Annotated in this window: 35 protein-coding genes and 2 pseudogenes (1 of these 37 only partly in view); 4 read left to right on the forward strand and 33 right to left on the reverse strand. The window is 32.2% G+C overall.

Going from position 1 to position 57,671, the window contains the following annotated elements:
• Nucleotides 1-102: 102 nt before the first annotated feature.
• Both R6X41_RS04555 and R6X41_RS04560 read right to left on the reverse strand, forming a co-directional pair.
• Nucleotides 103-717, reverse strand: a complete 615-nt coding sequence (locus tag R6X41_RS04555; protein WP_318497874.1) for a nucleotidyltransferase family protein — start codon at nt 715-717, stop codon at nt 103-105.
• Between the two features lie 15 nt (nt 718-732).
• A complete protein-coding gene (locus tag R6X41_RS04560) occupies nt 733-1,758 on the reverse strand; it encodes an XdhC family protein (RefSeq protein ID WP_318497876.1) in 1,026 nt (341 codons plus the stop codon).
• 1,421 nt (nt 1,759-3,179) lie between these two features.
• On the opposite strand from R6X41_RS04560, the gene R6X41_RS04565 reads away from it, so the two are divergent.
• Nucleotides 3,180-3,890, forward strand: a complete 711-nt coding sequence (locus R6X41_RS04565; RefSeq protein ID WP_318497878.1) for a FadR/GntR family transcriptional regulator — start codon at nt 3,180-3,182, stop codon at nt 3,888-3,890.
• A 280-nt stretch (nt 3,891-4,170) separates the two neighbouring features.
• Here R6X41_RS04565 and R6X41_RS04570 read toward each other — a convergent pair whose 3' ends face one another.
• From R6X41_RS04570 to R6X41_RS04580, 3 genes are read right to left on the reverse strand one after another with little or no spacing between them, the layout of a single operon-like run.
• Nucleotides 4,171-5,196, reverse strand: coding sequence for a UDP-glucose--hexose-1-phosphate uridylyltransferase (locus tag R6X41_RS04570; protein WP_318497880.1), 1,026 nt, complete (start codon nt 5,194-5,196; stop codon nt 4,171-4,173).
• A gap of 2 nt (nt 5,197-5,198) precedes the next feature.
• Complete coding sequence (gene galK, locus R6X41_RS04575) at nt 5,199-6,359, reverse strand: galactokinase (protein ID WP_318497882.1); 1,161 nt, start codon at nt 6,357-6,359, stop codon at nt 5,199-5,201.
• A gap of 19 nt (nt 6,360-6,378) precedes the next feature.
• Complete coding sequence (locus R6X41_RS04580) at nt 6,379-7,401, reverse strand: GntR family transcriptional regulator (RefSeq protein ID WP_318497884.1); 1,023 nt, start codon at nt 7,399-7,401, stop codon at nt 6,379-6,381.
• A gap of 115 nt (nt 7,402-7,516) precedes the next feature.
• On the opposite strand from R6X41_RS04580, the gene R6X41_RS04585 reads away from it, so the two are divergent.
• Both R6X41_RS04585 and galE read left to right on the forward strand, forming a co-directional pair.
• A complete protein-coding gene (locus R6X41_RS04585; protein ID WP_318497885.1) occupies nt 7,517-9,163 on the forward strand; it encodes a sodium/sugar symporter in 1,647 nt (548 codons plus the stop codon).
• A gap of 36 nt (nt 9,164-9,199) precedes the next feature.
• Nucleotides 9,200-10,225 carry a UDP-glucose 4-epimerase GalE gene (gene galE / locus R6X41_RS04590; RefSeq protein ID WP_318497887.1) on the forward strand — a complete coding sequence of 342 codons (1,026 nt, stop codon included), beginning with the start codon at nt 9,200-9,202 and terminating at the stop codon, nt 10,223-10,225.
• Nucleotides 10,226-10,924: 699 nt separating this feature from the next.
• Here the strand turns inward: galE and R6X41_RS04595 are convergent.
• From R6X41_RS04595 to R6X41_RS04705, 23 genes are all read right to left on the reverse strand, one after another.
• Entirely contained in the window at nt 10,925-12,580 is a 1,656-nt protein-coding gene (locus tag R6X41_RS04595; protein WP_318497889.1) for a sodium/sugar symporter, read from the reverse strand.
• A gap of 214 nt (nt 12,581-12,794) precedes the next feature.
• Entirely contained in the window at nt 12,795-14,363 is a 1,569-nt protein-coding gene (locus R6X41_RS04600) for a sulfatase family protein (protein WP_318497891.1), read from the reverse strand.
• An 84-nt stretch (nt 14,364-14,447) separates the two neighbouring features.
• The gene (locus R6X41_RS04605; RefSeq protein WP_318497893.1) at nt 14,448-16,133 is read right to left on the reverse strand and encodes a hypothetical protein; all 1,686 of its coding nucleotides are present in this window, start codon (nt 16,131-16,133) and stop codon (nt 14,448-14,450) included.
• Between the two features lie 14 nt (nt 16,134-16,147).
• A complete protein-coding gene (locus R6X41_RS04610) occupies nt 16,148-17,908 on the reverse strand; it encodes a RagB/SusD family nutrient uptake outer membrane protein (protein WP_318497895.1) in 1,761 nt (586 codons plus the stop codon).
• Nucleotides 17,909-17,919: 11 nt separating this feature from the next.
• Nucleotides 17,920-21,006, reverse strand: coding sequence for a SusC/RagA family TonB-linked outer membrane protein (locus R6X41_RS04615; protein WP_318497896.1), 3,087 nt, complete (start codon nt 21,004-21,006; stop codon nt 17,920-17,922).
• Between the two features lie 157 nt (nt 21,007-21,163).
• The gene (locus R6X41_RS04620; RefSeq protein ID WP_318497898.1) at nt 21,164-23,053 is read right to left on the reverse strand and encodes a right-handed parallel beta-helix repeat-containing protein; all 1,890 of its coding nucleotides are present in this window, start codon (nt 23,051-23,053) and stop codon (nt 21,164-21,166) included.
• A 262-nt stretch (nt 23,054-23,315) separates the two neighbouring features.
• Entirely contained in the window at nt 23,316-25,652 is a 2,337-nt protein-coding gene (locus R6X41_RS04625; protein ID WP_318497900.1) for a glycoside hydrolase family 2 protein, read from the reverse strand.
• 27 nt (nt 25,653-25,679) lie between these two features.
• A complete protein-coding gene (locus tag R6X41_RS04630) occupies nt 25,680-27,185 on the reverse strand; it encodes a sulfatase family protein (RefSeq protein ID WP_318497902.1) in 1,506 nt (501 codons plus the stop codon).
• A 154-nt stretch (nt 27,186-27,339) separates the two neighbouring features.
• Entirely contained in the window at nt 27,340-28,971 is a 1,632-nt protein-coding gene (locus R6X41_RS04635; RefSeq protein WP_318497904.1) for a T9SS type A sorting domain-containing protein, read from the reverse strand.
• A gap of 12 nt (nt 28,972-28,983) precedes the next feature.
• Complete coding sequence (locus R6X41_RS04640) at nt 28,984-30,357, reverse strand: sulfatase (RefSeq protein ID WP_318497906.1); 1,374 nt, start codon at nt 30,355-30,357, stop codon at nt 28,984-28,986.
• A 200-nt stretch (nt 30,358-30,557) separates the two neighbouring features.
• Entirely contained in the window at nt 30,558-31,424 is an 867-nt protein-coding gene (locus tag R6X41_RS04645; protein WP_318497908.1) for a sialate O-acetylesterase, read from the reverse strand.
• Between the two features lie 6 nt (nt 31,425-31,430).
• Nucleotides 31,431-32,831, reverse strand: coding sequence for a sulfatase (locus R6X41_RS04650; RefSeq protein ID WP_318497910.1), 1,401 nt, complete (start codon nt 32,829-32,831; stop codon nt 31,431-31,433).
• Between the two features lie 113 nt (nt 32,832-32,944).
• Nucleotides 32,945-33,241 (reverse strand): sugar-binding domain-containing protein, encoded by a 297-nt coding sequence (locus R6X41_RS19825; RefSeq protein WP_489670885.1) that lies wholly within the window; start codon nt 33,239-33,241, stop codon nt 32,945-32,947.
• 118 nt (nt 33,242-33,359) lie between these two features.
• Nucleotides 33,360-33,749, reverse strand: a complete 390-nt coding sequence (locus R6X41_RS04660) for a sugar-binding domain-containing protein (protein WP_318497912.1) — start codon at nt 33,747-33,749, stop codon at nt 33,360-33,362.
• A 229-nt stretch (nt 33,750-33,978) separates the two neighbouring features.
• Entirely contained in the window at nt 33,979-36,813 is a 2,835-nt protein-coding gene (locus R6X41_RS04665) for a hypothetical protein (protein WP_318497914.1), read from the reverse strand.
• A 20-nt stretch (nt 36,814-36,833) separates the two neighbouring features.
• Entirely contained in the window at nt 36,834-39,479 is a 2,646-nt protein-coding gene (locus R6X41_RS04670; RefSeq protein ID WP_318497916.1) for a PQQ-binding-like beta-propeller repeat protein, read from the reverse strand.
• A gap of 62 nt (nt 39,480-39,541) precedes the next feature.
• A complete protein-coding gene (locus R6X41_RS04675) occupies nt 39,542-41,083 on the reverse strand; it encodes a sulfatase family protein (protein ID WP_318497918.1) in 1,542 nt (513 codons plus the stop codon).
• 38 nt (nt 41,084-41,121) lie between these two features.
• Nucleotides 41,122-42,567, reverse strand: a complete 1,446-nt coding sequence (locus tag R6X41_RS04680) for a sulfatase family protein (RefSeq protein WP_318497920.1) — start codon at nt 42,565-42,567, stop codon at nt 41,122-41,124.
• A gap of 90 nt (nt 42,568-42,657) precedes the next feature.
• The gene (locus R6X41_RS04685) at nt 42,658-44,193 is read right to left on the reverse strand and encodes a sialate O-acetylesterase (protein ID WP_318497922.1); all 1,536 of its coding nucleotides are present in this window, start codon (nt 44,191-44,193) and stop codon (nt 42,658-42,660) included.
• 8 nt (nt 44,194-44,201) lie between these two features.
• Nucleotides 44,202-46,028 carry an alpha-1,3-galactosidase-related protein gene (locus R6X41_RS04690; RefSeq protein ID WP_318497924.1) on the reverse strand — a complete coding sequence of 609 codons (1,827 nt, stop codon included), beginning with the start codon at nt 46,026-46,028 and terminating at the stop codon, nt 44,202-44,204.
• Between the two features lie 17 nt (nt 46,029-46,045).
• A complete protein-coding gene (locus R6X41_RS04695) occupies nt 46,046-47,518 on the reverse strand; it encodes a sulfatase family protein (protein WP_318497926.1) in 1,473 nt (490 codons plus the stop codon).
• Between the two features lie 234 nt (nt 47,519-47,752).
• On the reverse strand, nt 47,753-48,487 hold the full coding sequence (locus R6X41_RS04700; protein WP_318497927.1) for a T9SS type A sorting domain-containing protein: 735 nt from the start codon (nt 48,485-48,487) through the stop codon (nt 47,753-47,755).
• Nucleotides 48,488-48,728: 241 nt separating this feature from the next.
• Nucleotides 48,729-52,877: a hybrid sensor histidine kinase/response regulator transcription factor gene (locus tag R6X41_RS04705; protein WP_318497928.1), complete on the reverse strand. Its 4,149-nt coding sequence runs from the start codon at nt 52,875-52,877 to the stop codon at nt 48,729-48,731.
• Nucleotides 52,878-53,437: 560 nt separating this feature from the next.
• Here R6X41_RS04705 and R6X41_RS04710 point away from each other — a divergent pair.
• Nucleotides 53,438-53,742, forward strand: a pseudogene (locus R6X41_RS04710) (IS982 family transposase); the annotation flags it as partial.
• A gap of 13 nt (nt 53,743-53,755) precedes the next feature.
• Here the strand turns inward: R6X41_RS04710 and R6X41_RS04715 are convergent.
• The 5 genes and pseudogenes from R6X41_RS04715 to R6X41_RS04735 all read right to left on the reverse strand — a co-directional run.
• The gene (locus tag R6X41_RS04715; protein WP_318497930.1) at nt 53,756-55,582 is read right to left on the reverse strand and encodes a DUF5060 domain-containing protein; all 1,827 of its coding nucleotides are present in this window, start codon (nt 55,580-55,582) and stop codon (nt 53,756-53,758) included.
• 66 nt (nt 55,583-55,648) lie between these two features.
• Nucleotides 55,649-55,861: pseudogene (locus R6X41_RS04720) on the reverse strand (3-keto-alpha-glucoside-1,2-lyase-like domain-containing protein); the annotation flags it as partial.
• 16 nt (nt 55,862-55,877) lie between these two features.
• The gene (locus R6X41_RS04725; RefSeq protein ID WP_318497931.1) at nt 55,878-56,036 is read right to left on the reverse strand and encodes a hypothetical protein; all 159 of its coding nucleotides are present in this window, start codon (nt 56,034-56,036) and stop codon (nt 55,878-55,880) included.
• Between the two features lie 9 nt (nt 56,037-56,045).
• Complete coding sequence (locus tag R6X41_RS04730) at nt 56,046-56,597, reverse strand: ThuA domain-containing protein (RefSeq protein WP_318497933.1); 552 nt, start codon at nt 56,595-56,597, stop codon at nt 56,046-56,048.
• Between the two features lie 68 nt (nt 56,598-56,665).
• A protein-coding gene (locus tag R6X41_RS04735; RefSeq protein ID WP_318497935.1) for a DUF2264 domain-containing protein crosses the window boundary here: on the reverse strand, nt 56,666-57,671 show its 3' portion. 224 nt of this gene lie beyond the right edge of the window; the window shows 1,006 of its 1,230 coding nt (coding positions 225-1,230); its start codon lies off the right edge, out of view — the gene reads right to left on this strand; it ends in the stop codon at nt 56,666-56,668.

Consider the following 57,671-nt stretch of genomic DNA (forward strand, 5'->3'; position numbering starts at 1 on the left):
ATGCACAAAAAATCATAACCAAACATATACGTTGTATAATTTGATGATTTATTAACAAAAAAATAGAAAAAAGAGGTTTGATATGGATAAAATAGTAGCTGTTTAATCGTTAAAAGTTTGATTGTAGAGATCCTTATATTCAGATTTTGTATCCAAATCTGCTTTATTTAACTGATAATCAATTTGTTTAATTTCATCTTTATCACGTATAAGAATTTGTTTCGCGCCTTTATCAGTATCCAGAAGAGATAGTTCTGAAAAATAGGATTTTCCAAAAATAACAGGCACTCCGAAGGTGTTGTTTTTATAAGCTGTTGCAATAATAGTATTCTGATTTGATTGAAAGATAGTAATCATCTCACTTAAATAAGACACGTCAATAAATGGCTGATCGGCTAAAACAATAAATACAGCATCTGTTTTCTTTGAAGTTTTTAGGATATGCTGGACACCACGCGCAATAGAACTTCCTAATCCCGATTTCCAATCCTTATTATTTAAAACAGTTACTGGATAATGATTTACTACAGAAAAAATATCATGATAATTTGCTCCTAAAACAAGAATCACTTTCTCCTGTTTCAATTGTAAAACAGTTTTAATAGTATGTTCTATTAAAGTATTCTCGCCCCATTTAAGCAATTGTTTAGGCTCCCCCATTCTAGAAGAAGCTCCTGCCGCCATAATTAAAATTGCAATGTTTTTTGGTTGAGACATGATCTATAAAATAATTTACTCGTGGATACTTCCCATTTTCTCTGAAAGTGAAACTGGTTTTTGTTTTCGGACAACGCTTAATATTTCTGCAATAATCGAAACAGCTATTTCTTGGGGTGTTTCTGCACCTATATTTAAACCTGTCGGACCGTAAACGACATCCAATACTGTTTCATTTTCAGTATCTAAATTAGATTCAATAAATTGATTTAGCAGTTTATCTCTACGTTTGGCAGGACCCAATAAACCCATATATATAGGTTTCGAGTTTTTTAATGTCAATAAATATTTAAGATCGTTTGCATAGCTGTGAGACATTAATACTACAGCAGTTTGATTATCTATAGTACAATTAAATGTCTCCGAAAAAAAAGTTTGAAAATCTGTAGCTCCGGGAAAACATGAAATAGATGTAAATGATAATGGTTCTGCAACAATCGTAACTTCCCAACCTGTAAGCGATGCATAATTACAAAGTTGAACGGCATCATGTTCCGTTCCAAAAATAATAAGTTTAAAACAGGGTTTCATCTGTTGCTTAAAAACACCCAACTCTTTGTTCTGAATTTGATCAAAATTTAAAGGTCTTGAGGACACCGGAAATTTATCATTATTAATTTTCAACCAAGAGCCAATATTACTTGTACAATCAATATCCGTGTTATAACACGAAAGAATATCGAAATGCGTTCTACTTTTATAACATTCATTAAGTTTAATTATAATGTCGTTTTCTAAACAAAAAGGTTCTATTAAAATATAAAGTAAACCTTCGCAGCCCAAACGATACCTACCATCGTAAGTCATCATTTTAGGCATTTGCGTTTTAAAAACAGTTTCTGCCTGTTTTTGAATTTCCTTTTCTACACATCCCCCACTTACAGCTCCAACAGATTTTCCGTTTTCCACAAACAACATGCGAACACCTGGTCTCCGATAAGACGATCCTTCTAAATGGACAACAGTAGCTAAAACAGTTTTCAGGTTTTTATCCCTACTCGCTATAAAGACATCTACTATTTTCTTAAACTCATGAGTCATAAAACAAATTTGAAAGTAATACGTTATTTTTTAAGGTAACAACATGTTTGAATTCACAAATAAAGATTACAAAAACCGTTTATTATGATTAATTTTTAACGTATTCTAAATTAGAATTACCATATAAATCCTGTCCTAAATATTATTATATGTTCATTTTTTTCATTGACAAAAAAACGAACCAAAAAAATCTAGGCTTACGAACTTTTATCTAAATTTTTCGTTCACTATCTAAATTTAAAGAACTCGCTACTAAAAATCAACTATATAGAAACATGCGTTTAGCTCAAACAGCTTTAAATTTTACGATACTTTCTCTTCAAATTTTACGATAAATTTTCGATAGGCCAACCCAAAATACAAAATTCAACTTATGTAGAAAAGTACCTCCCCCAGCACAAGTAATTCCATAAAGTCAGCAGCGGCAAATCTTTTTGTAAAAAGAGATTAATCGTTTAGGACGATATTGATATATAATCTATTCAAAATTTATTTTCTGTGGGCTACGTTTAATTGTTGTCCTAAATTGGTTATCAGTATACACGTTTATGAATAGTTATTTAGAAAAAATGAACGTCCTTAATTGAAGAAAACACAAATTAATCAATCATACTATGACAAGTTACCACTATTATCCTATCACATGTCATACTTTTTAAAATCCAACTGGAGATAAAATCCACCCTTTTATGTTTCAGAAATTTTATCGTCTTAGTGATTTTAGGATAACACTAAATTATCAGGTAAATTTTATTCATAAGAATATGGATAATGCTATAAGTCAAGTAATTAATTTTTAAATTATAAATCACCCAAAAATCTCCCGAACCTCCTCATAAACCCGATCAAAATTAAGCTCTATATCATCATCAGAATACACCTATTTTTGTTTAGGCACCCCTCTTTTAATATTCAGTAACATACACTGAACCTTATGATCGGTTCCATTTGCAAACACTACAAAAACCAGCAAGGTATTGATTTATGAATACGCAACATTAATTTCCCCTAATGTCTGCTCCCATGTACGCGTAGTTTTATCTCAGGCATATTGGTCGTTACCATAAAGAGTAAAGCTTACCAAATGGGCTCCAACTATTTTTAAATTACCAAAATCACATGTTAATAAGCTTTAGTAGAGCTATCTATCACTTTAAAATGATTTCTATTGATTTGTTGATTATCTATATATTTAAACTTATAACCCCTAAAAGATTAAATATTCGAAAACATTGATTTATAAAAAAAGGAAATTAATTGCTAAAATTAATCTATATTAAAAAACTTTTCTATTCATATTTCTATATTTGATTAGAAAAGTTTTAATTTTTAAATAATTTAAATTAAGCTAGAAAAATTATGTTTTTGTATTTAACAAGAATAGTTCACCTTTGTTTTTTTAGTAAACTATTCTCGTACATATGGAGTTAAATGTAATTGCAAAAAACAGTAATAAAGAGGTTCTAAATAGTATTATATCTAAAATAAAAGATATTATTAATGATAAAAATTTAGAGCCTGGAGAAAAACTACCTTCTGAACGGGTATTGTCGGAAAGATTTGGAGTAAGTAGAAGTATTATCAGGCTAGCTATCCAAAAATTAGAATTATATGGATTATTAAAATCTAGACCTCAAAGTGGAACATTTGTGGCTGATATTGGGGCAATTGGCAGAAATGGAATGATAGAAAGTATTTTACGATTAAAAAATGCTGAATTTAAATCTTTGGTTGAAACTAGGATTTTGTTAGAATTAAAAACTGCAGGATTAGCTGCTTCAAGAAGATCAGATGAGGATTTAAACCAAATTAAAAAAGCACTCGATTCCTATTGCGATAAAGTATTGAAGGGTGAAGAAGCTGTTGAAGAAGATTTATTATTTCATTTAGCAATAGCAGAGGCCAGTGATAATAGCACACTAAATAGCTTAATGCTAATAATCATCCCTGAAATCATTACTAATTTTGAAAAACTTCACGTTTGTGATGGAAATCCATCAGCTTTAACAATACAAGAGCATACAGATATTTACGAGGCCATTAAAAATAAAGACGCATCACTTGCAAAACAAAAAATGAAAGACCATTTTAAAATGTTATATAATTATTGCTATGATGAAAAAGAAGAATGATAAAAATTCATATGTTCTTGGAATTAATAATTTAAAAGTCATAGTGTATCATTCCATTTTAAAATAAATAATATAAATGTGTAGGCTTCCCTAAAAACAGTACGCTTATACCTCTTTTAATACTAAGAGATATTCTTCTTTAACCACTTTAAAAAATAAGTACTGCAAATACTTATAAAATGATTTTAAATCAGAAACCATCTAAAACAACCTTTTTTAGAAGTCATTATAGATGGTTTTTATAATTTAATCCAACGTATTAGTCAACGTATACTTGAACTTATTCTTCAATTAATTTTGACAACATTTTCGCCGCAACTTCAGCAGTAATATCTCGTTGTGGCGACCCGAACATTTCGTAACCCACCATGAATTTTTTAACCGTAGCGCTTCTTAATAAAGGTGGATAAAAACTCATATGCCAATGCCAATGGCTATTATCTTCGCCATTAGTTGGTGCTTGATGAATACCACTAGAATACGGAAATGAGGTATTAAAAAGCTTGTCGTAAGCCTTAGTTATTACCGAAATAGCTTCGGCAAAAAGTAACGATTCGTTAGCTTCTAAATCAAGAATACTTTTTTGGTGTCTTTTAGGCACAATCATTGTCTCGAATGGCCAAACTGCCCAAAACGGTATCAACACTACAAAGGCATCATTCTCGAAAATTATACGTTCTTTTTCTTTAAATTCTTGTGTAAGATAATCACCTAAAAGACTACTCTTGTTTTTGTTGTAATAGTTTAATTGGTGTGTGTTTTTCTTTTCAACTTCATTAGGCAAAGTAGATTGACTCCAGATTTGACCATGTGGATGCGGATTACTACAGCCCATTACAGCGCCTTTATTTTCAAAAATTTGCACGTAGTTTATGGTATCCTTTTCTCCAAGCTCTTTATATTCATGTTGCCATGCCGAAACCACTTTCTCTATTGATTCTGGAGACATATCTGCCAAACTTTTTGAATGATCGGGACTAAAACAAATCACTTTACAAATACCTGTTTCACTCTGGGCTTGCAACAACCCATCGTTAATATTAAATGCTTTTGAATCGTTTTGAAGTGCTGCAAAATCGTTTGTAAACACAAAAACATCTTTATAATCAGGATTTATTTCACCATTAATCCTTGTATTTCCAGCACATAAATAACACGAAGGATCGTGTGATGGTCGTATCTCTTTAGAGATTTCTTCATTTTGTCCTTGCCATGGTCTTTTAGCTCTATGTGGTGATACTAAAACCCATTCTCCTGTAAGGATATTAAAACGTTTATGCGAATAATCTTGTAAGTCCGTTTTCATTTTTAATGGTTTAATTCGTTAATTATATGAGTACCATCAGAAAGTTTTACTTCGTAAATAGAGCACTCTGTATTAAATTTAGTTTTATAAGCTTCAGTAATGTAATCTTTAAAAGCAGGTACCTCAGATTTTGCAATCAAATTAATCGTGCAGCCGCCAAAACCACCGCCCATCATTCTAGAGCCTAAAATATTGGGGTTCGACTTTGTTTCTGCAACTAAAAAATCTAATTCTTCACAGCTTACTTTATATTGATTTTGCAAACCGTCATGAGAAGCATAGATAAGTTTTCCTAATGTTTTTAAATCGTCTGCTTGCATAGCTTTAGATGCTTGTATTGCGCGTTCATTTTCTTGAATTACAAAAAGTGCTTTCTGGTAGTTTTCTGCTGTGATTTTTTCTTTTATTGATTCTAAATCAAATTCGGTAGCATCTCTTAACGCTTTAATGTTTAGTAGTTCCGAAACAGATTCACAAACCGAACGTCTATCATTATAAGCACTGTCTGATAGACTATGTTTTACATTGGTGTTTATTAGAAAGAGTTCGTAATCCTTAAAATCAATTTTAAAAGGCGTTGCTTTTACAGTTCTACAATCAAGAAGTAAAGCATGATCTTCAATCCCAAACATACTCGCATACTGGTCCATAATTCCACATTTTACACCAACATAATTATGTTCTGCTTTTTGAGAAATTAAAATCATATCGTGTTTTGTAAGACCTAAACTAAATAATTCGTTTAAACCGTAAACGACACTATTTTCTAATGCCGCAGACGAAGACATTCCTGCACCGCCTGGTATATCGCCTCCAAAAGCGATATTAAAATTTCCTATCGTTTTATTTCTATTCTGGATCTCTGAAACCACTCCTAAAATATAGTTTTGCCAACATCCCTTATTTAAAGGTTTTAGATTATCTAATGAGAATGTTATACTTTCAGTTTTATCTACTGCAAAAGCGCTTGAACTATTTGTATCGCTTTTCTGAATAGCCGCTACAATACCTTTATTAACAGCAGCAGGAAACACAAAACCATCATTATAATCTGTGTGTTCTCCTATAATATTAATTCTTCCTGGCGAAAAAATCAAGATTGGTTCTACTTTAAAGTTATTTAAAAAACTTGTTTTAACGGTATTAATTAATGTCGTATTCATGTCTTTGTTACTTAAATTATTATAATGAATTCCTAAGAATTAAGGTGTTTATGTTTTCTATTTGTAAGTGCTCATTATTTAAAATCATTTGAGCCAAACGTTCTCCCATATGATTAAAATCTGTTGAAATGGTTGTAATACCTCCTTCTACAATTTCCTTTAAAAGTGTATCGTTATAAGAAATAATTCCTACATCCTTTGAAAGCGTGTAATCCTTACTTTTCATCCCTTTTATAATGCGTAATAAATTTTTGTCGTCTGGAATAACATAGACTTCACCTTTAGAGATTACTCTATCTTTTAAAGACTTGATTACTTCATATTTCAATCCATTTGCTTTGCAAAATTTCACAAACCCTTTTCGCATTCCTAAAGGTTGATTGTCTTCCGAAAAGTGTAAAATTATGGTGTCGTAGTTCTGAATAAGATGTAAAGCTTCGGTAAGATTGGTGAAGATATCTTTTTCAAAATTTTGATAAATTGCGGCGTATTGTGACAATTCAGGATGTGTCTGATCTAAAATGTACACCTTTTCCTTTGGTAATTTTTCAATAACCAATTCAGTGTTTTTTAAATTGGCAGGCATAATAACGTAGTAGTTATACAATCCAATATTTTCATAAATTAACTTACTAAAAATGTCTTCATTGAAATGATGAAAATAAATATCTACTCGAATATTACTGTTTAGATTACTTATAAACGAGTTATATAAATCTTCTTTAAACGAGTTTAATTCGTCAAACAGCAAGAATACTTTCTGGCTCACATCTATACTATCATTTAAAACATAATATCCTTTTCCGACAATAGATTGAATAATACCCCTTGCTTTTAATTCATTGAAAGCTGTTAGCACAGTATCTCTAGAGAGTTTATGTACATCTCTAATATTATTAATTGAAGGCAATTGGTCTCCCTTTTTTAAATCGCCGGAGATTATAGCATCTTCAATAGATTCTATAATTTGCTTGTACTTAGGTACACCTGTATTCTTTTTTATGTTAATAACACCCATAATACAAAGGTAAATAAAATTCATAAACAAACTAGTAGGTACTAGTATGTTTTTTAAATTATTTTCATATATTTGAATTATTATTTTACAAATACATAATATTAACAAACTAAAACTAACAAATTAACAAACCACAATTATGACTAATGGATTTGAATTTTGGGATTACTTCGTATTTATAGCTTATGCTATACTTATTTTAGGAGTTGGACTATGGGTTTCTAGAGATAAGGATGGCCATGAAAAGAATGCTGAAGATTACTTTTTAGCGAGTAAATCGTTACCATGGTGGGCTATAGGAACCTCTTTAATTGCAGCCAATATTTCTGCAGAACAGTTTATTGGAATGTCTGGATCTGGTTTTGCCTTAGGATTAGCAATCGCTTCTTACGAATGGATGGCCGCAATAACCTTAATTATTGTTGGTAAATATTTTCTGCCAATTTTTATTGAAAAAGGATTATATACCATCCCTGAGTTTGTAGAAAAGCGTTTTTCTACAAATCTAAAGACTATTCTTGCGGTGTTCTGGATTGCACTCTATGTATTCGTAAATCTAGCTTCAGTATTATATTTAGGAGGTTTAGCCATTGAAACTATAATGGGTGTAGATATGATGACGGCTATTATATGTTTAGCACTTTTTGCTGCAGCCTACTCCATTTACGGTGGTCTATCGGCTGTAGCTTGGACCGATGTTATACAAGTAGTCTTCCTTGTTTTAGGAGGTTTAGTAACAACATATTTGGCTTTAAATACAGTTTCTGGAGGAGAAGGCATGATAGCAGGATTCTCTAAGGTAATGGATGCTGCTCCTGATAAATTCCACATGATATTAGATGAATTTAATACTAACGGCACTTCGAATGTCAATTACTTAAACTTACCAGGTGTTTGGGTATTACTTGGTGGATTATGGGTCGCAAATTTTTATTATTGGGGCTTTAACCAATATATTATTCAAAGAACATTAGCCGCAAAATCTTTAGAAGAATCTCAAAAAGGTATTCTTTTAGCGGCTGGATTAAAAATTATAATTCCATTAATAGTAGTTATACCCGGCATTGCTGCATACGTTATGGTAAATGATCCTGAAATTATGGCTGGTTTAGGTGAAGCTGGACAATTAAGTTTACCGTCTACAGGGCAAGCCGATAAAGCTTACCCTTGGCTATTACAGTTTTTACCAACAGGACTTAAAGGAGTTGCTTTTGCAGCATTAGCAGCAGCTATAGTGTCTTCTTTAGCATCGATGTTAAATTCAACATCTACCATCTTTACGATGGATATTTATAAGCAATACATCAATAAAAATGCGAGTAGTAAAACCACAGTAAATGTGGGGCGTATTTCTGCTGCTGTAGCCTTAATTATAGCGGTTATTATGGCACCATTATTAGGCGGTATCGACCAAGCTTTTCAATTTATTCAAGAATGGACAGGTATAGTAAGCCCGGGAATATTAGCGGTGTTTATGTTAGGTTTATTCTGGAAGAAGACCACGAATAATGCAGCAATATGGGGCGCACTTTTATCTATTCCTATTGCATTAGCTCTTAAGTTTATTCCTATTACTGGTTTAGAACCATGGATGCACCAAATGGGATTAACAGCTGTACTTAGTATGCTTGTTATTGTGGTGTTAAGCCACCTTCAAAATAAAGGAGCAGATGATGCGAAAGGAATTAATTTAACTAATAAATTATTTAAAACTTCCCCCCTATTTAATATAGGTTCATTCATTGTCTGCATTTTAGTCGCTACTTTATATTGCATTTTTTGGTAAATACAATTTCAATTCTAATACAAAATTAAACGAGATATGAAACATAAAATTATAGTAACAGGAGGATTAGGATTTATTGGTTCTCATGTTGTAGTAGAACTACAAAACGAAGGATTTGAAGTGGTTATTATTGATGATCTTTCAAATTCTACAGAAGACGTTTTGAATGGTATAACATCCATTACGGGACAAAAACCAGTATTCGAAAAATTAAATTTACGTAATAAAACAGGTGTTATAGATTTCTTTAAACGTCATCATGATGTTATTGGAGTTATCCATTTTGCTGCGTCTAAAGCCGTAGGCGAAAGCGTTAAACTCCCTTTGTTATATTATGAAAACAATTTGAATTCGTTAATTTATATTTTACAAGAATTATATAAAAAAGATACAGCAAACTTTATTTTTAGTTCGTCTTGTACGGTTTATGGTCAAGCAGACACACTTCCTATAACAGAATCTGAAGCTATAAAAAACGCAGAATCTCCTTACGGAAACACCAAACAAATTGGAGAAGAAATTATACAAGATACCTGTAAAGTTTCAAAAAACTTAAAAGCAATTGCGCTTCGTTATTTTAACCCTATTGGAGCACATGAATCGGCAAAAATTGGTGAACTACCAATTGGAACACCTCAAAACCTAGTGCCGTTTATTACACAAACAGGGATTGGATTAAGAGACCAATTATCTGTATTTGGAGATGATTATCCAACCGAAGACGGAACATGTATTCGTGATTATATTCATGTGGTCGATTTAGCTAAAGCTCACGTTGCAGCTCTTAAAAGACTTATTAATAATAAAAACGATGATAATTATGAAGTCTTTAATATTGGGACAGGTAAGGGGTCGTCTGTTTTAGAAGTGATTTCAGCTTTCGAGGATGTATCTAAGCAGAAATTAAATTATAAAATAGTTGAACGAAGACAAGGTGATGTTGTTGCTGCATATGCCGACACTACCAAAGCAAATGATGTTTTAGGGTGGAACGCAAAATTGAATTTAAAAGACGCCCTTTCTTCGGCTTGGAAGTGGGAACAAAAAATAAGAAACAACTAATTTAAAACAATACATTTCATTCAAATACCTGCTTACGTATAGTTGTATAATTCATAACCATATATAAGCAGGTATTTAGCTTTTACAAAGTAGCGCAACAAAAATCGCAATTAAATGATACAACGAAATACCATTACATTTATCTTTAGACTTAAAAACACAGAATAAAGCATATCCATTCTTAACCTAAAAGCAATTTTAAAGTGTAACAACCCTATTTCAGGGCAGGACAGTGTCTTATTTAGGCATTACATGCAATTATTCCTATTCCTTTGCAGACTCCACAAGGATTCTCGTAATATTGAAAATATTAATTATGGCCAAAAAGATTATCGGAATTGTATTTATAGCCATTGCCTCTTTCCTAATCATCAATTTTATATACCGACTTGCTATTAATCCGAATTCATTATACATTTTTAAAACTATAATTAGCGGAGCACTCGGGTTTAAGTGGTCATTAGGGATTGTTTTATTTCATTCTTTTTTCTTATTTATAATATTCTTATTATTCAAATTCGGAGTAAAATGGGCAAAACAACCGTAATAATTAATATAAAAAAGAGCTTTCAAAGCACTTATTAATGTATTTGCAAAGCATTTTTCACCACATCTTAATCTTCCATTTACAAGAAAAACAAGTGTAACAAAAAAGAGTTGGCTTTCACCAACTCTTTATATTCCATAATTTAAATCGTCTTAGCTTTTCCAAAACATGGCATATAATGCGACTAAAACTAACATAATTGCAAAGGCTCCAATATTAAATCCAGCACTAGTTTTAAATGATTCTTTGGTAATTGGTATTCCTTTTTCATCTTCTTTTCCTTTATTCTGAATTAAACTTGCTATAATAATAACAATCATTGTCAATACAGCCGTATAGCCCATTTGATCCATAAAAGGGATGTCTACAAACATTGAACTTGTAGACCATCCATTTGGTGCTACTTTAAAATATAATGCAATTGGTATAGATACTAATGCTCCAATAATGGCTGCTTTATTCGTTGTCTTTTTCCAAAACAATCCTAACATAAACACTGCTAAAATCCCTGGACTTACTATGCCCGTATATTCTTGTATAAATTGAAATGCTTGATCTATTCCTCCTAATAATGGAGCCATCACAGCTGCAATGATTAATGCCCCCGCTGCTGAAATTCTCCCCATATTAACGGTTTGCTTATCAGTTGCTTTCTTGTTAATGTATTGTTTGTAAATATCCATTGTAAAAATGGTGGATGTAGAATTTAACATAGATGCTAAAGACGATACAATTGCGGCTGCTAATGCTGCAAAAGCAACACCTTTCATTCCTGTTGGTAAAAATTGTAACAACCAAGGATATGCTTTATCGGCTTGTTCAAATGTTGGTAAATTATGTAATCCTTCAGCGCCTAATCGTGCCATAATTTCTGGATCATTTACCATTACATACGCTGCTATTCCAGGAATAACAACTATTATAGGGATTATTAATTTTAACCCTGCAGCTAATAAAATCCCTTTTTGTGATTCTTTTAATGATTTTGCCGCCAGGGTTCTTTGAATAATGTATTGGTTAAAACCCCAATAGTATAAATTCGCAACCCACATTCCTCCTAATAAAACACCTATTCCAGGCAACAAATCGTAATATTGGTTAGACTCATCAAATATCATTTCAAAACGTTCCGGTGTAGCATCATAAACAGTTTTCATTCCTGCTATAACCCCTTCTCCATCCGACACCGTATTTAAAGCAATATAAGTGGTTACTAAACCTCCTAAAACTAAAAAGACAACTTGAATAACATCGGTCCAAGCTACTGCTGAAAGTCCACCGTATAATGAATAAGCTGCTGCAAATAAAGCTAACCCCATAACGCCATACACCATTGGAATTCCCATAATTGTTTCCAACGCTAAAGACCCTAAATACAGGACTGAAGTCAAGTTTACAAAAACATATAACAAGATCCAGAAGACTGCTAATATCGTTTTCAAATTTGTTGAAAATCGTTTTTCAACAAATTCTGGAATAGTATACAATCCCTTTTCAATAAAAATTGGTAGAAAATATTTTCCAACAATAATTAAAGTGATGGCTGCCATCCATTCATAGGAAGCGATAGCCAACCCCAAGGCAAAGCCTGATCCTGACATTCCAATAAATTGTTCTGCAGATATATTTGCAGCTATTAAACTGGTACCTATGGCCCACCATGGTAAACTTTTACTTGCTAAGAAATAATCTTCAGCATTTTTTTCATGTCCTTTTTTATCTCTGGAAACCCATAAGCCTACTCCTAATATTAATACTGCGTAAGCTATAAAAATGAGGTAATCCCAAAATCCGAAATCTATTGTCATTGGTTATATTATTTAGTTTGGTTTGTATATTTATTGTTGGTGTTTATTCTAATTTTCGATAGTTGGTGTTTGAATCCTTGTTTAACCATAAGTTCCTAGATAACCAATCTCAACCTCATCAGTAAAAACACAAATACTATTTTTATATTAAGTTTCAACCGTTAGAACTTCATATCTATCTATTGCCCATAAGAATTTATAAAGGCTGAAACTATTACCTGAATTTTACATCTTTTACATTTAGGCTATAATCTTTACCTCTTAACGCTTCAAATTCCTGAATCATTTCAGCTAATTTTTCTGGATTTTCTTCGGCTAGATTATTTTGTTGACCTATATCTTCTTTTAAATTATAAAGTTGAAATTCAGGAAAACTCCCCACTTCAATACCTACTTTCTCTCTGTAGTTAACCCCTTTATAAGCAGGAATCATTAGCCAATCTCCACTACGTAAAGCTGTTCTTGAAGTCGCTTCTAAAATAAGATTATCTCTTCCTTTATCACTTTCACCTAAAAAAACTTTTAATAAATCTTCACTGTCCGTTGTATTTTCTGCAGTACCAACTAATTCTGCAATAGATGCTAGTAAATCTATTTGACACACTATGGCATTTGACTCTGCTGGTTGAATTGTACCTTTCCAATATGTAATAAAAGGCACTCGAGTACCGGCTTCAAATATGCTATATTTCCCACCTCGTAATGGTCCTGCTGGCTTATGGTTTCCTAATTTCTCTACAGCATCGTCAAAATAACCATCATTTAATACAGGTCCATTATCACTTGTAAAAATAACTAAGGTATTTTCTAACACACCTTCATCTTTTAATGTTTTCATAAATTCTCCAATACACCAATCTGCTTCTAAAATAACATCTCCTCTTGGTCCCATTCCTGATTTCCCAACAAACCTAGGACTTGGAGTACGAGGCACATGCGGCTGATTCATCGCGTAATACAAAAAGAAAGGTTTCTCTTTATGGTCTTTAACGTACGTTTGTGCTTTTTCTAAAAAGTGATCTGCAATATCTATATCACTCCATTTAGCAGCATCTCCACCTTTCATATAACCTATTCTAGGAATCCCATTTACAATGCTATTGTTGTGACCATGATGCCATTTCATCGTTGTCATTTCCGGGTTAGAAATTGCTGTTGGTTCCCCCTCATAATTCGTTTCATAATTCACTTCAATTGGATCATTTGGATCTACTCCAACAACATCTCCATTATCAATATATACTGTTGGAACACGATCTTGAGTCGCCGCCATAATATAAGAACTCTCAAAACCTACTTCATTTGGTCCTGGAGTAACTCTTTCATTCCAGTTTACCTCTCCTGTTCCTAAACCTAGGTGCCATTTACCTACAATTCCAGTTTGATAACCCTGTTTTTTTAGCATTTTCGGCAATGTTTGTTGTTCCGTACTAATTAACAGCGGTGCAGTTCCTGGTAATATCTTAGCATCTTTATTTCTCCAAGGATACATTCCTGTAAGTAACGCATACCGACTTGGTGTGCAAGTTGCCGAGGAAGCATAAGCATCGGTAAAACGTAATCCTTCATTTGCTAATGCATCAATATGAGGGGTTTTAATTTCAGTTGCTCCATAAGAGCTAATATCTCCATATCCTAGATCATCTAAATAAATGATTACAATATTTGGTTTGGTTTCAACTTGTTTGTTCTCAACTTGTTTTTGTTCATTAGCAGTTTCTTTACAAGCTAATAGACTTGAGAATACTGCACATACAAAAACTATAAAAATTCTATTTTTCATACTACTGTTTTTTGTTTTAAAAGTTTTAGCCTGAGTTGAAAATTAAAATCTCAAGCTAAAACGTATTAAGTTATGCTTTCAAATTTATGATGTTGGTCTTGGATTTAAAGGAATCCATAGTAAGGTATCAAAATACATTGTTTGCTCACCAGATACATCTAAATTATCTTCCGCATCTATTTTTAAATCAAATCTAATTCCTGAGGCAATTCCTGAAACAGTTACCACTTGTGATATTTCAACCCATTCACCACGTGGTAAATTTTCAATATTCCATAGTAATGAAATATCTGAGCTTTGAAGCGTAGATCTAAAACTTTTCATAGTATTTCCCGTTTCCAAATACACCATATACGACACTCTATAAGTCGCAGCTGGTATACCGTTTGGCTTAGAAAAATCAGAACCCTGCAACGTTACAGTTACAACACCATCTGTACTTGTATACCTCATAGATGCAACGCCTTCATAAAACTTGTCGGTTGTTCTATAAAATGGCAACCCTAAATCATCATTCTCTTTACCTACCCAATACCCATCACAATCTGCTTTTCTAGTGGTATTTCCAGAAGATGATGCATTTTCAAAACCGGCCCAATTATTAATCAGAACACTATTCCCTATAGGCATTGTAACAGGCACAGGTCCAAAATCACTTAACATTCTAGAATCGACTGAAATGATTTTTCCTCCTGAATATGAAAGTTCAATATTGTCTGTATTATAAACAGGTGCTTCTAAAGTTAATTCTATTATAGTTGCATCACTGCTATTTACAAATACAGAAGCCACTGCTATGTTTTCATCAAAGCCCGCATCCGTATTCGTCACGTGAACCGTAAAAAAATCTTCTTGCTGAAATATAGTTTCAACCTCACCTGTTACACTAAACGAAATAACTTCACTAGTATTAATAGAAACCTTACCTGTTAATTCAAAAGGTTGTGTTGAAGGAATTACATTTACTTTTAAAGGAATAAATTTTGAACTTGTATAAGACGGTACACCTTCCCCATTTCTTATCGATTCCATAGATGAAGTAAATTCTCCCAATTTATTATATTTAATAGCAACCGAATCTTTTGAACTTGTTTCTGGCTTTCCTCCATCCAAATACCATTTTCTACCTGTTGGTCTCCCTATGGTGGATTGATCGACATAAACTAATTCTTCACCAGCTTCTATGGTTACTGTTTCCCAAGAATCTATATCTTCAATTGAAGGCATTTCTTCAGCTGTTAATGAAAGTACTTCAACTAATTTAGGATTTGAAGGATCTGTATTGTCATATTTAAACACTTTACACGCTGGGTTTGTATTTGCAAACACATCAACCGTAAATATTTTATTTACAACCCAAGAATCATTCTCTTTAACGGACTCTGCTACCGAATCATTAAACACATTATGTAATTGAATTTCGTGTTTTCCTGGTGCTGTAAAAAGCACATTAATAGTAGATTCAGTAGAAGTAGTTCCTGCGCCTTCAATAATAAAATCGGTGTAAATAGAATCTGTATCTGTAAAATCGGTATTCAAATATTTACTAGATTCAGGAATAATCCATTCATGACTTATTGGGTTTTGAGATAAATCCATAAAAATTATAAAATTATCTATATTCACTATTTTTGAATCTTCATTCCACTCATCTGATGAATACCAAGAAAAACTTGAATAATCTCCATAAGGTGCCTCATAACTATCTGAACAACTAGTTGTAAATACAAAAGTTAACAGTAGTGTAGTTAATATTACTATTTTTCTCATTTTTCTAGTTTTGATTAGTTAAATAAATTTTGATTATTAAGAATTTCACTTAATGGAAGTGGTAAATATCCGTGTAAACTCGCATTGTAATTAATGGCAGCATCTTCATATTCTTTAAGTTGAACTTTTGGATTGGTAGAGTCGTCTGGACTAATTCCTTTTTGAATAAGACTTAATGGTCTGGTTGCAGCAGTACCATCCTCGGCGGTATAACTATAATCAATTAAATAGAAGTTCATATCAGCTAAATCTTGAAAACGCTGTTTTGCAACGCCCCATCTTCTAAGATCAATTGAACGTGTTGCATAACCTTCAACGGCCAATTCAAGGGGTTTATCAATAAACATTAATTGATTCATTAATGTTTGTTCATTATAATTTACTTCATCAAAATCATGTGCAGAACCATCACTAAAACCTAAAGAAACTAATCCCCAACGTTGACGAATTTTATTAATATAAAACAATGCTTCATCGATATTACCCGTTTTAATTAAACATTCTGCATACATTAAATACACATCTGCCAAACGATCTACAATAACATTTTTTCCTGATTTCCATGGTGTTAAAGCAATATCTGCTTCACTTGCTACAATATCATGATTTGTAAATTTTTTGAAGAATGAAAAAACTGTACCTGCAAACTTATCAATCTCATTTGCTGCAGGAGCAAGATAGTATTCCGATTGCTCATCATTAACTAAAGCAACCATTTGTGCTGCACGCAAGGGCACATTTCGTAATTTAATTCCTCCATTACCGTCATCTACATAATTTCTTGAATCTTGAGTATCTAAAGGCTCGTTAGAATACTCATACGTCATCCATGATGGTGGAATAAATATTGCTATCCCTTGAATTGAACCTGTTGGAGCCGAATATCTAGCCCATCTATTAAAAAAACTTTCTTCATCCCAAACATCATCTTCTAACTGATGTTGGTCTGAGAAATTTATTTCAAAAATAGATTCTGAATTGTAATCTCCTGCCGAAGTAAATAAGAGGTCTACATTATTTCCTTCTAATAATTCATAACCATAAGCTGAATTAGAAATAACATCATTTAAATACGTCATTGCTATGTCATATTCTTCTGTATATAAATAACTTTTCCCTAAAACAGTAGCTGCAACTCCTGCAGAAACTCTTGTTTTTGTATCAAATTTAGCTGGTAAATTTTCGTAAGCAAACACTAAATCCTTTCTAAAAAAAGCAGTGACTTCTTCAGAACTAGAAAGTGGTAATGAAAACTCTTCAGAATTTGTAGGCACAAAATCTCTTATAATTATTTCTCCATTATTGTATGTCGAGTGTAAATAAAAATGAGCCAATCCTCTAAAAAAACGTGCTTGTGCCATTTGTTCGGTCCAAGCATCCTGAACTTTTAAATCGTCACCCATACTTTCTAAACCTTCAATAACTTGGTTTGCTCTGTATATTACTTGGTATAAGGCATCCCATCTTGACGAAACATCACTTAAACTATTTGTAAATGTTTGCTGATACCATGGCAACCCTTTTCCGTATGGTGACGTTCTTGATTTTGGAAACCCCGTATCACTTCTCCAAGATTCAACTTCAAAACCTAAAATAAAATGATTTAACATGGCGCCATAAACAGACGTTAGGTTGTCGTTAGACTCTTCCAATGTTGACCAATAAACATCAGCCGAGACGTTATTAGGATTGATCTCCTCCAAATAATCTGAACATGAAAATAATGCACTTGCAATTACAATCATACTTATGAAATTCTTTATATTACTTTTCATCTGAATGTTTTTTAAAAATTAAACTTAAGTCCTAATGTGTACAAAGAACTCAGCGGATACCTTGATACATCTACACCTCTTCGTGAAATACTTTCTCCCCCAATTTCAGGATCATACCCGTCATAATTGGTTATTGTAATTGGGTTTTGAGCATTCACATAAATTCTTAATTTTGAGATTCCTGATTTTTCTAAGACTTCACTTGGTATGGTATACCCCAATGAGATAAGTTTTAATCTTAAAAAATCACCGTTTTCAAGCCAATAATCTGTAGAACCTAAATAATTAAACTTTCCACTTTTTGAGTCTCCAGTTTGTAATGGAATCCCAGAGGTAGGGTTATTTGGCGTCCACATATTTACTAAATCTTCGTGATTTCCATAATTATATGCTGCAGCTTTAGTACCATTCATTATTTCGGAGCCAACCGTAGCATACCAGTTCATAGTAAAATCGAAATTTTTATATTTCCATGATAAATTTAAACCCATTTCAAAATCAGGTAATGCACTCCCCATATAATGTTTATCTGCTTCAGTAATATCGCCATCGCCATCATAATCTATGTATTTTAAATCTCCTAATTGCGCATTAATTCTTGAAGGAAATTGTTTGTAAACATTTAATTCATCTTGACTTGTTATTACGCCATCTGTTTCATATAACCAAAATGAACTTGCTTCATGGCCTAGAGACAAAACCGTAACTGCCGATCCTGCATCTCCACTAATTAGGGTTGAATTTGAGTTATAAATTAAATCGGTGTCCCCTGCCATCTTGGTTATTTCATTATCGTTTTTTGTAAAAGTCATACCAACATTTAACTGACTTTCACCAATATTCCCTTGATAACTTGCAGCAATTTCGATACCTGTATTAACCATATCTCCAACGTTTAAAGTAATTGAAGGGTCATAATATGCTCCTGTGGATCCAGGAAGTTCAACTGGAAATAACATATCATTTTTTTCTGTTCTATAAAAATCTGCTGTAAGGTAAATATGGTTTTGCAGGAATGACATATCAAAACCTATATTGTTCTGAACTGAAGTTTCCCATTTCACATCGGTATTTGCGTACGATTTAATCGCGGTTCCATAAGTTACTGAAGTATCATTTTCATCAAAAATATAATCTGTTCCTTGAACAATGCTGCTTGAATATTCGTAGGCAGGAAAACTTTCGTTACCTACTGTACCATGACTTAATCTTAATTTAAAGTTGTTTACTACGGGTTCTATGTTTTTCCAAAAATTTTCATCGGAAATATTCCAAGCTGCCGAAAACGATGGAAATGTTCCCCAACGATAATCTTGTCCAAATTTAGATGACCCATCTTGTCGCACTAAGGCTGAAAACAAGTATTTCCCTTTATAATCATATTGAACTCTTCCTAAAAACCCTAATATTTTAGTGGTGTAATTAAAACCTGAATACGCATTTGGATTAATAGTAGCGCCGTTTAAAACTTCAATACTACTATTTGCTACTCCTTCTTTATAACCCGTAAACTCTCTTCTTGAATTTTCATCTATTGAAACGGATCCTGTAGCACCTATTTTATGATCTCCAAATTTCTTTTTATAATCTAAACTACCATCCCAAGAAAATGTAGTATATCTTGCTGAATACTCTTCTACAGAACTTTTTGTTGGATCGATTTCAGACGTATTATCTGTAACGTCAATAACGGTATAAGAAGGAATAAAAATACTTCTAACTTCATTTGTTACAGCTGTACCCATTCGAGTTGTAAAACTAAAGGCATCTGTAAAATTGTATTTTGCACTTAAGCTTGCATTAATTTTATCAGCATTACTGTTATCTTTTCTTTTAAGACTTGTTGCAAGTGCATTTAATGGTGTAGTAACTCCCCCATTACCATTTGTGTACACAACATCTTCACTTGGATCTACCAAAGGATAATACGACGGATAGCGCAGTGCACTTACAATAAGACCATTACTTGCTCTTTCAATATCAGAAATATTGAAGGCAACACTTGTATTAATTTGCCATTTTTTTTCGCTATATGTCGTTGTTATACGTGCATTATATTTTTTAAATCCAGAGTTTATTAGTGCGCCTTCTTGACTAAAATAACCACCTACTGCGCTATAAGAAAAGTTACCTGTTCCTCCTGAAACATTTAAACCATATTGCTGAGTTAAGGCACTATCATTCAAGACATAATCAGTAAACTTATTATCATTATTTAACCATTCTGGATTTTGCCATGGCCCTGGATCATAATCATTATCTGTATAATTATAAACATTCAATTCATAAAATATTTTATCTTGGGTGTTCATTAAAGCCACATTATCTCCTAATGTTTGCACTCCAAATGATCCATCTACAGAAACGATTGTTTTTCCAGCTTTACCACGTTTTGTTGTAATTAAAATAACACCTGCTGCACCACGCGTTCCGTAAACAGCTGCCGAAGCCGCATCTTTTAAAATATCTACGGTTTCAATTTCATTTGGACTTAAACGAGGATCTCCTTGTTGAGGAATACCATCTACAACAAAAAGCGGTGTATTTGAGCCTCCTAAAGAAGTAATACCACGAATAGTAATACTCGAGTCTCCTCCTGGATCACCACCTGACGAAGTAACACTTACACCTGCAACTTGGCCTTGTAATGCCTGATTCATATCGGCTCCTACATATTCTTCAATGGTTTCACTTTTAACTTGAGACACAGCACCTGTAAGTTCCTTTTTTGTAACGGTTCCATAACCAATTACAACAATTTCATCTAACATTTCTGTATTGGTTGACATAGAAACATTAATTTGACTTTTTTCAATTTTAATAGACCTTTCATTCATTCCTAAAAAACTAAACATAAGTACATCGCCTATATTAGCTTTTATAGTATAAATACCATCAAAATCAGTTATTGTTCCAGTCTGTGTTCCTTTAACTAAAACAGTAACACCTGGGATTGGAAACCCATCATCATCTGCTGTAACTGTTCCTTCTACAGTTATTTCTTGTGCTTGTATACTTAGAGTAAACAAGAAAACAAATACAGTAAAAAGGAATCTCCATTTTACTTTGTTCGATTTAAATAATAGTTTGTTTTTCATTTGATAAACTTTAGTTTAGTTTGTTTTGCTTGATTTTATATTGCCTACTTTTAAAAGACAATTTTTACATTTAAATATTGAATAGATTATCCATATTCATTAGTAATTAATTTGTGACCTCTTGTTGTCATATTATTTAGTTTGATTTTGTTCTTAATTAAAAGGATGCGTTTAATGCTTCATCATCCGATTCAACCATTACCGTTGCTTTGCCTTGATACTTATTATTTTTTAATACAATTTCATTAGACGTTTTAACTTTAATCACAGGATTCTGAGGATTTAATTGCGGAAAAGTTCCTGAATTCGTTATGGTGTTATTTGAAAACAACAACCCTTTAGTGTTTGAAATTTCTAAAATTAAATTATCAAATTGACTGAATATATTATCCTTAATTGTAATGTTATTGAATGCGATGTTTTCGTTATCATCATCTGTAACAAAACGAATCACGCCTCTATTAAACCCACTATGTTGGCAATCTTGAAATGTATTGTCTTCAATAGTTATGTTGGCTCCGTTTCCAGACTCGTACCAATGACCGCTTTCAACAGGAATTAAAATAGCTTCCATTTCTGTGTGAAAAAAATTATTTCTCACAACCGTTTTCTTTGGTGTAGAGAGCAATAACCCACGCGCCCTGTTATTTCTAATCGTGCAATTTTCTACTAATAATTCTGGGTAAGCATCCAAGTTTTCAATTAAATCCCCCACTTGTAAATCTGCTGGAAGTTTTTCATTAAAAGTCACCAACATATACCTGCTATTAATTATCTTAATTTCTTTTAGAGTTGCTTCACCAAATGGAAAAAATGAATTATTCAATCGTAAAAAGCCCATGTTATCATTTGGTTTTCCAATCTCAAAACCTTGTTGCTGAAAATGCCCCATACGCACGCCAATGGTGTTCTCATTTAAAATTTCACGAACTTCCTGATAGGTTCCGTGCACATTCATAGCATCATCTAACTGATTCTCAAAAGTGCAGTTTTTCAATTCAATTTTACCTCTGCACCCCACAAAGTGAGTGGCATCAGCGGTTGTAGATACCATACGGCCATTAGAAGGTGTAATATTGAAATTATCTAAAAATAAATTTTCAGAATTTTCTGCAATTAACCCCATTCCTCCAGCGTGATGTACATTTACATTGGTCGCATAAAAACCAAAGGTATGTGCAACTCTAAATGCTGGCGCCAACCTGTTATTTTGTTGTTCACCCTTACACACTAAAATGGTGCCTACTGGTGGCAACTGATTTTTATGGTTATAAACCCGAACTATACCAGGTGCGATTTCTTCAATTACTAATTTATTTTCTCTTCCAATAATTCTATTGCTTGGATCCAACTTATCTACTTTATATTTATAATTTATTTTATCTAAATTATGACTGACTTTGTTTTTACCAAATTGTCCTAAGGGTGTATAGATTTCCGTATTGAAAGCAATTGCTTTTCTCTCTGGATCAAACAAAATGGATTGTCCTAAATGATGCTCATAATATTCCTTTATAAAATACAATTGGTCGTTTCTAATTTCATACGGATACGCATCTGAAATCTGCATATCAAACGTATGGTTTTTCGTATCGTTGGCTACAATTAAACCTTCACTATGAAATGATTCTGCCCAATCTACACTAACATTTTTTATGTGAATATTTTCAGAATAATCAATTAAGAACGGAATCATTCTTCCGTGAAAAATAAAAGTAGACCCCTGACCATCAATTGTTAAATTTTTAAAATTTTCAAGAGGAAATGCAGTTCTAATAATGACATCATTATGGTTTGAAATATGAACATACTTTTCATAACCTCTATCAGGATAAAAATGATACGTTCCTTTTTCAAATTTAATTTCTGAAATTGGTTTTTCTTCAGCTAACAAAATTCGAGTTAAGACAGCGGTAGTTGCATCTTCTGCAATCTCTAAATTAAATAAAACAGATTCACCTTGACCTTTTTCGTTTGTACAACCTATTACTGTATTCGAAATTAGTAATGCGCAAATTATAATTAATCTTACTTTTTGTATTACCATTTTATCTAAAGTGTTAGAATTCCTTATCGATGATAAAATTGTATAAAATTGAGTTAATATATGTCCATACTAATAAATATATTGTATGTATTAGTAAAAAGTTAAAAATGCATTAACACATAAAGCACTAATAATCAGTAACTAAATTGTATTCAGCAATAAAAAAGCCCTATTTATAAGTATAAATAGGGCTTTTGAAGATAATTTAAAAAATAATGCTGATTTTTATTAATAATTAATTTAAGCGACCGTCTCTTTGTGTTTAGTTCACTTCAAAATTATAGTCTCCAACTAAATCTTCTGATTTCCCAGATACTTTTATATTCCCTTTTGATTTCCCTATTCTAATTAATGCTGTTGCTATCCCCGCTTCTGCAGTTATATTTTCAACGTTCATAACTTCTACATCACCTTCTAGATTTAAATCAATTTCTTCTGCAAAATCAGGGTTTATTGTGCCGTTTTCATCAATAGCAGCTATGTATAAAAACAATACATCATTCACGCCACTTTGCGGAGCTTTTCCACTTTCATCTAACCAAATTTTTAATTTTGTAGCTTTTTCAGGAGTTGTTACATATGTTTCGGCAACTGCCTGTCCTTTAATACTTCCTACAGCTTTTAACGTTCCTGCTTCAAATTCATTGATATTAAATGTAAATGGTGGGTGTTTTAAATTTGTTGAAATACTATCTATATCTGGTTTTTGCGAAGCGATTAAAGCATCATTCAAATACAATTTTACTTCATCACAGTTTGAATATACTTTTACATTTTTAGGAGATTGCGCATTCCAGTATGTAGCGATGTTTAAAACAACGTCTTCACTTGGATCTTTCTGACTTTTGTAAAATTGATATGCTGGTTTTTCAATTCTGAAAATATCCATTAAACCCGATTTTTCAATATCGTCATGATACCCTCGGTTGTAATCATACATTACCCAATAACTATCTGAAAAAGCAGCTGTGTTTAAATTATCATTGTGGGATTCTTGTACGTTAAAAGCTTGTCTTAATAACCTTTCTTCTCCATAAGCTCTAGCTTGACGACTGCTATATTCATCACGTAAATTATTTGCTAATTTATCTTGATTTAATCCTGCATTCTTAGAGTAATATTCCCAATCTCCATATTCAGATACAGAATATGGTTTGTCTTTTAACTCATGTGGATGTAAAATTCTATGTTGACGTGCTTGTAAGTAAATATCATACACATCATCCATCCAACCACAAGAATAAACATTTTCACCAGGAAATTCGGCGTGCACAATTCTATTTAACTCTTCCATAAAAAAGACAGGCATTTGGGTTTCATTTAATGATACTTCCCAAGCCAATACACAAGGATGATTACGATCTCTTCTAATTAATTCTGATGCCGAACGATAACAATACTCTCTAAATGAATCGGTATCCGAATAAAATTGCCATCCCATAATCGCATCTACAACCACCAAACCTAGTTCGTCACAAGCATTCATAAACGCTGGGGATTGTGGATAATGTGACAATCGGATATAATTAAATCCTGCCTCTTTTATCTTTTTTGCATCGCGATATTGTGCATTATCAGAAAGCGCATAACCAATAAAAGGATATTCTTGATGACGATTTACACCACGTAAAAATGTTTTTTCTCCGTTGACATATAACTCATTATTTTCGAACACAAACTCTCTAATTCCAAAACGCGTAGTTTGGGTATCTATAATTTTACCTCCTAATAAAACAGTGGTTTCTAAACGATATAAATTAGGTGTATTTGGAGACCACAATTGCGCATTTTCGATAGAAATAGATTCATTTAAATCTATATTATTTCCCGCTTCAATAGTTACTTTTTCCGAGATGACTTCTTTTTCTAACTGATTGTTAAAAAACACCTTTTGGACAACTTCTACGGTTTGTTCCGATTTTTCTTCATTAACAATATTCGTTTTAACATGTACAATAGTTTCTTCTTCTGAAACTTTTGGATAAGTAATAAAAACGCCACCTCCAGCAACTTTTTTAGCTAAAATAGGATTAGAAATATGTACTTTATCTTTTACATAAATCGAAGCATTTCTATACAAACCACCATACATATTAAAGTCTAATCTTTTCAATGGTTTTGGACCTGTAATAACATTGTCTTTATTATCTAATCTAATTGCAATACTATTATCTTCTCCAAATTTAACATAGTTGGTGATATCTACAATTACAGGTAAATAACCACCGTGATGTGCAGAAACTTCCAATCCATTTATCCAAATTTTAGAAAAATTCATAGCTGCTTCTAATTCAAAAAATATTTTTTTATTAGCATCTGCTTTTGGAATTTTAACGGTTTTACGATACCAACAAATGCCTTGCCATTGATCGTTAACCAATACAGGTTCAATATGCGCAGTATGTGGAAGCCCTACTGTTTCCCAACTGGCATCATTAAAATTTGTTGCAAACATTTCATTATCAGAAATAGCATCATCTTCAATTAATTTAAATTTCCAATCTCCATTCATATTAATTTCAGCATTAGAACCTTCTTTACATGATTGAAAAAGAGTTACCATAAGAATTAATAATCCTACTAACTTAAACTGTTTCATTTTTTAATTTATTTCGTTATTCCTATTTTATTTTTTTGATTCTTTTTGAGCCTCTTTATACGCTGCAGACATTCTTTTATATCCTATTTCAACACCGTTCTGCATCTGTTCATATTCTAAAGGCTGTGTTTCTTTTATCCATTCAATTATTTCTGGACCTTTAGTTATAACTGGTTCGTAAATTGAACTTACTGGAGCCATTTCGTCATCAAAAACCAGTGTTTTGTTTCTCATGTCTTCAAGAATTGAAATATAAGTCGTGTCTTCAGCCAAGTTTACTAATTCTAATGGATCCTTTTTTAAATTGTATAATTCTTCAGAAGGTTTTGAATCTTTAAAAAAGAATTGTTGATTTTCCGTCAATTTCCCTTCTGTATTCAATCTTCTCATCACATGAACTGCGGGTCTGTAAAACTCTAAGTATGCTTGATGTGCATCAAATGGAATTTCTGGTTTATCATTTCTTATGTATTTCCATTCTCCAGAAGTTATAGCGCGTGATTGCTCTGGTATTTCATCCCATAAATCTCTTGTAGCATACACATAGTCTCTCTTAAAATCTTTATCAAAAATGGGTTTTCCCGTCATAAAGGAAGGGATTTCAACACCTGCATAATCTAATATAGTAGCCGTAATATCGGTTGCGCTTACCACATCGTTACGAACTTCTCCGCCTTTAAAATCTTTAGGATAATAAACGATAAAAGGAATTCTCAACCCTGGATCGTGTAAATATCCTTTTCCTCGAATATTACAACGCCCGTTATCTCCAATAAAAATAACAATCGTATTATCTGCCATCCCTTTGTCTTCCAATTCTTTAAAAATCATTCCCACTTCTTTATCCATATATTCAATTTGATCTAGGTATTTTGCCCAATCTAAACGAATCGCAGGATCATCCGCATAGTATTCAGGTAAATCAACTTCATTTGGATCTACAGGATGTGCTGATTGTTCACGTACATCATTCCACCAATCTCCACGATGGGTAACGACTAATTGAATTTGAGCAAAGAAAGGCTCATCTGCTTTTTCAAAATTATCGTACTTATCAAATAAACCGAATTTGGTTTTCCCGTCCCATGGCCCCAACGGCTCATTTTTAAAATTCACATCAATTTTTCGACCTTTATGCATCACGGCGTGATTTCCTAAAATAACCGTATAGCCATCTTCTCTTAATAATTGAGTAAATGGTGTAAATTGTTCATCTAACGGTACATTTCTATTACTTCTATGTTGGTAAGAATTGGTTTTTAATTGATGTGTACCCACCATCATTGCTGAACGGCTTGGCGAACAAATTGAATTGGTAACAAAACAATTTTCGAATAAAACCCCCTGGGAAGCCATTTTATCTAAGTTAGGTGTTTGTACAGCTTTCATACCATAACAGGCTAAATCTGTACTCATATCTTCAGCCATAATCCAAATAATATTTGGCTTTTTAGGCGCTTCTACTTTGGTTTTTGCTGTACATGAAACAATTAATGTAATTGTTGAAAATGCTAAAATTTTTATATAATTCATTTTATTTTATTTGAAATAATTATTTAAAAACGCTCCCTGAATTTTTGTCATGCGCTCTGAGTGCACGTGCCGTTTTAAGAATTTTTAGTTTCCTCAGAACCTATTATTAGTACTATTGCAACACCCTTATTTATAAATTTTATTTTTATCGATATTAAAACAATACTATTTTTTGCTTACTCTCATTTTCGATATGAAAAAAATAGATCCCTTTAGTTAAATGACTGAGATCAATTTTGTTGGTTTCATGCATCTTAAAACTTTTAACCTCTTTTCCTAAAACATTAAACACACGAATTGATTTTGCTGCTATGCTTTGAGGAAAATCAATAGTTAATATTCCATTTGAAGGATTTGGATAAATTTTCACTTCGGAATTCTTAAATTCATTAACCGATAAACTTCCATTTTCTAATGGATTTCTTGGGTTTGGGGTATCTCTAAATTCACTAGGAATCCAAAAATTGATATCCGAACTTGACTCATCACATAATTCATAATCGTCATAACTATTAGTAAAAAACGCCTTTTCAGGTAAATAATACGCTTCAATATTGTACCCATTTGCAGTAACTTCACTAATCGAAAAATCTAAATTATAATCTCCCGGTTTATCATCTTCTCTTAAAACCGCACCAATTGAAGGTCCCATTCTACTTTCTCCATCACTATTTAAGGTTGTTGCTATTCCAATACCGTTAGCGCGTTCTATCCTTAAGGCACACGGCATATATCGCAATCTTTTTGAACTATGAAGCTGTGCATTTTGCCCAAAAGTTGACGTTACATTTCTCACTTTTGAAGTACTATCAAAACTACCTACTGTTAAACCTGCTACTTCTTGATCATCAGTAGTAAAACCTGCCGACCAAACTACTGCCGCTTCACAACTTGTAGCTATTATGTTTTCTATATTAAAATACCCTTGATCTAATGTATGTGGAGACAATTGTAATGCACTTTGACCATTGGTACATTCAATAGTTCTACCCCAAATATTATCTAATTTAATCTCACTAAAATTATAGCTATCTGTATATTGAATTAAATCGTAACCCGTTTCTAACCTTAAAGTGACACCTCCAACACAAGCTAAATTTCTAAACAATAAATTATTCCCGCCTTGAACTTGAACCAAACCATAACCATAATGGCCATTTAGCATCGAAATATTTTCAATAATTCCGTGATTAGGAACACCTCTAACTTCACTTATCCTTCTTGCATCTCCTGATCCTGTGGTTATAAAATTACCTCCAAAAGCTAAAGATGAAAACTCTGTAACGCCATCAATTATATAAAAATTTGAAACTTTAAAATTTGTACAATTACTAAATGCAATGACTCTAATACGTATTGTGGTTGCAAGACTACTCAAATCAACAGTAAACTTTCCGTCCACTCCAATTATGCTGAAATTTTTGATTCCTATATTTGTATCTGCGTTAAATAGTGCATTATTAGCCGTTGTTGAAGGATTAAATGGTAAAAGAGTTACCCCAGAATTAATTTCAATATGCACATTCGATTTTAAATCGACTTCTAAAATGCTATAGGTTCCTGCATTTACTGAAACAGTACCTCCACCAGCTGCATTCACAGTGTTTATAGCATTTGTAAAACGTAATGAATCATCTCCAGCTCCAGCAGAAGGCTCAATAGTTTGAGTTGCAGTTCCAACTGTTGGATTAAAAAATAGATTATCTGCTGGTAGCTTTTGCGAATATACATTTGAAAGACACGCAAACCCCAACAAGAATATTAATAAATGATTTTTAGATTTCATAAAATAATCGTCTTAATTATAAACTGGGACTGCCTCTTTTTCCCAAGCCGCTAAGTCTTCTTTCAATTGCATTTCAATTTCTAAATTCGTATCAATTAAATCGTTTTGTTCACTAATATCCTCCGTTACATTAAATAATTGAAACTTGCCACTGTGGTACTTTACTAATTTCCAATCACCCGAAATAATAGACGCATATTGATCTTCATAACTTCTGAAAAAATATAAATTACGTTTTGAAATTGTTTTTCCTTCTAAGATTGGCAATAAACTTTCTCCTTGAATCCAATCATCTTCACATTTTTCTCCTGAAGCAATTTCCAGAATGGTTGGATATAAATCAATAGATTGAACCGGTATAGCTGTTTCTGTTCCTGGTTTAGTAACTCCTGGATAATCTATGGTTAGTAAAACTCTAGAACCACCTTCACCTAAAGTATTTCCACCTTTTTTACCACCACTTAAAGGCGCGTTAGTATACGCACCACCTTGATCGGAAATCAAAATAATTACGGTATTTTCTTCGATTCCTTTTTCCTCTAAAGCTTTTCTTACTTGTCCAATAGAATTGTCTAATACTTCAACCATCGCTCCATGTTGTGCATATCGCCCTTCCATACCTTTGTCTTCAAATTTCTTTATTAAATCTTTTCTACCAACAGAAGGCCCGTGAACGGTGTAATACCAAAACGATAACATAAAAGGCTCTTTTTTATCGTAATTCTTTATAAAGTCAGTTGCGTGATCGGTTAAAACTTCCGTTAAATAATCGCCTTCTTTTACACCTGATTTCAGAAACCCTTTTGGGTCTTCTTCTGCTTTAAAAAATGGGAAATAATAATTTTTTGGATGTCCTGCATTTGTAGTGGCATACACTTCATCAAAACCTTGTTTTTCAGGATAATTTGCAGGATGACCTAAATGCCATTTTCCTATAAATACATTATAATATCCATATTCTTTTAGTCTTTCGGCATACGTAATTTCTTCTAAAGGCAAATAATTAATAGAAGGCATTTGAACTGGATCTTTTGGCCAATAACTGTATTTTTCTTCATCAGGATTTCCAGAAATATGACGAACCATTTCCATACGTACCGCTTCTTTACCTGTTAAAATAGAAGCTCTACTTGGACTACACGTTGGTGTTGGTATATATGCTCTGGTAAAATCTAAACCATCTCCTTTTAACCTATCAATGTTTGGTGTTTCAAAAAGCGGATTTCTATAACCTACATCTGCCCAACCCCAATCATCTACAAATAACAAAACAATGTTTGGTTTTTTGTTTTGTGCTACTTGTTTTTTTACTTGCCCTTTACTCCCTAAAGACAGGAACATCATAAAAATTGAAAACGAAATTAACACTATCTTTTTAAAAGTCATCTGTAAAATAATTAGTGATTATGTATCTATTATTCAATACATTTTAACATTGTAAAAATGCAGCTATAATTCAAAAAACATGTTTCCTTAAGTTCAGAAAATGTATTTAACCGTAAATTTATTCACAATTACACTCAAAATTTATAATTATGAAATAAGCGTTTAAAAATGATCTTACGATTGACAAATTATAGAAATCGTTATTGATTTAACTCTATCAATTTTTCAGAAAAAGATGTTCCTAATCGTTTTTGACCTTCTGTATTGTAGTGCAAATTGTCGGCGTGTTTTGGAAAATCTTTCCAATCTATTTCTGTTGAAGTTTTTACAATTTCAATAGTTGCATCTGAATTAGCAACCTCAACCATTGCATTTCTAACTATTTCTGGACCTTCTTTAAACTTTCTGGGCAGCGGATTTACTTGTCCAATAACCACAGGCATTTTTTCTAAATTCAAATAATTTCGATAACCTGTAATTAAGTTTTCTAAATTTGTTTTATAAGCTGAAGCTGTAATTTCCTTATTGGTATCGCTTTCACCTTGCATCCATACCAAACCATATATTTTATATGGCTTTCGCTCTGAAGTCAATCGCTTTAAATTGAAATCAATCAATTGTAAATGTGCTTGAAATAGTTTTTGTTCCTTTCGAACTCCACGTTCAGAAAAATCTGCTTTTTCAGCGGTCCAATTGGTACTCCAAGCCCCGTATAATGAAGTCCCCCCAACAGCCTTTTTAATTAATAAAAACTCTTGATTTGGATAGGCTTCTGCCAAGGTTAAACCAATACATAATTCTGGTCCAAAATGTGCATTGAAATTAAATTTTTCACCTTCATAAATATAATACGAAAGTGGTTTTGGTTCTTTTTCAGAAGTACTTAAAAAAACGCGTTTAGCTACTTTTTTAATTCGTTTTTTAACTGAATTATCTAAATCTTCATAATTACCGTAACCCACCATATTACTTTGTCCAGACAATAACACAACCCAAACATCTTTATGTTGCGCAAAACTATTAAAACTTAAAAACAGCAATATAAATAGCAGGTTGAAACGGTTCATTAGTTATTAGTTCAACTGGTTTTTTAATTCACTTCTAAACTCAATAAGAACTGCTTTGTTTGATGCATCATTTGCGATGTTTGTCCATTCATTTGGATCACTATTATGGTCATACAACTCTTCAAAACCATCAGAATACACCGTATATCTATATTGTTCGTTTCTTAAAGAGTGCATTCCTGCTGCTTTTGATGTTAATGCTATTTCATTCCATTCAATAGTTGGATTTTCCAACAAAGCAACAATACTATTACCATCTAAATCTTCTTTACTTGGCAAACCGCACAAGTCAATTAAAGTAGGATAAACATCTAATAGAGATACAATTCTTGTACTTACACCTGCTTCCTTATTTCTTGGATCAAAAATTAATAAGGGTGTTTTTGCTGCGCGCTCCCACAATGCATTTTTGGACCAATGTTCTTTTTCGCCTAAATGCCAACCGTGATCTCCCATTAAAACAATAATCGTATTATCTGCATACGGACTATTGTCCAAAGAATTTAACAATTCCCCAATACAAGCATCTGCAAAAGAAATATTTGCCAAATAGGCTCTAACTGCTTCTTTCCAATTATTGGTTTCTAAAAGCGCTTCATGAACACCTTTTTTCGCCATATTGTTTCCCATTTTCCCTACATCATCTAAATCATTTTCTAAAACTATCGGCAATTGAATTTCGTCAATATTATAAAGGTCAAAATATTTCTTTGGTGCATACCAAGGTAAGTGTGGTTTAAAAATTCCACAAGCCACAAAAAATGGTTTTTCATGGGGTTGGTTGATATAATCCGCACAAAACTCAGCCGATTTCCAATCGTTATTATCTTTATCTTCAGTATCTGTTCCATACCAATCAAATGATCTTAAAAAAGAACCTTTAATACCTTTTTCTTTTAAATTTAAATTATGAGAATGTCTATCTTCAGCATCAGGATATTCTGTCCCAGCATTTCCAACACGCTCTACTTGAAACGATCCTGGATCACTTCCATGCTTTGGTTCTTCGCTTCCTCCTCTTGCATTGTGGAATATTTTACCCGCAGCGGCTGTACTGTATCCATTTGCTTCAAAATATTGAGGCAATGTAACGGTGTTCTCAAAGCCTTCCATTTCTCTAAATAGTTCGTTATTCCCATAAACTCCGGTTGTTGACGGCTTGTAACCTGTTAGCATACTTGTTCTAGACGGGTTACATAAGGGTGCAGAGCAATACGCATTTTTAAATATGACACTTTGGGCTGCTAATTTATCCATATTAGGTGTAATTGCTTGTTGGTTTCCTCCAAAGGCTCCTACCCAATCGTTCATATCATCAACCATTATTAACAATACATTTGGTTTATCTTGTGCAAAACTGATTGATATATTTATCAATAAAATTACGGCTAATATATATTTCTTCATTTTTGTTATTTTTAATTACAAGATCAAATAAAGTTGAATTTATACTAACAAATGTAGTTCGTAGTTTCATTAATGTAGTTACAGATAAAAAACATTAAAAAACCAAATTTTGATTATTCCATTAATATTGTAATCCAAACGGTCATTTCGTCTTTGCCTCTATTCATCCAAAGAATTGGACGAATTTCAAGTTTAGCATCTTTTAATTCACTATCGGATTTTGTTCTAACAAAAAAATCATTTAACGCTATTTTGGGTTGTGCCATTAAAAACACTTCGCGATGCATACCGCTTAAACGCCACTTATCTTGATCTTCCAAATAACTTCCATCACACCATTTAAATACTTGAACGGCAACTCTATTTTTACCTTCTGAAATATAATCTGTGATATTAAATTCGGCGGCCAATCTACTACCTTGACTGTAGCCTACTTATCCATTTACCCAAACATAAAAAGCTGAAGAAACGCCTCCGAAGTGTGAAATTACCGACTGATTTCCCCAATCTTTTGGAATTATAAAATCTCTATAATAGCTTCCTACGGGGTTGTTCTCTATATTTTTCAACATACGGAAATTGCGGAGGATGTGGTCCCATATAGTTAAAATTCCACTTTCCTCCATTTAAAATATCAGGAGTAAAAGGATAAATTATATTTGAATAAATGGGTTGCCCATATCCTTGTAATTCCCAATTTGATGGAACGGAGAGATCTTTCCAATTTTCTGAATCTCCATTAAAATCTTTTGCAATAAAATCTTGAGGTCTATCACTTGACTTTCCAACGTAGTTAAATTTCCAAGTTCCGTTTAAATATTCTATTCTTGAAACATCTCTATCTCCTTTTAAAGCATCCTGATGATTTTTATAGGAATAAGTAGGCACACGTGAACGCATTTTGTTTTGCTCAAACATGAATTCATTTTCCCAATCATTTTGTTGTGAAAATTAAAATATCGCAAAAAACATAAAGAAAATATTAAAAATTATTTTTGATACTTTCATACTATGATATTTTATTTCAACGTAACTACGCTTTTAACTGAGGTTTATATTGCAACATCTACAAAATAAAACCGTATAAGGCAAACCTAATTCATTAGGTTTACCTTATACGAATCATAAATTACCTATCATAAACAGTTTACAATGCCTCCTCTAACTCAATATCAATAAAGCGAAAGCCACCTAACGGAATTTCAATTTCAACAGTAGCATCATTACTTACGTTAAAGACTTCATTATTTAAAATATCTTCAATTTTTTTAATCTTGATATTATTAATTTTAACTAATGCAATGGCTTCTTTTGGATTAATATATCCGTTTTCGACTAGCGTTAAACGCAAATGTTTTGGTCCTGTTTGCGCAACAACCCAACCCACATTTCCGGATACAGTAATTGGAATTAACGAAGCACTCTCTTCTATATCTTTTGCAATAACTTTGTAGTATTCATCGGGAGCATACGTTATTTTACCATCTGCAGACATATAGTTTTTCCCATCAGAATAATATTCCTTCATTATATTTTTATACCAAGGATGTATATTATCAACCAATGGTTTTCTAACAGCATTTTTATCTACATTAACACCGTGTTGTGGCGGCGTTATTAAAACCATTCCATTATTGTATTTCGGAATAAAATTTAATCTTCTTTCAGTTGCACCTGCAGCATATCTAGAAAAATCCCACTCTGTTAATGGCGCTCCTGGCCATGTTCCGTTTAATCGACTAAACACAAAAGGTTCTTGCACCTGTTCTTTATCATAAAAGGTTAACCATTTTACATTACTTGCTTCATTTAAATAGGCTTCATCTGGATTTGCAATGCTTAAATGTACTGGTGAGAAACTTAATATTTCTGATCGTTCAGGAACATATAATGCACCTTGAGCAATTAAATCCCATAGTAAACTCATATATTCTTGATCTACCGGAAAATTATCAATAAACTGTGCACCACTGGAAATGGTGTAAACCATTGTTCTTAAAAAATGATTGGGTAATGTTTGATTGGAATGCTGGCGCAAACGGTCAAAACTAGTATTATCTCTAGCGCAACGTGCTCCCCAACTATCTACCGAACCAGCAGCCCATAACCCTAATCTGGCAGTAAAACTCAATTCCATAGACTTATCGGTCGTTTCTTCCATAGCAGGAACAAAAACACTTGCATACTTTCCTGAAACCAATGGTTCCCATTTATCCATATATACGCTAGATTGCCAAAATAAATGCTTGTTACGTAAGTATAAGTTTGCGTTTCTAGTTTTTGCGTAGTCTGCTAGAGGCAATATTAAATCATTCATTACAAAATTAAATTCCTCTGAATGATCTTCAACTTCTGGATAAATAATTACGGTTTTGTTTCCATTCGCTAAGTCTAATCCTTTTTTGGTTGTGGCTACTTGATACATATAAGGATCGTTACCATGCCCACCCCAATAAGAAATCCCTTTTCCATTAGATTGTTCCTGTTTTTTCGCAAGTATTTCTAAAACATCTTCTTGCGTTAATACATATTTCATTCTACCGTCTCGTTTATTCTTATAAACTTCGCTAGGCATTGCAGAACGGTCCCAATTTTCTTTATCAAAATTACCGCCATTTAAAAAAATAGGATTCTTATACTTTGCTTCAATCTTGTCTATCGCTTCTGCTGAACCGGGTTTCTTTCTGTTTTCAGACATAAAATATACCGTAGCAGATTCATTTTGATATGAAGGTTTTTCAAACTTTTTCAAATCATCTTTTATCCCTTTCGTAGTTGAAAGTATGGTTTGAATCTTCCCTGGAGGATTTAAGTTTTCGAAATCCTTTTTCCAATTTTTATTATCAAAATCGATAATATGAATGGCACTACCTCCACTTTGAGCACTTGCCAAAATTAACGTATTGGCATTCGGATCTTTATACATATCATTGAAAGAAAATCGCGTAGGTATGACTTCTGCCTCGGCATCTTTTTCGCCAATATTATGTATTAATAAATTACTACCAAAAAGGGTTATATACGCAGGCTTTCCATTATTGTTGAATACATCGGTTTGAATCACTCGATACATGCCTCTATTTAACGACTCTTTATCTTTTACATTTTTAAAATCGACAAGAGATTGTTGTTTTGGATTTGCAATATTAATTTTTATAAAATGCATACCTTTTGCTTGCGCACCTACACGCCCCATTAACACTTCACTATTACCATCTAAATCGGCATCTGCTATTTTTAAATCCCCAAAAGGTCCTCGTAATTTTATTGGAATAGTTTCATAAGGTAATTTATCTAAAGGGTTGAAAAAATAAACCGCACCATTGCTATTCATACTATTTTGAACACCATGAACTACTAATATCTCTTTACCATTGGCCAATTTTGCAGGTCTCAAGAAATTGGTTATATGTAATCCGCTAGGCGGTAAATCCTTCGCTGCTTTACTAAAGGGCTTCTCTACAGAATAAGTACTAGATGCTATTTCACTTATAAGTTCTCCTTTTGAGGATACATAATAGAAACTATTATCATAACCACCACAAACTACGTAAGCTTTGTCTTCTTCCTTAATAACACAAACGGAATACATTGGAGCCTCGTTTTGTTTGAATTCCCAAAGTAATTCCCCCTTACTATTCAGACAATACGTGGTACCATTTGCATTTGCAGCAAATATTTCGTCTATACCATCATTATCAATATCTCCTGCCCAAATATCGTGGTTCATATAACCAGATAACTTATTTTCCCATCTCACTTCACCATCATATCCAACTGCTAAAATAGTACCCTCGTAGCTGGAGCAAGCAACATAAGTACCTTTTTCATCTATGGCCGTTCTTACTTTTGTTATGGTATATTTTGTATCTATACTAATAACACCATCATTATCAATTGCATCTGAGGAAGCAAATACGCTATTGCTAACTAGCAAAACGAATACACTAAATTGGAATACTATGTTCAGTTTAATTTTCATTATTTCTTAATTTGTTATACTTAATAAACTACATCAATAAAGCGCATTGAACCAGCTGGAACTGTTAATTTCATGATGTTTCTTTCAACTTTTAAATCTTCATTACTTAAAATATCTTTTACACTTTTTGGTTCTTTATGTTGAAATGTTACGGTTACAATTCTCTCTTGAGGATCGATATACCCGGCATCTACTAAAATTAATCTTGAATGATTATCATTTAATTTAATAACACTCCATGAAGCTCCTTTAACTACAATTGGCAATGTTTTCTCGCCTTTTTCAACGGTAGCTTTTATAATTTCACCAAATTGATTTGCAGGAATTTCAGCTGTTCCTTGAAACCCAACCTTTCCATTGGAAACAAAATAAGGTTTTCCTTGTTTTGTTATGAGATTTTCTGATTCTATTGGTGCGATTGGAACCATTCCGTATGGCATTTCTGGCATATAATTTAACCATCTGTATTTTACACCTAAAGCAGCATTTGAGAAATCATATTCCGGAATACTGGTTCCTGCCCAATGCATTTGACTTACAGAAAACACAGCATTTACATCGTCTGCATTGTATTGTTCTAAATTATGGTGATTGTCTACTGAATGAATTAAATGTTCATCTATATTTTTTATAAAATGCCATGAACCAATTGATTGAATATCCTCTTTATGAACAATTGGTAACACTCCCGATTTCATTAATGCAAAAAACAAATCCAATCCTGGTTCTTCAGTAAAATTATTATTGAAAATAATTCCGTATTTCGCACCATAAGCTGCCATCATAACACCTTGTCGCAAATACGGGGAAACTGAATTTTGACCTCCTGGAGTTAATGGTCTCCAGCTCGTAGGATTATCGTCTACCAAACGCATCGCAAAATTATCTACATAACCACCCGCTAGCATTCCTACTCTTCCGGCTAAATTTAAATCTTGCGTTCTATTGCTTGTATCTTCTGAAGCTGGCACTAAAATATCGCTGTATTTACCTGAGAAAAACATGTCTTTCCACAATGGTAAATGCGAAGTTGCCGCCCAAAACATATTTTTATATCTAAAATATAATTTTGCTTTATTATTTTTCCGGATAGTTTTTGCCAATCGAGGCATATATTCATTTACAAAGTATATTACTCTAGGGTCACTAACATCAGCCATTTCAGCATATACAAAACCATAACAGGTATTTGGAGCCACTTCTAAAATTTGTTCCAACGTTTCAATTTGAATATAAAAAGGATCGTTTCCGTGTCCTGCCCAGAATGTAAATGATTGGTTATTGGATTCGTAATCTCTCGCCATTTGAACAATTTCTTCCCTAGTACTTACGTACTTCCCTCGTTTGTCTTTTTTTAAAGCAACATCGCCCATAACTTCAACCAAATGAGAACGGTCTGTACTTTCTTTTGGAGCTTTTTGAATGACAAATTTTATTTCACCTCCATCTAATTTTACAACTTCAGCATTGATTTCTTTTGATGTAATCATTACCCATTCATTATCAGATTTTTTCTGATAACTAGGCAGTTTAAAATTTAATGTTTGCTGATAAAGGGTATTTAAATTCTCTTCAACCTCTAACATTCTACCTTGCTTTTCAGGAATTTTGCTCCACCAATTATTTTTATTTAAATCATAAAAATATAGTGCATTACCTCCATCAACTTCACCTGCAGCTATTAATTGATTGGTTTGTGATTCATACACAAAATCGTTAAAAACCAGATTTCCATATCTTTCTCCTCCTTGTTGAAGTAATTTCCCTTTTGAATCCAACACAAACAAAATTCCGCCGTGCTTAAAAACTATTTCATTGGTTTTTGGTAAAAATAAACCTTGTGAATGTGCATATCGTTGAGTTTCTTTTTTCGTTCCTTTATATTCTGCCAATACATTAAAATCTGAATCTAAAACCATCATAAATGGTGTAAAAGAAATATCTGCAAAAAATAACACATCATCTTTTCCATCATTATTTACATCCGAAACGGTTATATCAGTAACCATCGCATTTCTTAAATTACTCAATTCCTTTTCTTTAATAGAAACACGCTTTATAATTTCTTTTGTTTCAGGATTTATAAACCCCATAAAATCCCAACGAAATTTATCGTGATCGTATGTCATTACAAATAATGATTGCTTATTGGATTCTAAAAAGTTTCCTGCTTCAATTTTCCGAACAACACCTTCAATCTTGGTTGTTGAAACTAATTCACCTTCTGAAGATAATTCATATAAATTATAATCATTTCCACCAGCAAAAATTTGAATTTTAGCATTATTTTTTACAACTGCAACTTCATTAAATCGAACTTTATGGTCTGAAGTAAATTTCCATAATAATTTCCCAGAACTATCGTAACAATAAATAGTTCCGTTGGCATTTGCCGTTAATAAATCATCATTTCCATCATTGTTTACATCAACTGCTTCAATTTCAAATAACACAGCTGGCAAGTCCGTTTCTTGTCGCCATAATTTCTCTCCATTTAAATTGTAACTAGAAATACTTCCATCTAATTCACCAATAAACAAGACAGCTTCTCCATTAACACTTGCAGTTACGGTATGGCGTATAGCATTTCCATCGGTAGAGAAACTTTGTCCAAAACTTGTAATTGCAACAAGAAATATAATGTAAAAACTAATCTTTTTTTTCATTCCGTAAATTTAGAATAGTTGTAATTAATAGATAATTGAGATAGTGTTCAAAAAAACAAAACTTACTCTTCTATTTTAAATTGGTCATATTCTGGATTAATGTCTGCGTTTTTAAAACGCGGTCTCTCTTTCCAAAAATCATATGTTGCTTTTAATTGCGCTGAAGCTTCTGGATACTGCCCTTGATCATCGGTTTCTATAATCCAGTTTTCTAAATAATTTCTATGTGCTATTAAAACATCTGCATATTTTGGATCATTCGCTAAATTATTCATTTGATCTGGATCTACTTTTAAATCGTAAAATTCTTCTGTTGGACGTATACCAAACCAATGTTCTTCTTGATATGGAGTCAATTTCCCTTCCTCGTGCAATTTTCTCATATCTTTCACAATAGGTTTATTATCTCTATAACCTGCTTGCATCATTGGTCTTTCGGGAAAATAATTTCTTATATATCTATAATTTTCAGAAACAACGGTTCTAATTCTATCAATAGTATAATCACATCTATCTCTTGCCCCAACTACATATTCCACTTCCTCATAATCTTCACCAAATAAATCTTGCCCGTCTAAATAACCGGGTAATTTAACACCTCCAAGTGCCAATGTTGTGGCAGAAACATCTAATAATGATACTAAATCATTTCTAACAGTACCTGCTTCTAAAATAGGGAGATCGCCTTTAATTATTAACGGCACTAATAATCCACCTTCATAACAAAATTGTTTATGACGAAGTGAACTAGGACTTCCGTGATCTGAAAAGAAAAATATAATGGTATTTTCTAATTCACCATCCGCTTTTAATTTCTCTAAAATATGCTCTACAGTAACATCTGATCCTCTATTTGCATTGTAATGCTCTGTCCAAGCTGCACGTTGAGATGGAACGTCCGGAAAATATGGAGGCAAAGGCACATCATTAATAGCCAACTCTTCACCTTCACGAACATATTGAGCGTCTTTTTTACCACCCATTATTTCAACTTGTCCAAACCAAGGTTGATTTTTATCTTTACGTCTATTCCACACATAATCATCTACAGTCTTATAATCAATAGCAAAATTTCCTTGCCAACCATTCATACCTGCAACATAATCTTCTTTCGTTCCAACATCGTATAAGTTTCTTCTATCATAATTAAAATTATAATCATCCTTACCACTATTGAAAGTAAAATATCCTGCTTCACGCATTAATTCTGGAACTGTTTTCATTCCTTCTGGTAGTAGAATTTGCAATTCTTCAGGCACTATTTCACCATCTGTAAATCTATTTGAACGGTGATTATGAGTTCCTGTTGTGGTTTGCATTTTTCCTGTAATAAAAGCAGATCTAGATGCAGAACAAACAGGTGCCGTTGCATATGCTCTTTTAAACATAACGCCATCTGAAGCCAATTCATCTATAACTGGAGTATGACCAGCATTAATAGTGTCTCCATAACATCCCATAAACGGCGATAAATCTTCAGCAACAATCCAAAGAATGTTTGGTTTTTTATTTTCTATTACTTTTTCTTCCGGTTTAGAGCCGCAAGAAAAAACCACACCACTAAAGAGTGTTATTATAAAAAATTTTAAATAGGTTATTTTCATTGTTAGTTGTTTTTGAATATTATTATTTAAGCTACATGTTATTTTACTACATAAGGCTGTGTTTTCAAACCTGGCTCATCAACGTCCTTCATTTGTTTGAACAATTCCTTCTGAAGTTTCTCTGCGATCTCTTTATAATCTGCATCATAATAAAAGTTAATTAACTCATTTGGGTCTCTTTCAAGATCGAATAAGTATGGTTTTTCTTTTTTATCAATAACCAATTTATAACGATCGTTAACCGCAGCTACCCACCAACCACCTGATTTGGCATAATAGGTGATTCTATCCCCTGTAATTTCTTTTTCATCGTTTAAAAAATCGTCAGAAGTATCTAATCCTTGAAATTTAGCATCGGTTTTCACATCCATAATACTTAAGATTGTTGGTGTAAAATCTACATTGGTATACGCGGTATTTATTACTTTTCCTGGTATAATTTTCTCTGGATATCGAATTACAAAAGGAATTTTAGCTGAAGCTTCATAAGGAACGCCTTTGTTTCTTCTATTGTGTTCAAAAAACATATCTCCGTGATCGGATGTAAAAATAATGATGGTGTTGTCTGCTAAATTATTGTCGTCCAAAAATTTCAAAATGCGCCCAACACTATCATCAATATGCTTTACCATACCAAAATATTGACGCAAAGCTTCTTTATCAAATTCCTTACCTTCATTTTTATCTTTTTCATCACCTTTAGCCCAACTCGGTTTTGCTGCAGTATATTTTGGATCCATTGTTATTGGAGCCTGAATATCCATATCGCTATACATTGTATTATATGGTGGCTTTGCATAATCTGGTGTATGCGGATCAGGAATTGAAAGCATTAATACAAATGGTTTATTTTTATCTCGCTCTAAAATATCCAATGCTTTATCTGTAAAATAATCGGTAACATGAATCACGTCTTCTTTCGGTAATTTTGCTGCTACCTTATCATTTATACCTTTAACACCATCTTCTGTAATTTGGAAATATGGAGCATGACCACCTCGCATCATATAGGTATTATCATCAAAACCAGCATTATATTCTATATCAAAAGTATATTTTTCATGCCCCGCTAAATGCCATTTTCCAACATAAGAAGTTGCATAACCTTGATCTCTTAAAATTGTTGCAAATGTTGGAATATCTTCACTAATATGCATTCCGTTTTTTGGTGCTCCTGTAGCTTGTGGATATAAACCAGTAATTAAAGACGCTCGTGACGGTGTACAAACAGGAGATGCCGCGTAATAACTTGTACAAATAGCACCTTCATTCGCAATTTTATCAATATTTGGTGTTTGAACATTATTTCCTTTTCCCCATACAAATGCTTGATCTTCTGACATTAAATCTTGATAACAACTTAAGGTCCTAAAACTATGTTCATCGGTATGAATTATAATTAAGTTTGGTTGTTCTTGACCTACCATTTTCACTCCTATAAAGAGCATAAAAGCAACGGTTAAAAATGATACTTTAGTTTTCATATGTTATTAAATAATGATTTAAATTTTAAAACAGTTTGACTCTAACAGTCTATAATTATTTATTCTGACTCTAATACTTAAACAAAAAAATTAATTGTTATTAAGCCAATAAAACACCTGTTCAATAGTTTCAACTGGTGCAACTTGATGACCTCCTTCAAATGAAAATTGTTTTACAATACAGTTATTTTTTATCAATGTTTTTGCATCAATTTCATTCCATTTATTTGCTCCTTTATCATTGGTTCCATTTACAATAGCCACATACATTTCATTTTGATAGGCTTTATCTTGATATTCTTCTCCGCCTAGCCAGCCTCCAAAAGCGATAATTCCTTCAAAATTTTCAGGTCTACGGGTTGTTAAACTATAGGCACGCATTGCTCCACCAGAAAATCCCGCTAAATATATTTTATTAGTATCGTGTGGTATATTTTTCAGAATATCATCAAGTACTTCATCTTCCATTTGTTGCTCCAAAGCTTCATCATTCATCCCATTTTTCAGTTTGTCACAACCTACTACAATCCATCCATACTTTTCAGCAGCTTCTTGCATTTTAGTTACCATTCCTAAACCCTTTCCATTTGGACTAAAAGCGATTACAATGGGTAATTTTTCTTCAGAAGTGAAATTCGATGGCGTATATACGTGATACATCATATTTGTTTCACCTTCTGCTTTAAACTTAATCGTATTGTTTAGTTTTAGCTGATTATCACTTTGAAATTCTGCTACATTTAATCTTTTTTCAATAGAAATAAACCCATTTGCAAAAGCAGTTCCTAAACGTTTTTGACCTTCTGTATTGTAATGAACATTATCTGTATGCTTTGGAAAATCACTCCAAGATGTATCTGTTGAAGTTTCAATAAGAGCTGCATAATAATCAAAATCCACTGCTTTAAACATGCCTTCCCTTACCATTTCAGCACCTTCTTTAATGCCGTATCTAGAATTTATTTGCCCCACTACAAAAGGCATTTCTGGCGTATTAAATTCGGTTCTATACGCTTGCATTAATTTCTTTAAATTAGTATTATAACCTCTAGCGGCAACCTCTAGTATGGCATCATTTTCACCCTGCATCCAAGCCAATCCATAAATTCTATAATCTTTGCCTTGTGCTTTTAACGTATCTAAATTTCTACGAATATCCGCAACATGAAGATTATACAATTTTAAATTCTGCTTCTTCTCTCCCTTTTCAATGGCTTTTGCTTTTTCAGCAGTCCAATCTGGATTCCAAGAGCCATATAAAGCCGTTCCACCTTGTGAACGTTTTATCAACAGAAATTCTTTTGTAGGATTTTCTTCTACCAACGTTACACCCAATAGTAATTCTGGTCCAAAACGTTTTAAAAACGGATATTTTTCTGAAGGTTTATTATCATAATACGACAATGGTTTTACAGGATTTCCGTTAAAACTTAACGAAACTCTATCAGAAACCGCTTCAATTCTAAGCTTGGTAGCTTCATCCAATTCATCATAATTTCCACCGCCGGCCATATTGCTTTGCCCTGCCAATAATACAACTTCAACTCTATTTTCTTTTGAATTTTGAGCATTGGTTACATACCCGAAAAACAATAAAATTATAAGTATTACATTACAGTTTCGCATAACAAAAATTATAATTTGACCTTTAACCCTTTGTTCTTTTTAAATGTTAACGTTTCTCTAGAAACGGCATCAGCTTTTAAAATATTAGTGCAATTTCCTTCATAGGTGTTTTTATAAACTTCTACATCTTTACAATTTGTAAAATCGAACATAAATGCATCTGGATATTTTGGCTTTTCTGTAGTTGTTTGTTTTATGGTATTATTTCTAACAATTAAACCATCCAATCTATCTGCCCAAATAATACGATTGTCAAACGTTTCAATGGTGTTATTTTCAAATAAAATATTTCGATCATAAGTCATCGTTTCATTAAATGTTTTTCCCAAACGTGGTGACACATATAAAATCGCATGTTCCGAACCTCCATAGGCACAATCTACAAAGCGATTATTTCTAATAACGACGTCTTCAACATTTCCTGATTCAAACCAAAAATATGTTTCCCCTCGTAACATTATTGACGACATCATAGAAGACAAATCATTGTCTTCTATGATTATTTTCATTGGCGTTTTAATAATAATATTTCGTGCTCTATGATCACGAATTACATTTCCTCGCATGGTAAAAGATGGATTCCAAGTTTTATTTTCCAATATATCACCTACTTTTAAATCGGATGGTAATGTGTTTTTAAAAGTTAATTCGGTATACGTATCGTTTACAACTTTCACCGAAGTTACCGTGTTTATTTCTGCCCTTTGTGGGTTTGGACTTTTAATAAACCATATTTCATCATCAATTCCTGCAAATTTAAATCCCATTTGTTCGTGATGCTTAAGTGCGACACGTACCGTATTATTATTTAAAATTTCATCAACTTCAACATAAGTTCCGTGTACATTTGTTCCATCATCATACATGCCTTCTAACCTGCAATTTTCTATCAAAATTTCACCTTTACAATTTGCAAAATGTGTAGCATCTGCAATGGTTGAAATATAGCGGTCATTTCCTTCTCTAATGTATACACCTGAATTTAAAATACTTATTTGATCGGAACGTTCGAACAAAAACCCCATTCCTAATGCATGATGAACAACAACCTTATTAAAAACAATATTTTTTGAAGAACGGACTAAAAAAGCTGGGGCATATCTATTGTGTTCTTTATCTCCTTTGGAATGTAATACAGTTCCAACTCTAGGAAAACGCTTTATATTTTTATCATAAATTCGCAAATTTCCATTTGGTAATTCTTCAACATAATTGGGATTTAAATTCATATCCCAAGCACCATAATCTACTGCTTTGGTTTCTTTATTATGTGACAAAGTGCTTCCTAAACTTGTAAATGAAAAACCATCACTGTTTGGAAATTGAATTTGTCCCTTTACCAATCCCCAAGAATAACCTTCCGTATATGGCTTAATATCAATATAGTGATCCGTTTCATTAACATTTATTACATCGCCTTGAAAACTAAACGGAATATCCCAATCAATAGTTACATTCTGAACGTCAATTTTTTGACAATTTTCAAAAACAAAAGGAGCTACTTGACCGTGAAAAATAAATTCGGAACCATTACCTTCAATTTCTACGGAGTTAAAACCTTCGAAATTGAAAATAACTTTTTTAAAACCATTTCCATGATTGGTAATGTATAGGTGTTTTCCAATCGCATAGTCAGGGAAAAACAAATAGTTGCCTTTTTCAAATACCAATTGAATGTCTTTATCTTTTGCGTTTTCAATGGCTTTTCTAACTGTTGAAGTCATATCCCCTTCAGCATATTTTATATTAATTATTTCCTTCGCATTTGAATTGAAAGACACTAATAAAACTAGAATTACCAAAAGATTGAATATTTTGATCTTATTATTTATCATTTTAGATTATTTTTATTTTAAAGATTTACTCCAGTCCCTTGTAATGAAGCATCATGATCCCACATAATTTGCCAAGGATCAGTTGTTTTAGCTTGAAATTTTTTCAGTTTTATTTTCAATGCTTCTAATACGTCTCCAAACTCCTTTTGACTAGCTAGATTCTTTATTTCATTAGGATCATTACTTAAATCAAACAATTCAAATTCAGGTCTAAACAAAAAGTCTTCAACTTTTTTAGGGCCGTAATATTCGTTGTGATTTCTATAAATACTTTGCCAAGTTGACGAAGCCCATAAATCTGAAGCAAACGGGTATTCTAAACGCCAAGCTATGTTCCAAATTAATTTGTAATTTCCACTTCTAACGACTCGCATTGGATAGTACATTGTAATTTCATGAAACGTATGAGAGGCGTAGATTTCGTCCCATCCTACAGGATTTTCTTCAGCTATAATAGTTTTGAAAGACTTCCCATGGAAATCCTTTTCATTGTATTTCACCTTTGCCATATCCAAAATTGTAGGCGTTAAATCTACCCAAGAAATTAAAGCGTTATTGACAATTCCTTTGGTGTCATTTAATGGGTTTTTAATAATACAAGGTAATTTTATACCTGGTTCGTAAACCGTAGTTTTTGCTCCTGGAAATGCCATTCCGTTATCTGAAATATAAATAACAATCGTATTTTTTGCTTTTCCAGTGGCTTGTAATAATTGCATCAATTTTCCAAAACCTTGATCTATTCTTGAAATACTTTGATAATATTGAGCTATTTCTTCTCGGGTTTCTATATTGTCTGGTAAAAAACTTGGAACCAACACCTCTTTTGGGTCATATATAACTGTTTCAACACCTTCATAACCTTCAACCTTATTTCCAAAACTATTTGGAGCATTCCAAGGGTCTGGAACAAATGATTGCCCACGATGTGGATCATCTGTACAGAAATATAAAAAGAAAGGTTTATCTGAATTTAAAACACCTTCACATTCTTCTGCCATTTCAACGGTATTTCTTGGGTCTGCTTCTAAGACAGTATTAAAATGATAAACACTTTCTGGCGCCACATGATATTTTCCAATCCTTGCAGTTTCATACCCTTCTGCTTCCAAAAGCACAGGTAATGATTTTTCATTTTCAAAAGTACTAAAATGATGATAGTCGTGTACGTGACCATAAGAACCTGTAGCATGTCCAAATTTTCCTGATAAAATTACAGATCTACTTGCTGCACAGCTCGCACTTGTACAATACGCATTATTAAACAGTGTTCCTTCTGAGGCCAATTGATCTAAATTTGGGGTTTGAATAACGTCATTTCCATAACAACCCAATGCATCTTTACCATGATCATCAGATACAAAAAGAATAATGTTTGGCTTATCCTTTTGAATAATAAGATCCGTTTCTTTTGAGTGTTCTTTACACCCAAACAATGAAAGTGTAACCAAAGAAACTACTAGAATTAAACTACAATTCACTCTTTTCATTTTATATGTTTTGAATACGATATTTAACAATATAAATTAACAATTTCTATTCAAATGTTTTGTAGTTCACAATACATATGGTGTACCTAATAGTAAAAAAGTTTAAAATCACTATTTTATACAACGGCAGACAGCAACCGTACATATCACACTTATAATCAACACTATTAGGCATAAAAAAACTGTTAGTTTTCACTAACAGTTTTTTCAACCAATCAATTTTTACTCAATATTTTAGTTTATTTGTATTTTTTTGACATAAAATTGTCCTTCATTTTCTACTTTAACAATGTACAATCCTGATGCTAAATCTGAAACTGATAAATTAACCTTTTTTGAAACTCCTTCTACTAATTTTATTTTAGCACCTAGTAAATTATACACACTAATTTGACTTCCGTTTGGACAGGCAATGTTTAACATTTCTTTTGCTGGATTTGGAAAAATAGTTACCCCTTCTAAACGTTGGTAATCTTCAATACCTAATGGAGCTGCAACAGTAACTGGTATTACCGCACCAATAAAAACATTTGGTCCAGATGAAATTTTACTTCTTAAATTAAAAGTAAGATTTGATTGACCAACACTTATAGAGTTTCCATCTTCAAAAATAATTGAATTCGCAGGAACAGAACCCGGGCCCATAACTATTTGTGCACTTGCTGTTCCTGGAGCTAAAGTTGTATTATTAGCATCACTGATCGTTACACCGCCATTCCAGTTATCTTTAAAGACATAGTCTTCTCTTAAAGTCGCAAACATGGTTGCTGCATCTTCAGGTATATCAACTTGCGAAAACTTTATTGGATTAGAAATAGCATCAAATTCTACTCCATCAACAAGTAATATTTTCCCATTTGTGTCAATAGTAATAGAACTACTATCAAACGTTACACTTTGCCCATACATGAACGCTGAAAGTAATAAAGCAAGAAATAACATATTTTTTTTAAGTAAGCTTGTTTTCATAATAAATAAGGTTTTAAATTTATAATTAGTTAAGACCTTCAAAATTAGACGAACACTTTAGAAAAAAGTATGTGTAAATAAATTTACTGTAGTTTTCAGTACATAATACATTTTACACTGCTATTTTCTGATTATAATAGGCGTTTCTGAAAAAAGACGTTGTGTAAGCATTAAAAAAAATCATGTGTTTATAAAAAAGAATTTTAAAAACACATGAACAGACATTTAAAAAATTAGACCATTATGAATCAAATTCTTTCTTCTTTTTTGCAGCATATTTCCCAGGAGTACAATTAAATTTCTCTTTAAACAATTTTGCAAAATGTGTTCTACTTTTAAACCCTGTCATTGTAAAAACCTCATTAACAGATAGCTTCTTTTGAATTAAAAATTCAGCAGCCTTATTTAAACGATACATTTTTAATAGCTCGAATGGTGTTTGATTGGTTAAAACCTTGACTTTTTGATAAAAATGTGTTCGATTTAAATACAATTCTCTTGCAAATGTATTTAAATCTAAATCTTGATTGTCTAAATTTTGAGCCATTAAACTATACAGTTTTTCTAAAAAGGCATTGTCTTTAGTCGTATCATCATTTCTTTCTAATGAAAGTGGAAAATCATTTTTAAATCGTTCTCTTAATTGTTTTCTATTACGTAATAACGCTTCTATATTACTAACCAGATGCTGCATATTAAATGGTTTTTTAATATAAGCATCGGCGCCATCGTTTATACCATGAATTTGATCATCAATAGTAGTACAAGCTGTTAATAATATTATTGGAATGTGGCTCGTTTTTATATCCGTTTTAAGGTGTTTACACAATTCAAAACCGTTCATTTCAGGCATTAGCACATCACTTATCACCAAATCTGGCCATTCCTTATTTAAAGCTTGTGAACATTCCATTCCATTTGTAAATGTTTTTACATCAAAGAAGTTAGACAAAGCAGCTGAAACAAAGTTGCGCATATCAAAATTATCCTCAGCAAAAAATATACGAGCGTTTGTAAATTCATCATCAACTTTAATACTTTCAATATTTACATTTTCACTTACTAGTTTCTCATGAGTATCAGTAGATTCTTTCAATAAAATTTGCTGATCAAGAGTAATTAGGGATTCATCAAAATCCTTTATAATAACCGGCAAAGAAACTGTAAACGTAGAACCGTTTTGAAAAATGCTTTCTGCATTTATATAGCCGTAATGCATATCTACGAGCCTTTTTGAAAATGCCAAACCTATACCAGATCCCCCTGTATAACTACTGTGCTTCTTATGAGATTGATAAAATCGTTCGAATATATGTGGTAAATCTTCACTATCTATCCCCTTTCCAGTATCACTAACCTCAATAATTAAATTATTGTCGCTTTGTTTATATGACACTGTAATTTCATCATCTTTTTTGGTGTATTTAAAAGCGTTATTCAATAAATTATTTAATATTTTTTCTAATTTATCACTATCGGCAGACACAAATATTTTATGTTCTGGAGCTTTTAATTGTAAGATTCTATGTTCTTTTTTAGCCATAAAATCAAAATCGAACATTATATTTTGCAGCAATGTATCTACACAAAATTCTGTATAATTCATTTTTAACAAATTAGCATCCGATCGTTGAAAATCGTGTACCTGATCTATTAATTGCTGAATTTTTTTTGACTGCCTTTGCATCAAAAAGAGTTTTTGGTTGACATCCTCATTACCTTTAAAGCGCTCAATTAAAACCTCAATTGGTCCAGAAATTAAAGTTAAGGGTGTTTTAATTTCGTGTGAAATATTTGAAAAGAAACGCAATTTCGCTTCATTCACTTGTTTAACATTATCAAATTCAAGTTGTTCAATAACCACTTTGTGTTTTAACGATTGAATTTTTAAGTTAATATAAACCACTATAAAAATAACAAATGCAACTAATACAGCATATAATACATAAGCAAGTATAGTTTTCCAAAAAGGAGGTGAAATATTTATTTTTAACTGTTTCGGAACGGTCCATTCATTTAAGGAATTAGAAGCCATTACACTTAAGGTATACTCACCGGGCGGTAAAGCATTATAATAAATTGTTTTTTGACTTGATGGTACTACAGTCCAATCTTTACTAATTGGTGTTAATTGGTATTTTAATTGATGATTTTCAGGGTTTGAAAAATGCAAACTTGTTAAATCTAAGGAGAATGAATTTTCATCAAAATTCAACTCAATTTCATCAACATCGGTTAAACTAGTTTTTAATAAAATTCTATTATTAATTGTATCTCCTGATAGGATTATTTTATTAAACAACTTGAAATTTTCAAATTCTAATTCCGGAAGTTCTTCATTATTTTTTATATTTTTCGGGTTAAAATAGCATAACCCATCTAAGCCTGAGAACAGCATAACATTGTTTTTTAACTTTTTTGCTGCAAACCAAAAATCTTCAAATGGTAACCCGTCTGAATCATTAAATTTTCTAAAACTGTTCTCTTTTGTATTAAACCTGTTTAAACCAATATTTGTTGCTACAAATAAATTGTACTCATCGTCATACAAAATACTCTTAACTACATTATTTGACAGACCATTTTTTTCTGTAAACGCAATAAATTCAGGATTTACATTACTATTAATTACTTTACAAATACCACCTCCTTCTGTTCCTATCCATAATTCTTCATTTGGTAGACGCACTATTGTGGTTACAAAATTACTTGAAATAGATAATGGATTATTTTTATCTTTTACATAGCGATCTACTTTTACATCATCAATAGATTTATTGTTTTTATAGTTTACTCTAAACAATCCATCCGAATCTGCTCCAATCCAAATAAAATCATATAATGGATCTGCATACACAAAACGTGCAAGTGCTAATTTATTATTTTTGAAAAACGGATTGTTATTTAGCGATTCGACTTTTACTATGTCATTAGACTTGCTTATTGAAATTTTATAAACATCTGTATTCAATCCTAACCAAATATTACCCTGTTTATCTTCCGTAAAAGAACGTATTCCCAAATAATCTGATTTCGACAGGTTTTCTAGCTCGATTTTATCAATTGTTGAACTCCCTTTTTTTATTCTACAAAGTTCCTTTTCTCTATGAAATCGAAACCAAATATTCTCCTTCGAATCAATGTATAATGCAGAAATATTTAAAATTTGTGACGCTGATAAATTTAAAGGAACCTCCTCGAATTGTTCCGTAACCGTATTAAATAGAGATAAACCGCCAAAATTTGTTACTAAAAAAACCCTATTAGAATCAAAAGGTACAATATGGGTAACATTATTTGTACGCATTCCAAAAGGGTAATCCATTTTTGTATGATAACTCTTGAAAGGATTTTCATCAATTTCAAACTTAAATAAGCCTTTGTTAAAAGTCCCAACCCAACAATTATTGTCTTTTGTAAAAACAATGCAACTAATTCTTAGAACTTTATTGTTGTCTTTAAATGTTTTGAACGTATTTAAAGGTTCGTTATTACGTAATTCTATCTCGCTTATTTGAAATAAGCCATCGTTTAAGGTACCAAGCCAAATTTTACCTGTATTATCAATTGAAGACGAATTAAACTGATAAGACTCAAGGTTTTTTTGTTGAATTTCAAATGAAAACGCTTCAGAAATCAAATTATATTTTATAATCGCGACACCTTCTAATAAGGTAATTAATAATCTATCCTCTCCTAATTTAGAAACAGAATTACTGTAATTAATTTCGTCTGTTACTACTTTTTGATATTTATGCGTTTTGATATTAAAAGTTAAAACCCCTACAGACGTTGTAAATAAATAAGTATCATCATTCAATAAAATGCCATCAAAAAACTGAATATGTTCTCCAAATTCTTTAACTGATGGAACGAATTGCTTTTCAAACGTATTATCCTTGTTAAAAACTAATATTCCACTTCCCTCTGTAGCACACAAAACAAGATCTAATTGTTTATTGAAAAGTATTTTTCTAACAATAAGTCCGTTATTTTTTAAACCAATTTGGCTATTCAAATCTATTTTTTCAAATTTCTCTTCTGAATAATTAAAAATTGTAATGCCTTGATCTGTTCCTAGCCACAAATTTCCATTTGTATCTTCTGCAATTTCACGTATACGATTACTTGTTAGTATATTTTCATCAATTGTATTTTTAAACGTTTTTACTTGATACCCATCGTATTTATTTATTCCATCATATGTTCCAAACCATAAAAACCCTTTTGAATCTTCTAAAACTGAAGTCACTCCATTGTGCGCTAAACCATCTGAGATCGATAGCTTTTGCGAATATTTAAGTATTCCCTCTTGAGCTACTAAACCTTGAAAAGAAAACAATATGGCAATAATTAGAAGGTAATTTAGTAGATAATTTTTTTTGAACATTCTTAAATGCTTTAAAATATAATATTCACAAATTGATGATTTAGCTAATGTATAAATTTTAGGGCTATTTAATTTCATTTTAATAAGGGAAAAACAAAATCTATAATTGAAAATCATTATTAAGCCTATCATAATTTGCATACAAAGAACTTAATTTAGTTTTCGTATGTCTATTCTATTAAAAGCGCGTTCACTGTATGTGAATACCATTTAATTGGTGTTACCCAAGTATCTATAAACTGAACAATGTGTACCTTGAAACCAAGTAATACTAATTAATAGACATAAAACAAAAGCATAAAAAAGCCCTTTAAATAAGTTTTTTTTGTGCTTTAATATATCTTAATTAGTCTTTAATTAATAGATGTTACTTACCGATACAATATGTAGTACAACCTTGTAAATAAGGGCTTTTAGCATATCAGGTGTAATCAAGGTGTAACACTTTGTTTTCCTTTGTTTGATAATTTTATTCTAAAACTAAAACACCTCCTTCCATTTTTAATAATACCGTATGCACCAATAAAAAAGAATTAATATATCTTAACAATTTGATTAGTGCTTCTCATAACACTAAGTATTATGGTTATAAACTACGTGCTGTTTGTTCGGTAAGAGGAATTATTCAAAGTATGAATATTAGTCCTACTTCAGTTCATGATATTCATTATTTAAAAGATATAAAACAGTGTGCTTTATTAGCTGATAAAGGAAATCTTTCTTCTAAATGGCAACTTAACTTATTTGATGAGTTTCATATAAAACTAGAATATTATCTAAAATTACCGTACTAACTGTTATTCAATATATCAACCATTTTATATTAGGTAGAAAAATAAACAATACTAAAAATACAATTATTTAAACTACACTACGGGTTAGTTTCTTTTCAAAAGAACCACCCAATCTTTAGCTTCAGTCGACGGATTATTCAATTCAATTTTATTACCAGACCTTATTTTTTTAACAGCACTTTTTTTAAGACTTCCTCCTGTTCTTGGATTGTACCATCTTACGGTATATTCTCCTTTAACATTTACTAAATCAATATTACCTTTTCCATTTTTAAGATAAACAATATACAATTTATTTGGTATAGATAAACAATAATCTCCTTCTGAAACAATGGCATCTTCGTTTTCAGTTTTCCAGAATGGCAATTCATTCTTTTCAAAGAAATCAAGCAAATATCCGCATTGATCCCAAAACAAATCTCGTGAAGCATAATCTTGACAGGTTAAATCTGAATGCGCATGTTGGTATCCAAAATACCATTCTGTTCCCCAAGCACCAGCCATAAAAGCTCCCCAAAGTCCATTTTTTCTGGCATTATCATGCTTTGGATTTTCTGCATCAGGTAATAAAGAGTGTTTAGCATCTCCAGGTTCATCTACAGCAACCGCCCATTGTTTACCTGCTTTTTTAGATGCGTTTATCCATCTTAACGCTTCTGTATGAACACGGCTAAAATCAGGTTTATTAGTTTGTAATGACACTCCCGTGAATTTACTTTCTGGCCCTAACAAGTCTTCAAAGGAAGCTCCATTGTGTATAACAATATGATGATTATAGGCGTCAACCTTATCTATATAAGCTGCTGCTGCTAGTCGCTGATCAGTATTCATTGGAAGTGTTGGACTTCTCTTAATCCATTCACCATTTTCTTCACCAACATTCCAATTCAAAGCTAAGTGATGCCCAAAACGAGCAATCATTTCTCTGTAATACAACATGGTATTAACCCCAATCCCTCCATTATCAAGCAATCCTTGATTTTCAGATTCCGACAATTTAAAATGTAAAAACATCCCTGATTTATCAGCATGTTCAAAAAGAATTTCCCATTGATCTAATTTTGAACAATCATAACGATTCCAAGTATCGTAGTTTACAAAAGGAAATACATTTTTATCGTCTCCTTCAATATTAAACGTCAAAAACGAAAAAACATTCATGTTTTTTGATGCCAAATAATTAATAGACCCAATTATCGCTTTCCCTTTATTATTTTTCCATGTAGGATCTCCAATGTTCCAATCTTTTAAATGAGGAGCCCAAGTTTTCACCAAATCATCTTTGTGACCATCATCTTTAAAAGTTCCATCAAAATCGACATAAGACAAGAAGTTTTCTGGTGCATCTGGTCCTACTTTTAAAAAATATTCTCCCGTTTCTGCAAACTTTAAATATCTTTCCCCTACATATTGCAATCGTCCTCTGCTTCTAAAATCTTTTCCTTTTTTATCTGAGGCTCCAATTTTAAAATTTCCTTTTTCACCGTCCATAAAACCCGCAGGATTACTACTTTTGTCGGTATAGCTTAAGGCTGCAAAATGTCCTTTCCTGAAAGACACTACATAGATCCACGTTCCTGTTTCATCTGGAGCAAAGTGGACTTTCCATTTATTTCCAGATGTTGCAGATGTTTCTCCAGCATCTCCATCGGCTGCAAAATAGCCAGGAATAACATATGTTTTACCTGAAAATTCATGAGAAAAAGTAACATCCAGACGGTAATTTAAAAACGGATTGTCATCTTTTGTTTCATTACTTTCTGGCCCATTAAATGTTAAAGTAACTTTGTGCCATTTTTTTAATTCTCCAGATATTTTAGTAGAATCGTTTATCTCTTTAGAAAAAGATAAGTTTACACAACCTACAAAAACACAAATAAAGAGGCTTATTTTTTTTAGATTTACGTTCATTTTAAATGCATTAATGTTAATTACCAGACGTTATTTTAGTTGATTTTTGTATTTTGAAGGCAATTTCTATATAGACTTAATTTCTATATTTTTATAATAGACTTCTGCTGCCTCAGATTGAATTTGAATGCGTACTTTGGTTAATGCTACCATTTTATTATTAGAATTCTGATAACTTGAATTATGCAATGCCATCACCACTTTTCGATTTACAATATGATAACTCGTACCTTCAATACAAATCAATTCTAAGGTGTTCCACTCTCCATGAGGGTTTTCATTATCAAAACCTTTATTACAATGATTCTGAGGCCATTTTTTTAGACTTTAAAAATGTTGATTTATCTCCACCATTATTAAAATTAAACTCCTTGCCATCACTATTTAATACCGAAGGAATATCTACCGATATTCCTACCAATGCATAATAATCTCCTACATTATTCTGTTCCACTTGAAACTCTTACGAGGCCATCCATACATTCCAAAATTTTCTATAAGAACCGTAGCAATAATATAGAATACCGCTATCCCGGTTTCTTAATAAACGTGGTTCCCACACATTCTCACCCCATTTAAATTGTAACTTTAAATGGTAGTTTTCATATTCTTGCTTAGAGGTTATGGATCCATAAATTTCTCCTGATATATGTAATACGTGTTCTCCATTTATATCTTCAAACGAGAAAACATTTTTAGGATCCTTATCTAAACCTAATGCTTCAGCATTTTTTTCATCAGAATTTAAAAAATCGCCTGATGTATTTAAAAACACCAAGACGTTGTATAATTTTAAATTTTCATCATTGAAATCATTCGAATTTTCCGTGAAATCCATTTTCCAGTGATTCTTTTTTCCTAATTCTGATAAGAACTTCACCCCTGTTGGGATGGATTTATGATGAAATGCTCCAGTTTTAGAAAAAACTAGAATATTTAAATGTGTTTCTTGGGCATTTATAATACCGCTTAGGCCGAATGCCAAAACAAAAAAAATTGCTAACTTTAATTTCATTGTAACTCCTTTAATAATTTCTTTCTACAATTAAAAAAGCAAACATGTTTGATTTAAAGACATTCACTCTATTTTTTTAAATTAACTCCGGACCAAATTTTCTTCTGACTCCAATCTTTTGCCTCGTCAGACCAAAACGGATTTGTTGAATTTAAACCTAACACCAAGAAAACCTCCGTACAGATATACAAACTACCTGTAGAAATATAGCGTTCTGCCATATCTGGTTGATGTCCATAAAATCCAATAGTTAACCACCCTTTTTCATCAAACAGACTTTTAGCTTCCATCTGTTTTTTAATAACAGCTTGCAAAGCAGCACGCACTTGACTTGGTTGTATGCCTCCTGGCAATTGCTCCAACAATGCCATTTGAGATAATAATTGAAAAGCTCCAAAACGATAGGTTAAAGACCGTCCGATTGGTGGGTAAGTTCCTTCAGGAGAGATTAATTTTTCTTGAATGACAGCATATTGTTTTGCTCTATTCAATATTTCATTATAATCTGATTCAATATTTTTGTGCCTCCAAGATTTTAAGATATTTTCATTGTCTATAAGCACTTTCCAAATATCTATTAACATAGGTTGAATTACAAAACTATTATAATAATCCCAATGAAAACTTGGACCATCACCATACATTCCACCTCCTAAATACCATTCTTTGTGTTTGTTTAACGCATATTGGATACGCACCATATCTGCCACGCCTTCAAATTTTAAAATAGCAGCTTCTACCATGGCAGTAAATAGCAACCAATTGTTATAACCTGGTGATAGTTTACGGGTTTTCTTCAAAGCTATTAAGACATTACTTTGCGTTTCTGCATCCAATCTTCCCCATAATTGGGTCGGAGCTCTAAGCAAACCTTGTGCTAAAAAAGCAGCATCTACCAATGGCTGACTGCCTTCACTAAAATTCATATAATCAGCCGCATTGGGATCTGTTGCGTTGTGCAGACATTGCAATGTTAATTTTATGTATTTTTCTCTTAACTGGCCTTCCTCACTAGTATCATTCCCTAATTCTAACCAAGGTGCAATTCCCGACAATGTTCTTCCAAAAGCTTCT

This window comes from Formosa sejongensis, assembly GCF_033447105.1.
Lineage (GTDB): Bacteria > Bacteroidota > Bacteroidia > Flavobacteriales > Flavobacteriaceae > Formosa.

Bases quoted from the DNA above. Each gene is read 5' to 3' on its own strand.
- R6X41_RS04645 (WP_318497908.1), bottom strand. From the start codon at position 31,424: ATGAACCGTTTCAACCTGCTATTTATATTGCTGTTTTTAAGTTTTAAT.
- R6X41_RS04705 (WP_318497928.1), bottom strand. From the start codon at position 52,877: ATGTTCAAAAAAAATTATCTACTAAATTACCTTCTAATTATTGCCATA.
- galK (WP_318497882.1), bottom strand. From the start codon at position 6,359: ATGAATACGACATTAATTAATACCGTTAAAACAAGTTTTTTAAATAAC.
- R6X41_RS04700 (WP_318497927.1), bottom strand. From the start codon at position 48,487: ATGAAAACAAGCTTACTTAAAAAAAATATGTTATTTCTTGCTTTATTA.
- R6X41_RS04635 (WP_318497904.1), bottom strand. From the start codon at position 28,971: ATGAAATCTAAAAATCATTTATTAATATTCTTGTTGGGGTTTGCGTGT.
- R6X41_RS04580 (WP_318497884.1), bottom strand. From the start codon at position 7,401: ATGAATTTTATTTACCTTTGTATTATGGGTGTTATTAACATAAAAAAG.
- R6X41_RS04650 (WP_318497910.1), bottom strand. From the start codon at position 32,831: ATGAAGAAATATATATTAGCCGTAATTTTATTGATAAATATATCAATC.
- R6X41_RS04665 (WP_318497914.1), bottom strand. From the start codon at position 36,813: ATGAAAATTAAACTGAACATAGTATTCCAATTTAGTGTATTCGTTTTG.
- R6X41_RS04640 (WP_318497906.1), bottom strand. From the start codon at position 30,357: ATGACTTTTAAAAAGATAGTGTTAATTTCGTTTTCAATTTTTATGATG.
- R6X41_RS04660 (WP_318497912.1), bottom strand. From the start codon at position 33,749: ATGTTTGAGCAAAACAAAATGCGTTCACGTGTGCCTACTTATTCCTAT.
- R6X41_RS04595 (WP_318497889.1), bottom strand. From the start codon at position 12,580: ATGACAATAGATTTCGGATTTTGGGATTACCTCATTTTTATAGCTTAC.
- R6X41_RS04675 (WP_318497918.1), bottom strand. From the start codon at position 41,083: ATGAAAATAACCTATTTAAAATTTTTTATAATAACACTCTTTAGTGGT.
- R6X41_RS04585 (WP_318497885.1), top strand. From the start codon at position 7,517: ATGACTAATGGATTTGAATTTTGGGATTACTTCGTATTTATAGCTTAT.
- R6X41_RS04630 (WP_318497902.1), bottom strand. From the start codon at position 27,185: ATGAATTATATAAAAATTTTAGCATTTTCAACAATTACATTAATTGTT.
- R6X41_RS04570 (WP_318497880.1), bottom strand. From the start codon at position 5,196: ATGAAAACGGACTTACAAGATTATTCGCATAAACGTTTTAATATCCTT.
- galE (WP_318497887.1), top strand. From the start codon at position 9,200: ATGAAACATAAAATTATAGTAACAGGAGGATTAGGATTTATTGGTTCT.
- R6X41_RS04680 (WP_318497920.1), bottom strand. From the start codon at position 42,567: ATGAAAACTAAAGTATCATTTTTAACCGTTGCTTTTATGCTCTTTATA.
- R6X41_RS04730 (WP_318497933.1), bottom strand. From the start codon at position 56,597: ATGAAATTAAAGTTAGCAATTTTTTTTGTTTTGGCATTCGGCCTAAGC.
- R6X41_RS04670 (WP_318497916.1), bottom strand. From the start codon at position 39,479: ATGAAAAAAAAGATTAGTTTTTACATTATATTTCTTGTTGCAATTACA.
- R6X41_RS04610 (WP_318497895.1), bottom strand. From the start codon at position 17,908: ATGAAAAGTAATATAAAGAATTTCATAAGTATGATTGTAATTGCAAGT.
- R6X41_RS04555 (WP_318497874.1), bottom strand. From the start codon at position 717: ATGTCTCAACCAAAAAACATTGCAATTTTAATTATGGCGGCAGGAGCT.
- R6X41_RS04625 (WP_318497900.1), bottom strand. From the start codon at position 25,652: ATGAAACAGTTTAAGTTAGTAGGATTATTAATTCTTATGGTAACTCTT.
- R6X41_RS04605 (WP_318497893.1), bottom strand. From the start codon at position 16,133: ATGAGAAAAATAGTAATATTAACTACACTACTGTTAACTTTTGTATTT.
- R6X41_RS04695 (WP_318497926.1), bottom strand. From the start codon at position 47,518: ATGAAAAGAGTGAATTGTAGTTTAATTCTAGTAGTTTCTTTGGTTACA.
- R6X41_RS04685 (WP_318497922.1), bottom strand. From the start codon at position 44,193: ATGCGAAACTGTAATGTAATACTTATAATTTTATTGTTTTTCGGGTAT.
- R6X41_RS04620 (WP_318497898.1), bottom strand. From the start codon at position 23,053: ATGGTAATACAAAAAGTAAGATTAATTATAATTTGCGCATTACTAATT.
- R6X41_RS04615 (WP_318497896.1), bottom strand. From the start codon at position 21,006: ATGAAAAACAAACTATTATTTAAATCGAACAAAGTAAAATGGAGATTC.
- R6X41_RS04690 (WP_318497924.1), bottom strand. From the start codon at position 46,028: ATGATAAATAATAAGATCAAAATATTCAATCTTTTGGTAATTCTAGTT.
- R6X41_RS04560 (WP_318497876.1), bottom strand. From the start codon at position 1,758: ATGACTCATGAGTTTAAGAAAATAGTAGATGTCTTTATAGCGAGTAGG.
- R6X41_RS04600 (WP_318497891.1), bottom strand. From the start codon at position 14,363: ATGAAAAATAGAATTTTTATAGTTTTTGTATGTGCAGTATTCTCAAGT.
- R6X41_RS04565 (WP_318497878.1), top strand. From the start codon at position 3,180: ATGGAGTTAAATGTAATTGCAAAAAACAGTAATAAAGAGGTTCTAAAT.
- R6X41_RS04715 (WP_318497930.1), bottom strand. From the start codon at position 55,582: ATGAACGTAAATCTAAAAAAAATAAGCCTCTTTATTTGTGTTTTTGTA.